General features: G+C 36.1%; 50 protein-coding genes and 1 pseudogene (1 of these 51 cut by a window edge). 40 read left to right on the forward strand and 11 right to left on the reverse strand.

Annotation, left to right across the window (positions count from 1 at the left end):
* Positions 1-144, forward strand: the 3' portion of a protein-coding gene (locus QRY57_RS04895) for an acid-soluble spore protein H (protein WP_026593920.1). Its footprint begins 36 nt before the window's first position; only the last 144 of its 180 coding nucleotides appear in the window; its start codon lies beyond the left edge, outside the window; its stop codon occupies positions 142-144.
* Between the two features lie 29 nt (positions 145-173).
* Here the strand turns inward: QRY57_RS04895 and QRY57_RS04900 are convergent, their stop codons facing one another.
* Together QRY57_RS04900 and QRY57_RS04905 are read right to left on the reverse strand one after the other, a co-directional pair.
* Complete coding sequence (locus QRY57_RS04900) at positions 174-1,565, reverse strand: peptide MFS transporter (RefSeq protein ID WP_286016787.1); 1,392 nt, start codon at positions 1,563-1,565, stop codon at positions 174-176.
* A gap of 378 nt (positions 1,566-1,943) precedes the next feature.
* A complete protein-coding gene (locus QRY57_RS04905) occupies positions 1,944-2,909 on the reverse strand; it encodes an ABC transporter substrate-binding protein (protein WP_286016788.1) in 966 nt (321 codons plus the stop codon).
* Between the two features lie 173 nt (positions 2,910-3,082).
* On the opposite strand from QRY57_RS04905, the gene QRY57_RS04910 reads away from it, so the two are divergent.
* From QRY57_RS04910 to QRY57_RS04920, 3 genes are read left to right on the forward strand one after another with little or no spacing between them, the layout of a single operon-like run.
* Positions 3,083-4,087 carry a FecCD family ABC transporter permease gene (locus QRY57_RS04910; protein WP_090692897.1) on the forward strand — a complete coding sequence of 335 codons (1,005 nt, stop codon included), beginning with the start codon at positions 3,083-3,085 and terminating at the stop codon, positions 4,085-4,087.
* Positions 4,084-5,142 carry a FecCD family ABC transporter permease gene (locus QRY57_RS04915; RefSeq protein WP_286016789.1) on the forward strand — a complete coding sequence of 353 codons (1,059 nt, stop codon included), beginning with the start codon at positions 4,084-4,086 and terminating at the stop codon, positions 5,140-5,142. Before QRY57_RS04910 ends, QRY57_RS04915 begins: the two co-directional genes overlap by 4 nt.
* Positions 5,143-5,196: 54 nt before the next feature.
* A complete protein-coding gene (locus QRY57_RS04920; RefSeq protein ID WP_286016790.1) occupies positions 5,197-6,024 on the forward strand; it encodes an ABC transporter ATP-binding protein in 828 nt (275 codons plus the stop codon).
* A gap of 26 nt (positions 6,025-6,050) precedes the next feature.
* Here QRY57_RS04920 and QRY57_RS04925 read toward each other — a convergent pair whose 3' ends face one another.
* Positions 6,051-6,782: a class I SAM-dependent methyltransferase gene (locus QRY57_RS04925; protein ID WP_090692891.1), complete on the reverse strand. Its 732-nt coding sequence runs from the start codon at positions 6,780-6,782 to the stop codon at positions 6,051-6,053.
* Between the two features lie 214 nt (positions 6,783-6,996).
* Here QRY57_RS04925 and QRY57_RS04930 point away from each other — a divergent pair, with 214 nt between their 5' ends.
* Together QRY57_RS04930 and QRY57_RS04935 are read left to right on the forward strand one after the other, a co-directional pair.
* Positions 6,997-8,187: a glycine C-acetyltransferase gene (locus QRY57_RS04930; RefSeq protein WP_026593913.1), complete on the forward strand. Its 1,191-nt coding sequence runs from the start codon at positions 6,997-6,999 to the stop codon at positions 8,185-8,187.
* 44 nt (positions 8,188-8,231) lie between these two features.
* Positions 8,232-9,197: an L-threonine 3-dehydrogenase gene (locus QRY57_RS04935; RefSeq protein WP_035415678.1), complete on the forward strand. Its 966-nt coding sequence runs from the start codon at positions 8,232-8,234 to the stop codon at positions 9,195-9,197.
* 86 nt (positions 9,198-9,283) lie between these two features.
* On the opposite strand, the gene QRY57_RS04940 is transcribed toward QRY57_RS04935, so the two are convergent.
* Entirely contained in the window at positions 9,284-9,562 is a 279-nt protein-coding gene (locus tag QRY57_RS04940; protein ID WP_035415677.1) for a hypothetical protein, read from the reverse strand.
* Between the two features lie 216 nt (positions 9,563-9,778).
* Between QRY57_RS04940 and QRY57_RS04945 the strand changes: the two genes are divergently transcribed.
* Positions 9,779-10,201, forward strand: coding sequence for an NUDIX hydrolase (locus QRY57_RS04945; protein WP_286016791.1), 423 nt, complete (start codon positions 9,779-9,781; stop codon positions 10,199-10,201).
* 91 nt (positions 10,202-10,292) lie between these two features.
* On the opposite strand, the gene QRY57_RS04950 is transcribed toward QRY57_RS04945, so the two are convergent.
* The 3 genes from QRY57_RS04950 to QRY57_RS04960 form a co-directional block, all read right to left on the reverse strand.
* Positions 10,293-12,173: a vWA domain-containing protein gene (locus tag QRY57_RS04950; protein WP_286016792.1), complete on the reverse strand. Its 1,881-nt coding sequence runs from the start codon at positions 12,171-12,173 to the stop codon at positions 10,293-10,295.
* A gap of 3 nt (positions 12,174-12,176) precedes the next feature.
* Positions 12,177-13,070 carry an ATP-binding protein gene (locus QRY57_RS04955; RefSeq protein WP_286016793.1) on the reverse strand — a complete coding sequence of 298 codons (894 nt, stop codon included), beginning with the start codon at positions 13,068-13,070 and terminating at the stop codon, positions 12,177-12,179.
* A gap of 153 nt (positions 13,071-13,223) precedes the next feature.
* Positions 13,224-14,753, reverse strand: a complete 1,530-nt coding sequence (locus QRY57_RS04960; protein WP_026593907.1) for a cardiolipin synthase — start codon at positions 14,751-14,753, stop codon at positions 13,224-13,226.
* A 338-nt stretch (positions 14,754-15,091) separates the two neighbouring features.
* Between QRY57_RS04960 and QRY57_RS04965 the strand changes: the two genes are divergently transcribed.
* Positions 15,092-15,415 (forward strand): hypothetical protein, encoded by a 324-nt coding sequence (locus QRY57_RS04965; RefSeq protein WP_286016794.1) that lies wholly within the window; start codon positions 15,092-15,094, stop codon positions 15,413-15,415.
* A gap of 172 nt (positions 15,416-15,587) precedes the next feature.
* Here the strand turns inward: QRY57_RS04965 and QRY57_RS04970 are convergent, their stop codons facing one another.
* On the reverse strand, positions 15,588-17,012 hold the full coding sequence (locus tag QRY57_RS04970) for an amino acid permease (RefSeq protein WP_286016795.1): 1,425 nt from the start codon (positions 17,010-17,012) through the stop codon (positions 15,588-15,590).
* Positions 17,013-17,462: 450 nt separating this feature from the next.
* Between QRY57_RS04970 and treR the strand changes: the two genes are divergently transcribed.
* The 18 genes and pseudogenes from treR to QRY57_RS05060 form a co-directional block, all read left to right on the forward strand.
* Positions 17,463-18,173 (forward strand): trehalose operon repressor, encoded by a 711-nt coding sequence (gene treR / locus QRY57_RS04975; protein WP_026593904.1) that lies wholly within the window; start codon positions 17,463-17,465, stop codon positions 18,171-18,173.
* 157 nt (positions 18,174-18,330) lie between these two features.
* The gene (treP, locus tag QRY57_RS04980) at positions 18,331-19,758 is read left to right on the forward strand and encodes a PTS system trehalose-specific EIIBC component (protein WP_286016796.1); all 1,428 of its coding nucleotides are present in this window, start codon (positions 18,331-18,333) and stop codon (positions 19,756-19,758) included.
* A gap of 13 nt (positions 19,759-19,771) precedes the next feature.
* The gene (gene treC, locus QRY57_RS04985) at positions 19,772-21,433 is read left to right on the forward strand and encodes an alpha,alpha-phosphotrehalase (protein WP_286016797.1); all 1,662 of its coding nucleotides are present in this window, start codon (positions 19,772-19,774) and stop codon (positions 21,431-21,433) included.
* Between the two features lie 311 nt (positions 21,434-21,744).
* Positions 21,745-23,577, forward strand: coding sequence for a GAF domain-containing sensor histidine kinase (locus tag QRY57_RS04990; protein ID WP_286016798.1), 1,833 nt, complete (start codon positions 21,745-21,747; stop codon positions 23,575-23,577).
* Position 23,578: 1 nt separating this feature from the next.
* Positions 23,579-24,220, forward strand: a complete 642-nt coding sequence (locus QRY57_RS04995) for a response regulator (protein WP_286016799.1) — start codon at positions 23,579-23,581, stop codon at positions 24,218-24,220.
* A gap of 413 nt (positions 24,221-24,633) precedes the next feature.
* Positions 24,634-28,875 carry a S8 family serine peptidase gene (locus QRY57_RS05000; RefSeq protein ID WP_286016800.1) on the forward strand — a complete coding sequence of 1,414 codons (4,242 nt, stop codon included), beginning with the start codon at positions 24,634-24,636 and terminating at the stop codon, positions 28,873-28,875.
* Positions 28,876-29,081: 206 nt separating this feature from the next.
* Positions 29,082-29,681: a TasA family protein gene (locus QRY57_RS05005; protein WP_286016801.1), complete on the forward strand. Its 600-nt coding sequence runs from the start codon at positions 29,082-29,084 to the stop codon at positions 29,679-29,681.
* Between the two features lie 225 nt (positions 29,682-29,906).
* The gene (locus tag QRY57_RS05010; RefSeq protein WP_286016802.1) at positions 29,907-30,878 is read left to right on the forward strand and encodes a phosphotransferase enzyme family protein; all 972 of its coding nucleotides are present in this window, start codon (positions 29,907-29,909) and stop codon (positions 30,876-30,878) included.
* 163 nt (positions 30,879-31,041) lie between these two features.
* Complete coding sequence (locus QRY57_RS05015; protein WP_286016803.1) at positions 31,042-32,502, forward strand: alanine/glycine:cation symporter family protein; 1,461 nt, start codon at positions 31,042-31,044, stop codon at positions 32,500-32,502.
* Between the two features lie 143 nt (positions 32,503-32,645).
* On the forward strand, positions 32,646-33,374 hold the full coding sequence (locus tag QRY57_RS05020) for an amino acid ABC transporter ATP-binding protein (protein WP_026593898.1): 729 nt from the start codon (positions 32,646-32,648) through the stop codon (positions 33,372-33,374).
* Between the two features lie 12 nt (positions 33,375-33,386).
* Positions 33,387-34,223, forward strand: coding sequence for a glutamate ABC transporter substrate-binding protein (locus QRY57_RS05025; RefSeq protein WP_026593897.1), 837 nt, complete (start codon positions 33,387-33,389; stop codon positions 34,221-34,223).
* Between the two features lie 66 nt (positions 34,224-34,289).
* Positions 34,290-34,946, forward strand: coding sequence for an amino acid ABC transporter permease (locus QRY57_RS05030; RefSeq protein ID WP_026593896.1), 657 nt, complete (start codon positions 34,290-34,292; stop codon positions 34,944-34,946).
* Entirely contained in the window at positions 34,947-35,591 is a 645-nt protein-coding gene (locus tag QRY57_RS05035; protein WP_286016804.1) for an amino acid ABC transporter permease, read from the forward strand. It begins immediately after the preceding gene.
* A 231-nt stretch (positions 35,592-35,822) separates the two neighbouring features.
* Positions 35,823-37,247 (forward strand): amino acid permease, encoded by a 1,425-nt coding sequence (locus tag QRY57_RS05040; RefSeq protein WP_090692852.1) that lies wholly within the window; start codon positions 35,823-35,825, stop codon positions 37,245-37,247.
* On the forward strand, positions 37,225-37,605 hold the full coding sequence (locus QRY57_RS05045) for an OsmC family protein (protein WP_286016805.1): 381 nt from the start codon (positions 37,225-37,227) through the stop codon (positions 37,603-37,605). The genes QRY57_RS05040 and QRY57_RS05045 overlap by 23 nt, the downstream gene beginning before the upstream one ends.
* 243 nt (positions 37,606-37,848) lie before the next feature.
* Positions 37,849-38,388 (forward strand): DUF3967 domain-containing protein, encoded by a 540-nt coding sequence (locus QRY57_RS05050; RefSeq protein WP_286016806.1) that lies wholly within the window; start codon positions 37,849-37,851, stop codon positions 38,386-38,388.
* Positions 38,389-38,584: 196 nt separating this feature from the next.
* Positions 38,585-39,940: a hypothetical protein gene (locus QRY57_RS05055; protein ID WP_286016807.1), complete on the forward strand. Its 1,356-nt coding sequence runs from the start codon at positions 38,585-38,587 to the stop codon at positions 39,938-39,940.
* Positions 39,937-40,314 (forward strand): annotated as a pseudogene (locus QRY57_RS05060) (CAP domain-containing protein); the annotation flags it as partial. The gene QRY57_RS05055 and the pseudogene QRY57_RS05060, both read left to right, overlap by 4 nt.
* A gap of 231 nt (positions 40,315-40,545) precedes the next feature.
* Here QRY57_RS05060 and QRY57_RS05065 read toward each other — a convergent pair.
* Complete coding sequence (locus QRY57_RS05065) at positions 40,546-41,919, reverse strand: sensor histidine kinase (RefSeq protein WP_286016808.1); 1,374 nt, start codon at positions 41,917-41,919, stop codon at positions 40,546-40,548.
* Positions 41,920-41,930: 11 nt separating this feature from the next.
* Positions 41,931-42,659 carry a response regulator transcription factor gene (locus tag QRY57_RS05070; protein WP_286017806.1) on the reverse strand — a complete coding sequence of 243 codons (729 nt, stop codon included), beginning with the start codon at positions 42,657-42,659 and terminating at the stop codon, positions 41,931-41,933.
* Positions 42,660-42,813: 154 nt separating this feature from the next.
* On the opposite strand from QRY57_RS05070, the gene QRY57_RS05075 reads away from it, so the two are divergent.
* From QRY57_RS05075 to QRY57_RS05090, 4 genes are all read left to right on the forward strand, one after another.
* On the forward strand, positions 42,814-44,031 hold the full coding sequence (locus QRY57_RS05075) for a cell wall-binding repeat-containing protein (protein WP_432804075.1): 1,218 nt from the start codon (positions 42,814-42,816) through the stop codon (positions 44,029-44,031).
* A 150-nt stretch (positions 44,032-44,181) separates the two neighbouring features.
* On the forward strand, positions 44,182-45,627 hold the full coding sequence (locus QRY57_RS05080; protein WP_286016810.1) for a SulP family inorganic anion transporter: 1,446 nt from the start codon (positions 44,182-44,184) through the stop codon (positions 45,625-45,627).
* Positions 45,628-45,708: 81 nt separating this feature from the next.
* Positions 45,709-46,131: a universal stress protein gene (locus QRY57_RS05085; RefSeq protein ID WP_026592926.1), complete on the forward strand. Its 423-nt coding sequence runs from the start codon at positions 45,709-45,711 to the stop codon at positions 46,129-46,131.
* Between the two features lie 251 nt (positions 46,132-46,382).
* The gene (locus tag QRY57_RS05090; RefSeq protein ID WP_081811076.1) at positions 46,383-46,499 is read left to right on the forward strand and encodes a DUF4027 family protein; all 117 of its coding nucleotides are present in this window, start codon (positions 46,383-46,385) and stop codon (positions 46,497-46,499) included.
* Between the two features lie 151 nt (positions 46,500-46,650).
* Here the strand turns inward: QRY57_RS05090 and glpT are convergent, their stop codons facing one another.
* A complete protein-coding gene (glpT, locus tag QRY57_RS05095) occupies positions 46,651-48,000 on the reverse strand; it encodes a glycerol-3-phosphate transporter (protein WP_026592927.1) in 1,350 nt (449 codons plus the stop codon).
* 267 nt (positions 48,001-48,267) lie between these two features.
* Here glpT and QRY57_RS05100 point away from each other — a divergent pair, with 267 nt between their 5' ends.
* The 10 genes from QRY57_RS05100 to QRY57_RS27280 all read left to right on the forward strand — a co-directional run bounded on the left by QRY57_RS05100 (position 48,268) and on the right by QRY57_RS27280 (position 57,346).
* A complete protein-coding gene (locus QRY57_RS05100) occupies positions 48,268-48,726 on the forward strand; it encodes a MarR family winged helix-turn-helix transcriptional regulator (protein ID WP_026592928.1) in 459 nt (152 codons plus the stop codon).
* 19 nt (positions 48,727-48,745) lie between these two features.
* Positions 48,746-50,365 (forward strand): MDR family MFS transporter, encoded by a 1,620-nt coding sequence (locus QRY57_RS05105; RefSeq protein ID WP_026592929.1) that lies wholly within the window; start codon positions 48,746-48,748, stop codon positions 50,363-50,365.
* A 141-nt stretch (positions 50,366-50,506) separates the two neighbouring features.
* A complete protein-coding gene (locus tag QRY57_RS05110) occupies positions 50,507-51,478 on the forward strand; it encodes a LacI family DNA-binding transcriptional regulator (RefSeq protein ID WP_286016811.1) in 972 nt (323 codons plus the stop codon).
* Between the two features lie 13 nt (positions 51,479-51,491).
* The gene (gene rbsK / locus QRY57_RS05115) at positions 51,492-52,388 is read left to right on the forward strand and encodes a ribokinase (protein ID WP_286016812.1); all 897 of its coding nucleotides are present in this window, start codon (positions 51,492-51,494) and stop codon (positions 52,386-52,388) included.
* Positions 52,385-52,780 carry a D-ribose pyranase gene (gene rbsD, locus QRY57_RS05120; RefSeq protein ID WP_026592932.1) on the forward strand — a complete coding sequence of 132 codons (396 nt, stop codon included), beginning with the start codon at positions 52,385-52,387 and terminating at the stop codon, positions 52,778-52,780. The genes rbsK and rbsD overlap by 4 nt, the downstream gene beginning before the upstream one ends.
* Positions 52,781-52,798: 18 nt before the next feature.
* Positions 52,799-54,283 (forward strand): sugar ABC transporter ATP-binding protein, encoded by a 1,485-nt coding sequence (locus tag QRY57_RS05125; protein WP_286016813.1) that lies wholly within the window; start codon positions 52,799-52,801, stop codon positions 54,281-54,283.
* 3 nt (positions 54,284-54,286) lie between these two features.
* Positions 54,287-55,222 (forward strand): ABC transporter permease subunit, encoded by a 936-nt coding sequence (locus QRY57_RS05130; RefSeq protein WP_026592934.1) that lies wholly within the window; start codon positions 54,287-54,289, stop codon positions 55,220-55,222.
* Between the two features lie 14 nt (positions 55,223-55,236).
* Positions 55,237-56,160 (forward strand): ribose ABC transporter substrate-binding protein RbsB, encoded by a 924-nt coding sequence (gene rbsB, locus QRY57_RS05135; RefSeq protein WP_090694181.1) that lies wholly within the window; start codon positions 55,237-55,239, stop codon positions 56,158-56,160.
* Between the two features lie 35 nt (positions 56,161-56,195).
* Positions 56,196-56,843 carry a fructose-6-phosphate aldolase gene (gene fsa, locus QRY57_RS05140; protein ID WP_026592936.1) on the forward strand — a complete coding sequence of 216 codons (648 nt, stop codon included), beginning with the start codon at positions 56,196-56,198 and terminating at the stop codon, positions 56,841-56,843.
* A 296-nt stretch (positions 56,844-57,139) separates the two neighbouring features.
* The gene (locus QRY57_RS27280) at positions 57,140-57,346 is read left to right on the forward strand and encodes a hypothetical protein (RefSeq protein ID WP_490715735.1); all 207 of its coding nucleotides are present in this window, start codon (positions 57,140-57,142) and stop codon (positions 57,344-57,346) included.
* Positions 57,347-57,671: the final 325 nt, after the last annotated feature.

A 57,671-nucleotide genomic window follows, 5' to 3' on the forward strand; every position in this document is an offset into this window, starting at 1 on the left:
TCAAGTAGAATTGATGTAACTTACCATGGTGTACCGGTTTGGATTGAAAGTTGTGATGAGGGACGTGGAATCGCAAATGTACATGATGTGAAGACACCGCATGAGACGGTACAAGTAGATGTGACAGCATTAGAAGAGGAATAAAAAAAGGCGGAGAATTCTCTCCGCTTTTTTTATTCCATCATATGTGCAATTTTTTTAGAGAACATAAGAAGTACTAAGCCTAGTACGATTACGATAATACCGATACTTGCGAATACTTCTAAGTATCCTAAAGATTGTGTGAAGGAAGCTAATTTACCAGCTAGCCAGTTTGCGCATCCGGTACCAGCCATCCACACACCCATTAATAAAGAAGCTAACTTTATAGGTGCAATTGCACTTACCATTGATAGACCGATTGGTGATAAGAATAATTCACCAATTGTATGGAACAGGTATGTGAAAACGATGAATAATAAATTTGCTTTAGTAGCAATGTGTGCTTCGTCGCTACCAGTTTTCAGAACAGCTAATGTTAAAACAAGGTAACCGATACCTAATAAAATCATACCAAGTGCCATTTTTGTTGGAACTTTTAAGTCACCACGTTTTGTTTTAGAAAGCTTTATCCATAACATAGAAACAAATGGTGCTAATAAAACGATAAATGCTGGGTTAACAGATTGGAACCAAGATGTTGGAACTTCCCATCCGAAAATTGTGCGATCAACAAAAGTGTTTGTATACAGTGTTAAAGAACTACCGGCTTGTTCAAAACCTGCCCAGAAGAAAACAACGAAGCAAGTTAAAATGATGATTGCCCAAGTACGATTCTTTTCTTGTTTTGTTAAAGGTTTTTTCTCAATAACTTTTGCGTTTGTATCTTTTGATTTTTTACCTACAACTGTTGTTCCTGCTTTACCAAGGTAACGTGGAGCTAATAGGTTAAAGAAAATCTGACCGATAATCATACCGATACAAGCAGCCAAGAATCCATATTTATAACCCATAACCATAACGCCATCAGCACTTGTTTTAAAGAAGTCTTCAGCTAGGAAACCACAAATTAGTGGTGCGAAGAAAGCGCCGACGTTGATACCCATGTAAAAGATTGTAAAAGCACTGTCACGACGTGAATCATTTTCACCGTACAGTTCACCTAACAATGTAGAAATATTCGGTTTAAAGAATCCATTACCAATAACTAGTAAGCCTAATCCTAAAAAGAGTCCAGTTTTTGTATTCATCGAGAATAGTACGAAGTTACCAAGTGCCATGATAATACCACCAAGAGTGATTGCATGGCGTTTTGTTATGAAGTGGTCAGTTAACCAACCACCAATAATTGGTGTGAAATATACAAGCATTGTAAATGTACCATAAATTTGTACAGCTACTGCTTTATCAAATCCTAAACCGCCACTAATAGCAGCTGTTGTTAAATAAAGAACTAAAAGACCACGCATTCCGTAATAACTAAATCTTTCCCACATTTCTGTTAAGAACAACAAGTATAATCCAGGTGGATGTTTTTTTGGTGATTGTTGCTCTCCAGCTTTTTCTACTTTTAAAGCTGCATCCATATTGTTTCCCCCTAATCCTGTATAACGGATATTTATGTAATCATTTTAATTTACAAAATATTTAGAAGTCAATAGAATTATATGGAAATAGAAAGAAAATTTATTTAATAATCTATTGAAGCCTCAACCGTTACTGTATTTTTCCCTGAAAACTAGATAATAAGCGTTTTCAAATGTAGTATTTGAATTCCAAAAGAAAATAAAATAATGATTAATCAGAAAATTTAGATTAAAATAACTCTTCTGATATAGAGAAAATATATTTTATTTACTATTACAATATAACATATTGAGAATAAAAATACAAAATGAAATAATGTGACACTTCAATGAAATTAAAAAACAGCTCCCAAGAAGGGGAGCTGCTTTAGAAGAATATTATTTTACAAATCGTTTTTCAATATCATCTAGCATTAAGTTTGCTGCCATTACACCGCCAGCTGTATTCCAAATGACATCGTCAACTTTATATACTTTCCCATTTTTAGAAGCATTTAAGTTTTTGAATAGAGGATCATTGATATATTCTTTCTCTAATTCAGAACCTTTTTTCTCATTACCTTTATCATATGTGAAGTAGAAGATGATATCACCATCCATTGCAGGGATGCGCTCTTTAGATACATTGCGTTCTGCAAAGTCATTTTTGTTTTGATCACCAGGACGTTTGAAACCAAGTTCTTTTAAAATAACACCAGAGAATGTATCTCCGTGATAAATACGAACATCACCAGGCATAAAGCGCACCATAGAAATTTCTTGATTTACTTTATCACCAAGTTTGCCTTTTAAGTCTTTGATACGTTTGTCGTAATCAGCTAATACTTTTTGACCTTCTTTTTCTTTATTTACTGCTTTTGCATAAAATTTAAAGTTATCTTTCCATTCACCGCGTAGTGTTTCTGAGAAAACAGTAGGAGCAATGCCTTTTAATTGCTCGTATATTTTTTCGTGACGCAGTTTGTTACCAATGATTAAGTCGGGTTTTAAAGAAGCAATTGCTTCTACATTGGGTTGAAGCTCGGTACCGACAGTTTTTACATCTTTCAGTTTATCTTTCGTATGTGGATACCATGGGTTACCGGTAGGTGATTCAGCAGCACCGACTGGTGTTATACCAAGGGTAAGTAAAGCTTCGGTTCCTTCATTTGTTAAAATAACGATACGCTTTGGATTAGCAGGAACTTCTGTTTTACCCATTGCATGTTCTATAGTAATCATTTCTTTCTTTTCTTCTTTTTTAGGCTCAGCCTTGTTATCAGATTTCCCACATGCCCCTAAAAGGAGTGAAAATGATAACACGAATACAAATAATACAAATGATTTTTGTTTGATGAAATTCATTATGTATCCCCCTAAATATTGAGAATAATTTTCATTAGCAAGCTTGATGTTAATGGTTTATAAATAGATTGTCAATAGATTTAATTGAAAATAATTATTACTATCATTGACAATGCGAATTAAGTTACAATAGACTAACAACGTATCATTATACATTGAAGGAGAAACGCTGCATGTTATTAAAAACAAATCAAGCAAAATGGGTTGGATTATTTGTTGGAATCATTGGAGTTATTGCTTGTATTTGGGGAAGTATTATTTTTGGATATACAAATACAAGTGGGAAATTAGCACTTGATGCTTTTTTTCATTTTAATGGTTCGAATGAACATATTATTATTCAAAATGTACGTCTTCCAAGGGCGTTAATTGCTGCTAGTGTTGGTGCTAGTTTAGCTATCGCTGGTTGCTTAATGCAAACTTTAACTAAGAATCCACTTGCTGCTCCAGATTTTATTGGATTAAACTCAGGTGCTGCCTTTTTCATTGTTGTAGCAATTGTTGTTTTTTCGATAACATCTTTGTCAGCGTTTACCTGGATCGCCTTTTTAGGTACAGCGGTTGCTGCTGCACTTGTATTCGCATCTAGTTCCTTAGGGAAAGAAGGGACAACCCCACTTAAGTTGACTTTGGCAGGGGTAGCAATTAGTGCTTTATTCTCGTCTTTAACACAAGGTTTGCTCGTATTAAACGAGCAAGCATTAGAAGAAGTACTATTTTGGTTAGCTGGTTCTGTACAAGGGAGAAAGTTAGAAATATTACAGTCTGTATTTCCTTATTTATTAATAGGATGGATCGCTTCTCTGCTAATGGCAGGAAAAGTAAATACATTAATGATGGGAGAAGATGTTGCGAAAGGATTGGGGCAACGAACTGTTTGGATGAAATCATTGGTACTACTCATTATTGTTTTACTGTCTGGCGGCTCAGTTGCTGTTGCAGGTCCAATTGGCTTTATTGGAATTATTATCCCTCATTTTGCAAGAGCTCTTGTCGGTGTAGATCATCGTTGGAGAGTTCCATATAGTGGGTTGTTAGGGGCCATTTTGTTATTACTTGCAGATATTGCTGCAAGATATGTCATTATGCCACAAGAAGTTCCAGTAGGGGTTATGACAGCATTTATTGGTGCACCATTCTTTATTTATATTGCACGTAAGAGAGGGCTTAGCAAATGAAGAAGTATATTCCGTTTCGTATAGGAAAAGACGGCCTCTCGTTTTTAATGTATAAACGAGTTTTTCTCGTCTTGTCAGGTTTATTAATTGTTTTAATGGGATTATTTTTTGCAAGCGCGGGTATGGGGGAGATGAAAATAGCCCCATATGATGTATGGCAAGCAATTACCGGGAACGGTGATGCAATGTCTAATATGGTCGTAAATAAGTTCCGTATGCCGCGTATTTTAATTGCAATTCTTGTAGGAATAGCTCTTGCTGTAGCTGGTTGTATTTTACAAGGGCTCGTTCGAAATCCACTTGCGTCTCCTGATATTATTGGGATTACGGGCGGGGCAAGTGTAGCAGTTGTCCTATTTCTTGCTTTATTTAGTGATAAAAATAATGCATTAACGGTAAGTATTCATTATATGCCACTGGCAGCCTTTATTGGGGCAACCATCGTTGCACTTTGTGTATATTTATTTGCATGGAGAAATGATGGGTTGTCGCCAATTAGCCTCGTTTTAATTGGTGTTGGATTTTGGGCATTAACGAAGGCAGCTACGACTTTATTTATGTTGTTAGCACCTATTTATCAAGCGAGTCAAGCCAACGTGTGGATTACTGGTACTGTTTACGGTTCATCATGGCAAAATGTAGGGGTGCTAGCACCTTGGGTTCTTATTTTAACAGTGATTGTATTTATATCGGCGAGACATTTAAATGCCCAAGAACTTGGTGATGATATCGCGACTGGACTTGGTATTCGTTTAACGAAATCAAGATTCTTCCTTTTGCTCCTTAGTACAGCGTTAATTGGAGGAGCGGTTGCTTTTGCTGGTGGGATTGGCTTTGTCGGTTTAATGGCACCCCATATTTCAAGAAGATTAGTTGGTTCTTTATATGGTGCGTTACTTCCCGTAGCAGCTATTGTAGGTGCTATTTTAGTACTTGCTGCCGATTTAATTGGCCGTACAGTTTTTGCCCCGCTTGAAATTCCAGCGGGTGTATTTACATCAGCAATTGGTGCTCCGTATTTTATTTATTTACTTTATAAAAGTCGAAATTCATAAAGGTAAAAAGTACATAGATGGCTTTCTATCTATTAAAAAACGGAGTAAAGGGAGATGAACATGCAAAAAGCATTAGAGACGAAATCGTTAACATTGTCTTATGGTGAAACAATTATTATTAATGAATTAAATTTAGAGATCCCAAAAGGGAAAATTACGATTTTTATCGGTTCTAACGGCTGTGGGAAATCAACTTTATTACGCTCGCTTGCTCGTTTATTAAAACCGACATCCGGCGATATTTTATTAGAGGATAATGCGATTCAAAATATGCAAACAAAGCAAATTGCTCGCCAAATGGCAATTTTACCACAAGGGCCTCAAGCTCCAGAAGGACTTACTGTACTGCAACTTGTGAAACAAGGGCGTTATCCATATCAAACATGGCTCAAGCAATGGTCAGAAAAAGATGAAGAAATGGTACAAAAAGCACTTGCAGCAACAGGTATGACTGAATTTGCTGAGCGTGATGTTCACGCACTTTCAGGTGGACAACGTCAGCGCGCTTGGATTGCAATGACACTTGCACAAGATACAGATATTATTCTGTTAGATGAGCCAACAACATACTTGGATATGACACACCAAATTGAAGTGTTAGATTTATTATTTGAATTAAATGAAACAGAGCAAAGAACAATTGTTATGGTACTACATGATTTAAACTTAGCATGTCGCTATGCTGATAATATTGTAGCCATTCAAGACAAACAAATTTATGCACAAGGCAAACCAGAAGAAATTGTCGATTGTAAGCTAGTTCGTGATGTATTCCGTATGGATTGTCAAATTACAATAGATCCTTTATTTGGAACACCACTATGTATTCCACAGGGAAGAGGAAGATGTTTGCTTCCGCAGAAAGGGCGAGTGGTGAAATAAAAAAGCGATGAAAATTCATCGCTTTTTTATTTTTTACAAGAAAACAAGAGAAAGAGGGGAATACGCAATCTGCGCTTATATTCCTCTTCATTTTGGAAATGTTTTCGCTTTGGTGTTGCTTCTTGTAAGTCTGTAATTGTAAATCCAGCTTGTTGTAAGAGGGTGAAGTACTGTTCAGTAGTACGATGGTATTTGATTACCTCTTGGTCAATCCACGGTTCTGTACGTTTCCCAATTTTAAAATAATCATCAATAAGCCAGCTTGTTCGTTTCCCACTGCTTTGTAAGCTCTCAAAGGAAGAGGTAATAACGGGATGTTGTACACTAAAGGTGAAAATTCCATCTGTTTTTAAAGTTTGATAGACGTTTTGAAAAATAATATCAAGATGTTCAATATAGTGCAGGGCGAGTCTAGATGTAACGAGATCAAAAGTAGAAGAGGGGTATGTATAGTCTTTGAGGTTCGTGAAATGGACAGTGCCATTTACGTTTTCGAGTTGTTTGATAGCTTCTGTATACATAAGGTAAGAGCCTTCAATACCAGTGTAAGATAGGCAGCCTTTTTGCAATAATTCTATACCAAATTTAGCATCACCGCATCCTAAGTCAAGAATGTTCTTTCCTTTCATGTCCCCGATGAGCTGTAATAAAGCTGGCTTTTCCATTGCTTCATTTGGATTGTCTTTTCGATATCTGCGCTTCATGTACTGTTCAAAAAAAGAGTCATTATTATATACTTCAGATTCTGTAAATGCCATTTTCTCAGCTCCTAAAAACATTTTTCTTATTCTATCAAACAATTGAAGTAAATCATAGATTTCTTGTATGTAATCCTATATAATTAAAAGTTGTAAGCGTTTTCTTCAAGCTATTTTTCTATAATAAATTCTGAAAACGTGTTAAGCTAGTAGAGGAATTATTGGAATTGTTAAGATAATGATTCGCTTACATGAACGATGGGGAGGCTTCACGATGTCTAGTAAAACACTTGCAAACTTTTTAGAAGAAAATTTAGAGGATTTAAAAGCAAAAGGGCTTTATAACGTAATTGATCCGCTGGAAAGTCCAAATGGACCAATCATTACAATTGGCGGGAAAGAATATATTAACTTATCTTCAAATAACTATCTTGGTTTAGCAACAGATAATCGTCTGCAAGAAGCAGCAATTGGTGCGATTCATAAGTATGGCGTTGGTGCAGGAGCGGTTCGTACAATTAACGGTACTCTTGATTTGCATATCAAATTAGAAGAAACAATTGCGAAATTTAAACATACAGAAGCAGCAATTGCATATCAATCGGGATTTAACTGTAATATGGCAGCGATTTCAGCTGTTATGGATAAAAATGATGCAATTCTCTCTGATGAATTAAACCATGCGTCTATTATTGACGGCAGTCGTTTATCAAAAGCAAAAATTATTGTGTATAAACATTCTGATATGGAAGATTTACGTAAAAAAGCAACCGAGGCGAAGGAATCGGGGCTTTATAATAAATTAATGGTTATCACAGATGGTGTGTTCTCAATGGATGGTGATGTTGCGAAATTACCAGAAATTGTTGAGATTGCAGAGGAACTAGATTTAATGACATATGTTGATGATGCACATGGTTCAGGTGTACTTGGAAAAGGTGCAGGTACTGTAAAACATTTCGGTCTTTCTGATAAAGTAGATTTCCAAATTGGTACATTATCAAAAGCGATTGGTGTAGTCGGTGGATATGTAGCAGGAAAACAAAACTTAATTGATTGGCTAAAAGTTCGTTCACGTCCATTCTTATTCTCAACAGCGCTAACACCAGCAGATGCAGCAGCTTGTATGAGATCGATTGAGATTTTAATGGAAAGTACGGAATTACATGATCGCTTATGGGAAAATGGTCGTTATTTAAAACAAGGTTTAAAAGAACTTGGATTCAATATTGGCGAAAGTGAAACACCAATTACACCTTGTATCATCGGCGATGAAGTATTAACACAAGAATTTAGTAAACGCCTAAATGAAGAAGGCGTATACGCAAAATCTATTGTGTTCCCGACTGTAGCAAAAGGGACAGGTCGTGTTCGTAATATGCCAACAGCAGCTCATACGAAAGAAATGCTGGATGAAGCGATTCGTACGTATGAAAAAGTGGGTAAAGAAATGGGAATCATTTAACACAATTACATCTTTTGAAAGCTTGCAAATGAGGAGTGGAGAAAATGAAAAAAATTCTAGTAACCGGTTCTTTAGGACAAATTGGTTCTGAGCTTGTGATGAAACTTCGTGATGTATACGGCGCATCAAACATTATTGCAACAGATATTCGTGAAACGGACAGTGAAGTGGTAAAGTCTGGTCCATTTGAAACATTAGATGTAACTGATGGTCAAAAACTACACGACATTGCGAAACGTAATGAAGTGGATACAATTATTCATTTAGCAGCTTTACTTTCAGCAACTGCAGAAAAAAATCCGCTATTCGCTTGGAATTTAAATATGGGTGGACTTGTAAATGCATTAGAAGCAGCACGTGAACTAGACTGTAAATTTTTCACGCCAAGTTCTATTGGCGCATTTGGTCCAACAACGCCAAAAGATAATACACCACAAGATACAATCCAACGCCCTACTACGATGTATGGAGTAAACAAAGTAGCAGGAGAATTATTATGTGATTATTATCATCAAAAATTTGGTGTTGATACGCGCGGTGTACGTTTCCCAGGCTTAATTTCTTATGTAGCTCCTCCAGGAGGCGGTACAACTGATTATGCAGTTGAAATTTATTATGAAGCAATTAAAAAAGGTACCTACACCTCTTACATTGCGGAAGGCACCTACATGGATATGATGTATATGCCAGATGCACTGCAAGCAATTGTTTCTTTAATGGAAGCAGATCCAAGTAAGTTAATACACCGTAACGCTTTTAATATTACTGCAATGAGTTTCGAGCCAGAGCAAATCGCAGCAGCAATCCGTAAGCATATTCCGACGTTTACAATGGATTACGCTGTAGATCCAGCTCGTCAAACAATCGCAAACAGCTGGCCGAATTCAATCGATGCAACCGCAGCGAAAGAAGAGTGGGGCTTTAAAGCGGAGTATGATTTAGATAAAATGACAGCTGATATGCTGGCGAAATTAAAAAAAAAGTTAACAGCTGAGTTAGTGCTTAGTTAATGAAAAAAGAGTCGATTCAATTCTTTGAATCGGCTCTTTTTTTCAGCATACCTAAACTTAGTCTGAGGAAGAAATAAGTTTTCTCGTTATATAGATTTTACCTTATTCGTATCTACACTTCTTGGTTCGGTGCTAGCCTCAGGATATTGCTGCTTTGTTTCTTCATAAGGTTTTTCATATTCGTAACTAAATGCCTTATGTGTTTTTTGATCATCCTCCCAAGGAGACGATTTTCCTAACTTTCTGTTAGTGGAGGAACCGTAAGGCCCATCAGGAAACTCTTCGGGAATGACAAATTCATGTCTTGCTTCAGCAACTGTAACATCCGTATATTGTTCATCCTTTTTTGGGGACAAATGAAACATCCTTTCAAATATATTTGATAGTAGACTTCTTCCTTAATATACCCAAAAAGATTTCTATGAATTTTTCATTATTCAGAAAGAGGGATAAGGAAGATACGTGGGGAACAGGCTGATAATTAGTAGGGGATGAAGAAAACACCACTGATTAAAGTTTCACTTTATCGGAAATTGAATCAGGATTAGATATGTAAAAAGTACAATAGGGGGGAAACACATATGAAAAGAGTCGATGTTGTATATGCACTTATTTATAATAAGGCACGAGATCAAGTATTAATGGTACATAATGTAGAACAAGATGTTTGGTCATTGCCAGGAGGCGCAGTGGAGAAAGAAGAAACATTAGAAGTTGCAGTTGTAAGAGAGGCAAAGGAAGAAACCGGTTTAACTGTAGAGATACAGGGGATTGCAGCAATAAACGAAAAGTTTTTTACTGAGGTAGGCAACCATGCATTGTTGATTACTTTTCACGCCAATGTGATAGATGGGGATATTGATGTACAGGATATGGATGAAATTTCGGCAATAGAATGGGTTGATATGAAAGCGGCAAACGAGCGGTTTCCATATTATGATGGGGGAATTGAATCGTTATTAAAAACATCTATTCCATATAAATTTCAAAAAGAAACAAAATAGTAAATGGAATTTTATCGGCAATTCGAAAGGAGAACATCGACCACTCAACAAATAACGACTAAAAAACAGGGCCCATATAGGACCCTGTTTGCTATTCAATCGTCTTCAGTAATAATTTCTTCAATAACGGCTTAATCTTCAATCGTAAATCTTCAGCATGATTGGCAACTAGGAAATGATGATTGTAAATATTTTTCATTAACTGATATGTCGCTTCTTTCGCTTCGCCTTCTTCGATAAAGATACCGATAACTTCCATACCGCTTTTACGAGCGAGTTTAACAGCTTCATGTGTGTCTAAAATACCATCTTGTTGGTAGTCTAAAGCAGATGGTTCACCGTCTGTAAATACGAGTAGGAATTTATGTTTCTCTGGTCTTTTTGCAAGTTTTTCTGAAACGATACGGATAATGTAACCGTCACGATTGTCTTCTTCTTCGCGAAGTTGTATAATCTCAGGTCCAACGTTTGGAAGGGTTGAATTTTTGTATGTTACTACTTCATGAATCACGTTTGGTTTATCTTCTGGTGTCGCACTAGAAGCATCTTCCCAAAATCCGCTAATTGCATGTGGAATTTTCAATGACTTCAACGCTTCATGGAACAGAACAACACTTTTTTTCGTTTCTTCCATTTTGTTATACATAGAGCCCGAGCAGTCTACTAATAGCTGAAAGGCAACATCAAGCTCTTGTGATTCCTGCCCTTTTTTATAAAACATCCGCGGTTGCTTTTCTGTATAAATACGAAGGAATTTCTTACGAAGTCTTCCGTAATATTTATCACTATTTGCGTTGGTTTTATTTTCGATCGTCTTCTCAATGATTTTCTTTAACTCTTTTACATCTTTATTAATGACTGATTTGATCGCTTGATAATCTTTTTTATCATCAGGATTTGGCTTGCGTGCTTCTTTAAATGTATGAGAGGCACCGACGTTATATTTACCGTATATGCCTTCATTTTGACTAGAAGCGTGTGAAGCTTTCGCATCTTGCGCATCTGCCTGATCGAAGTTTGATTGCGTACTTTTTTGAGAAGTCCCCTGTACAGAACCAAGTGCTTGATCGCCATCTTCTGATTCACGAGCAGTATCACCCATCATATTTGTTTTTGTTCCGCTTTCTAATTCAAAGCGTAAAAAGTTCTCGTTTTCGTTATTTTTATTTTCACGATGCCATGTCGAGAAGCTTTCATTAATTTTATTTTTATTCTCATCATCTACGATTTGAGTATCATCATTTGCTAAATCTTCGACGCGCCCATCTTTTTCTTCGGCAATAACAGATAAATATAGCGGTGCGTGTCCAAAGTAGTTGTTAATCATATCATTTTCAAGAAAACCTTCTAAGCGATAGCGAATTTTTTCAATGATATACATTGTATCTTCTGTATTACGAGCTTGAAATGTTTCATGTAAAATAGCTTCAATTTGCTCAAAATATTCGTTGTGAAACATTTCGTATTTATCGCTTGTTAAAGAAAGATAGCATAGACAAAATAGACGGTCTCCATGATAGTTACGAACACGGTTGATTTCATTTTGTGAACCGAAGTAATTACGGTACATCTCTTTACGTCTTTTAAAAATGTGTTTTGTACCAGGACGTAAGTTTTTGACAATTTCCTCTACGCGTAAATCTTCTAACAGAACAAATAATTGTGTTAAAAATTTTTTAAGAGGAGAATCTTGCAATTCAATTGCATAAGAACGAATGAGCTTCATGTCTGAGTAATGTTTATTACCAAGTGCCTTTAAAAACACTTCGCTTTTTAAGCCGATTACCATATCCTCTTCTTTACGATCATCCCAAAAGTGACTGACGACAACTTTCTTTTCGATTTCGTCGTAATATGCCTTATAGCCATACTCTAAGTAAGCATCATCTTCTTTTAGAAGAGCATACATTAAATTTTCCATTTGAAGAAACAGCGACGCATCAATTTTTTTGTCACTAAAAATTTGTCTCATGAATTATCCCTCAAAGAAATAGCTTTCTGCTAATTCACGGACAGTCATTTGTTCTGTTTCATCATTTAATTTTGCAATAATGCTTCGCTCAATCGCACGCATAACAGGAATATATACGCCTAAGTCACATGCGTCAATAATACCACGAATACTTGCTGCTTCTTCACTTACGCGTCCGTCACGGGCAAGTGGCATGAGGTCACTTGCGAATGCAACAAACTTTTCAATTGTTGCAATGTCTTTCAATTTTGATTCAGACAATAATAGTTGTTTTAATGTATCACCTTGAATATAAGGAACTTCAATAATAACAAATCGATTTTTTAATGCTTCATTTAGTTCGCTTGTTCCAACGTAACCTTCGTTGATTGCAGCGATTACACGGTATTCTTCATCACCATATACAACTTGTTGTGTAAATGGGTTTGTGATCATTTTACGGTAATCTAATGCACCATGAAGGAGAGGAAGTGTTTCCGGTTTTGCCATATTAATTTCATCGATATATAGGAAGTGTCCATTTTTCATCGCTTTCATAAGAGGACCATCAACGAAGGAAACTTCAGATGCTCCGTCTTTTGTTTTTAAAGTATTGTATCCTAAAATACCCTCGACATCTAAATCGACAGAACAGTTAATACTGTGCATTGGTTTTTGGAATAAGGAAGATAGCGTTTCTGCAAGAACGGTTTTTCCACTTCCAGTTGGTCCTTTTAATAAAATATTTTTGCCAAGCAGAAGGGCTGTAATTGCATCTTCAATAATGCTGTTATCCGATGCTTTGTACATTTTTGTTCCGATTAAATGTGCATTTTCACCAACTACTTGTTTATTTTTTTCGTGAATTGTTGCTAATTGCTGTTTTAAATCAGCATGTATATGAAATTGTTCTAACATGTATTTCCCACCTAACATTATTTTCATAAAGTAAACAATACATCTTATGATAACTTGTTTTAATATGGTATGCAAAGAAAAGGAGAGGGGGGAAGAGTACGACATTATAAAAGAAAAAAGTAACCAAATTTACTTTGATTACTTTTTTCATATTTATAGTAAAGGGGAAATTAGACGCATTAGAGATTCTAGTATTCGTTTTTTAATACTTCTTTTTTGGAATGACTTCCATCTAATTTCAGTGGAATGGTTAAAATCTTCTTCAAAATCATGTTTAATATCAAGAACTGTTTTGGATTCATAAAGTACGCTAATGATTTCATAATTTAGTTCAAAGCTGCGGACATCCATATTTGCCGTGCCAATTGTTGCAATTGTATCATCAACGAGTACAATTTTAGCGTGCATAAAACCATCTTTATAGCTGTAAATTGAAGCTCCTGCTTTTAGGAGTGGTGTAAAGTATGATTGAGATGCTTGATCACTAATGATACTATCACTTTTACCCGGATATAGAATGCGGACATCTATTCCAGCCAGTGCACTTAAACGAAGTAATGTTAATGTTTCTTGATCCGGAATGAAGTAGGGTGTCGCAATCCAAATGGATTTCTTAGCAGAAGCTATAACAGCAAGTAACGTATTGCGAATGCTTGTATCATCTGAACTTGGTCCACTTGCTACAATTTGAACAGCACCTTCTGCATCAGAAATTTCTTTGCCAGGAAAGTATTTTGTATTCATAAATTGATCCCAAGAATATGTATTTAAACCACTAGAGGCATAGAGCCAATCCTCAAGAAATATTGCTTGTAATTTGTACAATGCTTTCCCATCTATTCGTAAGTGACTGTCACGCCAAATTGGGAATTTTTTAGAACGACCAAGATACTCATCGCCAACGTTGAGTCCACCGGTAAAACCAATTTCTCCGTCGATAATGATGATTTTACGATGGTTACGATAATTGACTGTTTCAAGTAGCCACGCTGAAAATATAGGATCGAATTCCACAATTTCAATTCCTGCATCTTTCATAGGCTGTAAGAAGCGTTTTCGTAACGTATTGCTTCCGAGTCCATCATAAAGGAAGCGTACAATTACACCGGAATTTGCTTTTTTTATTAAAGCGTCTCGAATTTGTGTACCAATTTCATCAGCTCGATAAATGTAGTATTGAATATGTATATGGTGCTTCGCCTGTTCAATCGCTTGTAAAATTTCTGGAAATGTTTGTTCACCGTTAGTTAAAAGTTTGGTGGTTGTTGCATCGGCAACAGGGCCGCCTCCAAATTTTTGCACCACTTTTGTTAAATGTGTTGAGTGTTCACTTAGTGAAGATATGGCTAATATATCTTCACGTCTGCCTTCTAATATTTCACGGAACAATTTTCGCTGCTCTTCTGAACGGTGGAGATGTTTTTTTCTTCTCCAGCGACTGCGGCCAAAAATAGAGTATAGAAGTACACCGATAATAGGGAGAAGAGCCAATACTAAAAACCATGCTAATGTGCTTTGTGGGGAACGATTTTCAATGAAAATTACGAAAGAAATTCCGATAATTGTAATAGACCATAAAGCACCAATAAAAGTATATAGTGAAATATTGGATGTATCTAAAAGGAAAAGCACAATCGATATAATGGTAAATACAAATAATAACTGAACGATGGGTTTTTTCATCTGTATAAATTTCACCTATTCTTTCTTAAATATATGCTTCTTATATGGAAGCTGTCTTCTAACATTTCTATTATAAACGTTTTATTTTTTTGTACCAACATAGATATTTTGCCCATGCCTTCCACATTTGTCCCACATAGTGTATATTATTACGTTTTTATATGAAAAGGAGTTTGAATGATATGCATAGAATCAGTCGTCCATTTGGTTGATATGGCTATCCATACTATTCATATAGCCCATATTGATGGAAGGAGGAGAGTGAGGACTACTTATAATTTCTATATTTGTCAGGTTTATGGTAGTGAATAATTAGAACAAAGGGAGATGAAGATAAAATGAATGAGATGCGGAACCATAGTGGACATCACCATAATCACCACGGAGGTCACAATCATGGAGGTTATCATCACCATAATCACCACGGAGGCTATCATCACCATGGCGGCGGTAGTAGTTGGGGATGGGGAGGAGGCACATTTGCCCCAGTTGGAAGTTTTGCGGGCGGGATGTTAGGCGGACTAACAGCTGGAGCATTAACGAGCGGCGGAGGCTATTATCCGGCGCCGTATCCAGCACCATATCCAATGCCGGTCCCTACACCATACCCAACAACATATCCAATGCCGTATCCAACACAATATCCATATGGGGGTTATTAATAAATAAGTGATAAAAAACAGACTATTGTAATCTGTTTTTTAGTAGTTAAGGCAATCGTGCGTATAGCTAATCTAATTCGTAAGTAAGCGGAACTTTAGAAGCGACTGATTAAAAAAAGCTGTTAACTAACAACTTATTTTTTAGATAAATTGTAGTTAACAGCTTTTTGGATTAGCTAATTTTCGTATTTTGTTGCTTTGCCATGGATGATGCTGAATTTTTCATAAGGACTGGGTAAAGAATGAGTCCTAATATAAATAATCCAATGCCTAAGAAAAATGTTTTCAGATCAGCTGTTCCTGTTTTAATTACCCAAATAGAGTATCCGAGTGCAAGTACGGTAATGATTCCATCTTTTATTCGAGAGCCTGGTGTTATATCGTATGTTTCTCCTGTAACAACAAGTTTTAATTGGTATAGAGTGGAAACAAGGTATGGAATTAAATAAGCTAAAGTTGCAACAACAATGGCAAAATTATAAGCTTCTGAAACCGTGCCAGATATTGTTGAGAACAGGAAAATTTGCGTCATAATATTTGTAACAAGCAATGATTTTGACGGACTGCCTTTTTTGTTTGTTTTTCCAAAGAATTTTGGGAAAAGCCCGTTCTTTGCTGCTTGATAAGGAACTTCTGAACTTACAACAATCCAGCCAACGGTAGATCCGAATAATGATACAAGTGCAAGCAGTGCCATGATGTAAGCACCTTTATTACCGATTGCTAGGTTTAAAGCATCTACTAACGGTTTTTGAGAATCTTTTAAAGCATCTTGCGGAAGAGCACCCATTGTTAGTAAAGTAATTGACATGTAAATAAGAAGGGCAATGATTAACCCGAAAATTGTTGCCTTTTTCACATCACGCTGAGACTTTGCACGGTTGGATAGCATAACTGCTGATTCAATCCCTATAAATGCCCAAAGTGTTGCAATGGCAGCAGCATTTACTTGACCACCTAATGGAATTGACTTTCCAGCCTCGTTCATAAATGTTTGCCCATCGCCAAAATTAGAAGCATTAAAAATAAATAGTGTGATGACAATGAACATTGTAAATCCGATAATTTTTGCGATTGTTGCAAGTAGGTTCATGTTACCTGCACGATCAATATTTTGAGAAAGAATATATTGAATGCCCCATAGCATAATGCTACATACAGCAAATGTTAATCCTTTTCCGAGTTCTAATGAAAATCCGTTTAGCGAAAAAAGAACTTGCTTACTTTGTAAAACTGGGAAGAATGTAGATAGGTATCCTGCAAATGAAATAATAACAGAAGCAGTTGCAGCCCAGTTAGCAGCCCAGTATCCCCATGCCATACTATATCCAGCAACCTTACCGGCCTTTTGCGAGGTGAACATTGCTTGTGCATAACTTTGTGGACCAGCTTTTAATTCCGGTTTACGAACTGCAAGGTTACCAAATACAAGAGCAATCATAAATACACCAAGTCCTGTAATTGTCCATGCAAGTGTTGATCCCATTGGTCCTGATACTTGCGCTAAATTCGATGGAAGCATAAATACGCCGCCTCCAACCATATTTCCAACAACAAATGCTGTTAAAATCCATAAACCCCATTTTTTCGTTTCCATGTTTGGCTATCTCCTTTGTAGTAGTTTTGCTTATTCATCATCTTTTTACTAACGTTTTTTGAAAATAAAAAAGAGCCATGTAGATAAAAAATACCTACATGGCTCTTTTTGCCTAACGTAGGTACAACGGGAATAACCCTTGTACCTACGCGTAATTTTTCCGCTAGGTTTCAAGGGTTAAGTATGATGATGATGTTTTTGTGCAAATGTAACTACAGTTGTATTCATAAGCATAGTTCTTTGCTCCCTTTCTCCTCTGATTTTGAAGTTAGTATACTACATGTTTTTTAGAATGAAAAGAGAAATCTGAAAAAAATTATAAAAATGCGCATTGGTGACTAAATATTTATATAGATATTTCTTGTGCTGGAAAATAAGTAAGAGATTGGCATGAATTTCTGTCATGCTATAATACAAGTAGAAATAGAAGGTGACGAGGGGTTATTCAAAATGATGAGTAAGTATGAACAGATTTATACGGAGATAAGTGATTCAATTGATAATCGCAAGTTAACAGAGGGGTGCAAAATCCCATCTGAAACAGAATTGATGAAGCAGTATGAAGCGAGCCGTGGGACGGTAAGAAAAGCTGTTGATTTATTGCAGGAACGTGGATACGTACAGAAAATACATGGTAAAGGTGTTTTTGTTTTAAAACGAAAAAACATTGAATTTAACTTTGGAGGTATTGTGAGTTTTCAGGAGGAAAATGAACGATTAGGGCGCCAATGTATAACAAATGTAGTAGAGATGGAGAAAATCTTAGCGACGAAAGAGCTAGCAAAATTATTGAATGTAAAAACGAGAACGAAGATAGATCATATTAAACGTGTTCGAAATATTGACGGAGAAAAGGTAATCTTAGATGTGAATTATTTTGTATCTGAACATATTCCAGAGCTAACAAAGGAAATAGCTGAGAAATCGATTTATAAATATATTGAGAAAGAATTAGGATTACATATTAGTTATTCACAGCGTGTTATTGAAGTGCAACCTTGTACAGATGACGATAGAAAGTATTTAGATTTAAATGGAACTGACTATGTTGTTGTTGTGAAAAATTTTACGCATCTTTATGATGGTAGTCAATTTGAATATACAGAATCACGTCACCGACTTGATATTTTTCATTTTTCTGATGTGGCGCGGAGAAAATAAAAAGATGAAACTGTACAGTGTTTCATCTTTTTTTGTATATTTTGAGAACAAATAAAAAAGTCCCCATCAACTCGTATATACGAGTGTTGACTAACTTATATATACGAGTTAATATGTATTTGTAAACGGTATCAAAAAAAGAAAAGAGGGACGGAATATGGGGAAGGATTATCGTAAGACAGCAGAACAAGTGTTGCAATATATCGGTGGGAAAGAAAATATTGACCAAGCAGCGCATTGTGTAACGAGATTACGTATTGCACTGAAGGATGAAAGTAAAATAGATAACGATAAATTACAAGCGGTTTCATTAGTGAAAGGTGTATTTCATAACGCTGGTGTATTTCAAATTGTTATTGGCCCAGGAGATGTAGATCGAGTATACGCAGAATTGATAACGCTTGCAGGTATGGAGGAATCGACAGTAGCGGATGTAAAGGATTCGGGGAATCAAAAATTAAATCCAATGCAAAAGTTTGTCAAAATATTTTCTGATGTATTTATGCCGATTTTACCAGCAATTGTTACAGCTGGTTTATTGATGGGTGTTAATAATTTATTAGGCGCTAAGGATTTATTTTTTGATGGAAAGAACTTATTGGAGGTATATCCAAACTTAGGTGGACTATGGGATTTAATTAATATGATGGCGAATACGGCATTCGTATTTTTACCAGCACTTGTTGGTTGGTCAGCGACGAAACGGTTTGGCGGCAGTCCGATACTGGGTATTGTTATGGGGTTAATGCTTGTACATCCTGATTTATTAAATGCATGGAATTATGGAAAAGCAGCAGCAGGTCTAGATGGACAAAAAATAGAGTACTTCAATATTTTAGGATTATTCCAAATTGAAAAAGTAGGTTACCAAGGACAAATTTTACCAATATTAGTAGCGGCATTTGTTTTAAGTAAAGTTGAGATTTTTCTTAAGAAACGTGTACCAAATGCGATTCAATTATTAGTTGTTCCGATTACAACAATTGTTGTAACTGGTGTATTAGCGTTAGGAGTTATTGGCCCAGTTACACGTCATATCGGTGATTTATTAACAGCTGGCTTAGTTGGCGTATATGAAACAGTTCCTGTACTTGGCGCAGTATTATTTGGCGCATTGTATGCACCGTTAGTTATTACGGGTATGCATCATATGTTTATTGCAATCGATTTACAATTAATCGCGCAAAATGGTGGTACATTTATTTGGCCAATGATTGCACTTTCTAACCTCGCACAAGGTAGTGCAGCCCTTGCAATGTTTTGGATATCTAAAAATCAAAATGATAAAAGTATGGCGTCAACATCGGCGATTTCAGCATACTTCGGTATTACAGAGCCAGCGATGTTTGGGGTGAATTTAAGAAATAAATTTCCGTTTTATGCAGCTATTACAGGATCGGCAGTTGCAGCAGTATTTATCACGTTAAATGGGGTATTAGCACCAGCAATTGGAATTGGCGGATTACCAGCATTTATTTCTATCATTCCGAAATCGATTCCAATGTTTGTGGTTGGTATGGTAATTGCGATAGTGATTCCATTTGTTTTAACATGGTTATTTGCAAAACGAGTAAAACAGAAGTAGGAGGCAGGGGAGCATGAAAGATTGGCATAAAAGCGTTGTCTATCAAATTTATCCCAAAAGCTTTAATAGCTATTACAATACAGAAACAGGCGATATAAAAGGTGTAACAGAGAAATTAGGTTATTTAAAAGAACTAGGTATTGATTATATTTGGTTAACACCAATTTACCGTTCACCGCAAAATGATAATGGCTATGATGTGAGCGACTATTATTTAATAGATCCATCTTATGGAACGATGGAGGAATTTGAAGAATTACTAGCAGAAGCGAAAAAACATGAGATTGATATTATGCTTGATATCGTTGTAAATCATAGTTCAACGGAGCATAAATGGTTCAAAGAAGCGAGTGAAAATAAAAATAGTCCGTACCGTGATTTTTATATATGGCGCGATGAAAAGAATAATTGGCAGTCTAAGTTTGGCGGCTCCGCTTGGGAGTATGATGAGAAAACAAAGCAATATTATTTGCATCTATTTGATAAAACACAGGCTGATTTAAATTGGGAAAATGAACAACTACGAAAAGAAGTATACGAGATGATGCGCTTTTGGCTTGAAAAAGGGGTCAAAGGATTCCGTCTTGATGTAATTAACTTAATTTCGAAAGATCAACGATTTTTAGATGACGAAGGAACAGCGGCTACAAGCGACGGACGTAAATATTATACAGATGGACCGCGTGTTCATAAATATTTACAAGAGATGAATTACGAAGTGTTTGAAGGAAAAGATGTGATTACAGTCGGAGAGATGTCCTCTACAACAATTGAGAATTGTATCAAGTATTCGGATCCAGGGCGTAAGGAATTAAGTATGACATTTAGTTTTCATCATTTAAAGGTAGATTATCCAAATGGAGAGAAATGGAAAAGAGCAGATTTCGATTTCGGTCAATTAAAAGAAATTATGTCGAAGTGGCAAACTGATATGCAAGATGGTGGAGGATGGAACGCATTATTTTGGTGTAATCATGATCAACCGCGCATCGTATCGCGTTTTGGTAATGATAAAAAATATAGAAACGAATCAGCAAAAATGTTAGCTACTGCGCTGCATATGTTACAAGGAACACCTTATATTTATCAAGGTGAAGAAATTGGGATGACAAATCCAGGGTTTGATAATATAGATTTATATCGTGATGTGGAATCTTTAAATATTTATGAAATGAAGCAGGAAAAAGGAATGTCAGATGAAGAAATCATTGGCATTTTGCAGCAAAAATCTCGTGATAATTCGCGTACGCCTATGCAGTGGAATACAGAAGAAAATGCTGGCTTTACAACAAATACACCGTGGATTTCTGTTGCAGAGAATTATAAAGAAATTAATGTGGAAAAGGCACTTGAAGATAAACAATCTATTTTCTATCACTATAAAAAGCTAATTGAACTTAGAAAGAAATATAATGTTATTACAAATGGTAAATATGCAATTATAGATGCAAACCACCCAAATGTATGGGTATATACACGTGAGCTAGAAGATGAAATGCTACTCGTTGTCAATAATTTTTATGAAGAAACAATTGTATATTCTGTACCAGAAAAAGTTATAGGAAACGAAATAAAGCAAGAAATATTAATATCAAATTATGAGGATTCAGGTGAAGATATTAGAAACCTTGTACTTAGACCATATGAATCTATTGTGTATCGATTTACTAAATAATTGGAATAAGAGGTTGGATGCTAATAGCATCCAACCTCTTATTAATTTAAAACACCGCTACTTCAGGAGTAAATTACACCATTCATATATACCTTTTGTACTATAGAGATTACGTCCAATGATATGTACAATTACATCATTTGATTAATAGGAAATTTATGAAAAGCGATTTATACTAGTATTGTGTCTTGCCTTTTTAGGTTTCGTACACAGCCGGTGATTGGCTAGTGGAGGTTTTTCCATTTTGCCAGTGCCGGTTTTTTGTTGGATAATAGAGAAAATATATTTTTACAAAGAAAGAAGGGACTGTTTTGAAAGATGTAGATTCTATTTCTATGAGAGAAAAATTTGCTAGTTTTTATCTTTATTTTATTTCTTTTCTTGGTTTGATTACTATAACTATATCTTTACTTGAAATTAAAATCCCTTCTCATCCAACGATAATAGTATTGTTAATACTATTTATGGGGATTACTGAGTATTTTCCTGTACGATTTTGGAGGGGAGTAAGCTCACTTAGCTTTCCAATCATTTATTCTATGCTTTTGTTGTTTGGCACATATATAACGGTGCTCTCTCTTGTGTTTGTTACATTAATTATTCACTTACTCCGTCGTTCGCCGGTAGAAAGGATACTCTTTAATAGTACTCAGCATGCTCTTAGCCTTATACTAGCAGAATGGTTTTCTAGCAAATGTATGCTTTTGTTGACGAGTGAGATGAATATGGCAGTTTTATATGAAAAATTAATATTTTTACTGTTGTTTAGCATATTCTTTTGTTTTTTCAACAACCTTTTTTATGATTTATTAATAGTACTCCTTCCTCAGCCATATTCGTTGCGTCGATGGAATCAAAAAAACATATCAGTATTTCTTTGTGAAAGTTTTTGTTTATTCTATGCTGCTATTATGCATATATTAGGTACGCAATATCGTTTAGAGATGAATGAAATTGTATTTTTTTTCTTCTTTTTTCCGCTTGTGGCAATTTCTATTATTAGTTCATTTTCTGCACGAGTACGGATGGAAAAAGAAAGATTGTATGAATTCTTTCTTATTACGACCGAAATAAGCCGTGGATTATCTGATGGAAATCTACAACATATAAAAAAATCACTTAAAGGATTTCTAGGGATACAAGCATATGTATTATGGACAAAAGACGAAGATGGATGGAGTATTCAGTTGAAAGATGGCAAGTTGAAGAAAAAAATAACTGATTATTCTAATGATGCAGAAAAGTTTGAGGGGATAACTAAAAATACCGTTTTTAATAATTGGAAAATTGGTACAGCACCGGGAGATGGGGTGTTTGAGGACGTTATACGCTCCCTTGTTTATTTTCCTCTTATTGTAAATGATGAGTTAATCGGAATGTTTGTTACGGGAAAAAGTAGAAGTTCTGGCTTTTTTCCAGAAGACGTGCAGCTATTAGAAACTTTTTCTAATCAATTAGCTAACATAGTTAAAACGAGAATACTTATTTCCGAACAAGAAAAAAGGATGATTTTAGAAGAAAGAAATCGAATTGCACGCGAAATTCATGATGGTATAGCACAAGCATTGGCCGGGGTGATATTTCAACTAGAATCAGCTCAGAAAAAATACCGTGATAAACCAACTGATATGCAGCAAGTAGTGGAGAAAAGTATAAGAAAATTAAGAGGGAGTTTAGGCGAAGTTCGCTATTCTATTTATGCTTTAAAGCCATATCCAACACAACAATTAGGGCTCAAGCAAGCAATAGCAAGTAAAATAAAATCTGTAAAACAAGAATATGAACTAGACATTAGATACCATGAAAGAGGACATTCTCGCACACTCAGTTTTTCTAAAGAAAGGGTCATTTTTGATACATTCCAAGAGAGTTTACAGAACATTGTTAAACATGCACAAGCGGAAAAGATTGATGTTCTGTTAAGTTATCAGCGTGAACATGTACTTTTAAAGGTAAAGGATAATGGAGTTGGTTTTTCTCTATTTGAGTCTATGATTAAAACAAAGTGTGAGCCACATTATGGTATATTACATATGAATGAACAAGCTGAACAGCTAGGGGCTACTTTACAGATTGATAGTTCTGTAGGGAAAGGGACAGAAATTACATTGTTAATTCCAGATTCACAAACAAGGGGTGCGTAAGATGATTAAAATATTAGTAGTAGATGATCATGCTTTTTTACGAGACGCAATTCGTAGCATACTAGAGGTTGAATCTGATATAAGAGTAGTTGGGGAAGCGATCTCTGGGGACGAAGTATTAGAGAAAGTCGAGGAATGCAGGCCAGATTGTATCTTGATGGATATCAATCTTCCTGGGAAAAATGGAATTGAAGCTACGGCACTAGTGAAAAAACAGTATCCAACTTGCCGAGTGCTTGCTTTTACTATGTATGAGCATGATGAGTATTTAATGGATGCACTTCAAGCAGGGGCTGATGGCTATTTATTGAAAGATTCATCATCGGAGCAAGTAGTGGCAGCAATTCGAATGTTATATCAAGGAGATTCAGTTATTCATCCACGTATGACGAAAAAATTAATTACGTATCATCAGCAACAAATAAAAGTAGAACCAACCGAAAATGAACTGACAGAGCGTGAAAAGGAAATTCTCTTTGAATTGGTGAAGGGGTTTAGTAATAAAGAAATTGCTGAAGCTCTATATATTAGTGACAAGACAGTTAAAATTCACATCAATAAAATCTTTAAAAAATTGAATGTAAAGAGCCGTTCGCAAGCAGTGATTTATGCTGTTCGAAATCAACTGGTTCCGTTGGACTAAATACAAAATACCTAAAAGAACTATCGTGTTTCTTTATTCTATATTACGAGGAATAAAGAGCAAGATAGTTCTTTTGTACTATTTAGGCGTAGAATCATTAGAATAAAAATTACTCCTTTTGTTTAATTTTCAGAAAAATCAAAATGTGGAATAATAAAAATAGAATTATCGTTTCATTCTATTAATAATTCATTTTGTGAAAAAACTTTACTGAAAATAAATTATGGGGGGCTTTTATAGAAAGCGGTTGGAAATGAGCCGGCAACTATATGAAATGTGGGGATGGTAGTAGTGTTGGATACTCTCAATCCTATTAAATACAGATTCAAGATTAATAGAATTATCAATGCTTAATAGGGTTTTGAGAATCATTTGGTTTAGAAAAAATAATTTTAATAACGGGGGGATGCCATATGAAGAAAAGAAAATTTGGAAAGATTCTTATCGGAACGTTGACTGTCGGCATGTTATTGTCTCAAGGAATTCCATATAACGTATTGGCAGAAGAGGTAAATACATCTACTTTAACTGGAATTGATGATGCAAATTCTATATTGAAAGGACTTACAAAGGAACAACGTAATGCTTTAAAAACATTAGATACAAAACCGGGGTTTGTTGTTTCGCCAGGTATCAATACAGCAAGTCCTGATAATGTGAATGTAATTGTAGAGTTCAAGCAAGCTCCTGCCAAAATTGAGGTACTAAAACAAGCAGCTAAAGGGAAAAGACTAGCTCTTTCTGCTGCGGAACAAAAGGTGGAAGCAGCTCATAAAGGATTTAAATCTGAGCTCGAACAGCTTCAAAAACAGAAAGATAAAGGGCCAAATTTCAAATCTGCCAAAATAACAAGAGAATACAAAAATGCTTTTAATGGCGTGGCAATGTCCTTACCTGGAAATATGATTGAAGATTTAGTTCGCACTGGTGTTGTCAAGCGTGTATGGGAAGATAAGGAGATTAAAATTGATTTGCCGAAAGAAACGGCTAAAACTGCCGTTCAGCCGAAAATGGCAGATAGCGTACCACAAATCGGTGTGGACAAGCTTCACGCTGAAAATATAACGGGTAAAGGAATTAAAGTAGGGGTACTAGATACAGGTATTGATTATAATCACCCAGATTTAAATGATGCCTATAAAGGATATCGTGCAAAACAAGGGGAAGATCCAAAAAAAGTAGAGCCGAACTCTGTAAAAGGCTGGGATTTCGTTAATAACGATGCTGATCCGATGGAAACAACATATAAAGACTGGCAAAACTCTGGAGGTTATCCTGAGATTTATAATGGAAGTGCATATTATACATCTCATGGTACACATGTAGCTGGAACAATTGCTGCAGACAAAAAAAATAATGTCGATTATGCGGTTAAAGGAGTCGCTCCAGATGTTGATTTATATTCATATCGTGTATTAGGTCCTTATGGAAGCGGACAAACAAATGGTATTCTTGCTGCAATTGATAAAGCGGTGAAAGACGATATGGATGTTATCAATTTATCGCTAGGTGCTTCTATTAATGATCCTTTATATCCTACTTCTGTGGCAGTGAGTCATGCAATGTTAGCTGGTGTTGTCACAGTTGTAGCGGCAGGAAATAGTGGTCCAAATGAAGGGACTATTGGATCACCTAGTGCGGCGGCACTTCCGATTACAGTTGGAGCAAGCGACGCAGCGATGACCATTCCAACGTTCTCTGCTGACGCAGGGGATTTACATGTGGATAAGATGATGCTACTTGGAAAGAGCTTTACTGATAAGCTTGAGGACTTAAAAGGGCAATCCTTATCCGTTGTATATGCAGGACTTGGGAAATCAGGTGACTTTACAGGGAAAGATGTAAAAGGAAAGCTAGCTCTCATTCAGCGTGGTGAGATTACATTTGATGAAAAAATTAAAAATGCTAAGGAAGCAGGCGCAAAAGCTGTCATTGTGTATAACAATGTAGATGGTGAAATTACAAGCTATCTTGGAGAAAGTACATCATCTATTCCATCGTTCCGCTTAACAAAAGCAGATGGTGAGAAATTACAAGGTCAAGTTGCACAAGGGAATGTATCCTTAACTTTTGGAGAAATGAGTAGCGCAAAAACAGAGGGAGATCACTTAGCTGATTTCAGCTCTCGTGGTCCTGCAAGTAAAACGGATGATATTAAACCAGATATTGTAGCGCCAGGTGTGTCTATTTTCTCTACTGTCCCTGAATATATCAATGATCCAAAGGATGGAGAAAATTATCCGGTAGCGTATGGACGTATGTCGGGTACATCTATGGCAACTCCTCATACGGCAGGGGTAGCGGCATTAATTTTACAAGAGCATCCAAACTATAGTCCATTTGAAGTAAAAGAGGCACTTATGAACACAGCGGTGGATTTAAAAGAAGAGCGTTCCGTATTTGAGGTGGGATCAGGACGAATTGATGCTTATCGTGCAGTTCATGCAGATACATCTATCGAGGTTATCGATAAAACGACAAACGTGGTAAATGATGAAGAAGTAGAAATTGAAGAAAAAACGGGTTCTATTGCATTCGGTTATAAAACGCAATTGGCAAATAGGCCAATTAAAGATACTCGAAAAATTCTGATTAAAAACAACAATAAAGCAGAAGAAAAAGAGTTCAAATTAGAAGTAGAGTTTTCGCCAACTAGTGTAGGTGTGCAAGATGCAGCGAAGAACGGTGTGAAATTGAACGTACAAGATTCTATTAAAGTAGCTCCTGGTACATCTGGGGAGATTAGCCCTGAAATTATCATTCCAGAAAACGCAGAATTCGGTAGATATGAAGGATATATTCATATTTCAAATAAAAACAACGAAAAAGAAATATATCAAGTGCCATTCGCAGTTAAATTCTCAGAAAAAGGAATTGCATCTGTAGATTTGCTTAGAGATGCAATGGCGACAGATACATCTAACTTCCATCCATTTATGGGAAGACCGAGTTCACCGTTGACATTTAAATTAAATAGTCCACTTGAAACTATTGATGCGGTTGTGAAGGATCGAAAAACAGGCAAGGCATTAGGAATTGTTGGCACACTTAATGCAAGCAGTCTAACACCGAATATTGAATATATGATGTTCGATGGTATGGGAGGATATGTGTTCCCGTTTACAGGAGATCCAAATCATCCAATTGGAGATAAACGAGTTACGTTGCCTGATGGCGATTATCAACTGGACTTCGTTGGATACGATAAAGAAGGGAAAGCTTATACAAAAGGCGATAGCATTATCATTGATAATGTAATACCTGAAATGAAATTTAATGATGTGCAACCTGGTGTTCATGAGGTAAATGAATCCATGTTCAAAGAAGAAGACGGTCAGCGTGCATTATGGGTACATGGTAATATTTATGATTCTACGGTAGATGCATTAAAGGCAAAAGGCCTCCAGTATGACCAAAAGGCTAATGAAATTGTATATTACCAAAACTCCGCTTTTCCGTCAGGTTGGTTGAATACAATTCAAGCTAACGGTGATTTTAAATTTGGAGTACTTCCAGAGGAAATCAATGAACCGCTTAATTTAAGGTTATTTGGATATGATCTCGCAACTGCATCGAATATGGCGAATGGATTTAAAGATTACGTCTTTGTTAAAGAGGGGACAGAATACGCTGTTCCAGGCTATGACAAAGATAAAATAAAATTAGGAGAAAAAATTACGTTAACTTTAAATCTCAATAATGTGAAACAACTTATGTCAGGTACATTTGAGATTCCTTATAGTAAACAGCTATTTAAATTTACAGATGTGAAACCAAATCCAACGCTTACGGAATATGCAAAACAACATGGATTAAATATCAAATTAGAAGATTCAGTGATAAATGAAGAAGGCGCTTGGGAAAATAAAGTAAAAGTTAGCGCGTCTTTAGACGGAACTGAATTTAAAGGATTAGATGGAGATACTCCATTTCTAGATGTTACATTCGAGATGACGAGTGATGAATATTTTTATGATTTAACTGCATTTGGAGTAGATAAATTCTCTTATACAAAAGCTGGTGCATCAGAGTCTGTTGAGATTCCTATTTTTAAAGATAAATCCTTTTCTATTGTTTCGAAACATTCGATGATTGGAGGATATATTGGTCCAGAAGCATTCTTAAATGAAGAAGGCTATTTAAATAAGAAGGACTATACAAAATTGGGAGCAAAAGTGTACGCAGTTAGTAAGGATGGAAAGAAATACACAGGAACGGTTGATAATAATGGCCAATTTGAAATTCACAATGTTCCTGTAAGCGATAAAGAATACGATGTTTTTGTAGAAATGCCGGGTCATCTAAATAGTAAATTAACAACAAAAATAGGTAAAATGCAGGACGGGGAATTAGTAGGTCAATATTTTAGAGCTGATATGGATGACAACCTTGCAGGTGATGTAAATGGCGATAAAATGGTGGATATTCAAGATGCTAGAATAGCAGCTCTATCATATGAAAAAGGAAAAGTGGCTGTAAAAGATGGTGACATCAATCAAGACGGTGTTGTGAACGAAACAGATATACGTTTTATCGAGAAGAACTTCTTGAAAAAGGGTCCAGATGTTAAAGAGAATCAGAAACCAAAAGAAAATGTGGGACCAGTGACGTTAGAGAAAATCTTGCGTTCGATCGGATTAGAACCGAAGAAATAAGTAAGGATTCTACACGCTTACACAAATACCATAGAATCAATTGGGGCTGTTTTCCTTATTGATAACAGATAGACTAAAGAGAACTTTTTTAATCAATAAGAGCCGGTCATGCTTCAGGTTAACATTACCGGTTCTTATGAAAATATTTTTATAGTGACACAGATTTTTTATGGGATTTGAACTTTAAAAATAGGGGGATTGTTGAAATGGGTCTTAAGAAAAAACTTGGTATGAGTACTGTGACTGCAGCTCTTGGTTTATTTTTAATTGGGGGAGGAACGTACGCGTATTTCAGTGATAAAGAAGTATCAAATAATACGTTTGCAGCAGGTACTTTAGACTTAAGCGTTGATCCTAATGTTGTTATCGACATTGACAATATTAAACCGGGTGATGAGATGGAGCGCGGATTTCAACTGGTCAATAAAGGTACTTTAAAGATAGGAGACGTGAAGCTTCTTACTGATTATACTGTATTAGATGGTAAAGGTGATAATGGCACTGCTGATTTTGGTGATCACATCCGCGTCGATTTCTTATGGAACTTGGACAAAAATACAGTGCCTGTATGGTCTACTACATTGTCTGAGCTGAAGAAAGCTACGCAAAATGGAAATGTTCTTGACCTTGTGCAAAAAGGTGTTGTAGATCGAGAAGGAGATGGACTTGCTCCTGGTGATGATGACACATTCTATGTCATGTTCACATTTGTAGATAACGGTGAAGATCAAAATACGTTCCAAGGAGATGCATTGAAATTGAACTGGACATTCAACTCAATGCAGACAGAAGGTGAGGATAAGTAAATATAAAGATTCTCGTACTTATACAAGGATAAGATGATAGCGTTATATCTTTAGCTATAATTTAAACATTTTTTGGATAATTTCTTTCAAATATTGTACAGATTGATTTGATAAATCAATCTGTTTTTTGTTGTCAGATAGAGTTTGAGTTTTTTAATCATCATAGCAGTATTTTTTCATATTCCTATCGAATTAAATATAAGGATACATAAAGGGGGAATACATATGGAAATAGCTGTAGAGAGAGTTTTTACAACTGAAATTTTGGAGGAAGCTGCAAGACGATTTAACGTTACAGTGGAAGAAACACCACTTGGTGATTTTGAAAACTATATTTTTCATGCAAAGCATGAAAGCGGGGAATCTTACGTATTAAGATTAACGCACTCTTCTCACCGATCTAAAAAACAGGTGGAAGCAGAGTTAGACTTTTTACGGTATCTTGCAGAGAACGGAGCTAAGGTTGCTGCGCCACATTGTTCAATATCTAAAAAACTTGTAGAAGGGATACAAGCAGCAGATGGAACTATCTTTTATACTTCTCTTTTTACATATGCCAAAGGAGAGAGAGTAAAAGGAGAAACCTCAGTGTATTGGGGCGATGATTTTTTTGAAGCATGGGGAAAAGCGATTGGTCAACTGCATCGTCTTACAATTGATTATCCAAAAACGGAATATCGTGATACCTGGGAAGTAGAGGAGAAAGCGATTATTAATGAGCTAGAAGATAGACAAGTAAAAAAGATTGCATATGCATTAATTGATAAGATAAAGATGCTTCCGATAGAAAAGGGAACTTTTGGACTTATGCACGGTGATATTCATCAAGGGAATTTCCATTATGATGGGAAAGAATTGACGATTTTTGATTTTGATGATGCAACGTATAATTATTTTATTCATGATTTAGCGATGGTTATTTATTATTCTGTTCTTTCAAATGCATGGACTGAACAAGAGAAAACATTGTTTGTATGTAAACAATTACAAGTATTAAGAAAAGGATATGAATTGGAACATCAATTAGAAGAAAATTGGTATGAATCACTACCACTATTTTTACGTCTTCGTGATATCGGTTTATATGGTACGATTCAGAAAAAATTCAAAGGAAAAGAAATGCCAGTATATTTCCAAGAACTAGCAGAAGCGCTTTATGTAAGGATTATAAAGCAGGAAGCCATTGTGAATATATAATACACATGTAACGTAACAAAGTATATATATCGAATATATACTTTGTTTTTTTATACAAAAATATGTTTGTTTTATCAAAATAATATTGTCATAGACTATAGATACATTTATAATTTTTATATATTCTGAATATTCTTTATAAAAGAAAAGGAGGGGGAATGGATTGGAGTCCTTTGTTACTTGGCTAAATAATATTGTATGGAGTCCCGCACTTGTTTATTTATGTTTAGGAGTAGGTTTATATTTTTCAATACGAACGAGATTTTTACAAGTTAGGCATGCAGGTGAAATGGTAAGACTGACATTTCAAGGAGAAAAATCGGAAGCGGGTGTCTCTTCTTTCCAAGCGTTAGCACTTTCTCTATCAGGGCGCGTTGGAACGGGGAATATTGCTGGTGTAGCAACAGCGATTGCTTTTGGTGGTCCAGGGGCTGTCTTTTGGATGTGGGCTGTGGCGTTTTTAGGGGCAGGCTCTGCTTATGTGGAATCAACACTTGCTCAAATATATAAAACGAAGCATCAAGGGCAATTTCGTGGTGGTCCAGCTTATTACATTGAAAAAGGCTTAGGGGTTAAGTGGTATGCACTTGTGTTTGTCGCTGCTACAATTCTTGCAACAGGGATGCTACTTCCAGGTGTTCAAGCAAATAGTATTGCTTTGAGTTTAGAAACAGCTTTTGGTATTAATACATCTGTTTCAGGAGCAGTATTAGTTGTTGTATTAGCACTTATTATTTTTGGTGGAGTTAAGCGAATTGTTAATGTAGCTCAAGTTGTTGTACCGTTTATGGCAGCTGGATATATTCTTGTTGCTTGTGTAATTGTAGCTATGAATATCGAAAAGTTGCCAGAAGCATTCATGTTGATTTTAAAAAGTGCATTTGCCTTAGAAGCTGCGTTTGGAGGAATTATTGGTTTAGCGATTTCTTGGGGAGTAAAACGTGGTATTTATTCGAATGAAGCTGGTCAAGGAACTGGGGCACATGCGGCTGCAGCTGCTGAAGTATCTCATCCAGCAAAGCAAGGCCTTGTGCAAGCTTTTTCCGTTTACATTGATACATTATTCGTTTGTTCAGCAACAGCATTTATGATGATTATTACAGGCATGTATAACGTATTTGATGCAAGCGGAAAAAATTTCATTGTGAATAAACTGAATGGTGCAGAACCAGGTCCTGGATATACACAAGCTGCAGTAGAATCTGCGTTTCCTGGATTTGGAAATGGATTTGTTGCAATTTCTCTATTATTCTTTGCTTTTACAACGATTATGGCGTATTACTACATTGCAGAAACGAATATTGCCTATTTAAATCGTGATAAGGATCGTCCATGGATGTCACTTGTTTTAAAAATTGTTTTCTTAGGTGTTGTATTCTACGGCTGTGTCAAAACAGCAGCAACAGCTTGGGCGCTTGGAGATATCGGTGTAGGGATTATGGCATGGGTCAATATCATTGCAATCATACTTTTACAAAAACCGGCACTGCTAGCACTGAAAGACTATGAAAAACAGAAAAAAGAAGGAAAAGATCCTGTATTTGACCCAAAGGAGCTAGGAATCAAAAATGCTGATTTCTGGGAACACGAATACGGAAAAGATAAGAAAGAAGAAGTGTCATAATAGAGTATTTGCAAAACAATAAAGTGGAGTGTATCTGTCCGTTATTGTTCAAATAATGGGAATTTCTATTTGCATGGCCGAATAAAATTTGAATCAGGTAAGCTTCACTTTATTAATAATTGGGTCAGAAAGGGGGAAAAAGATTGATTGCTTTTCGTAATGTAAACAAGTTTTATGGTAACTTTCAAGTTTTGAAAAATATTAATTTACAAGTCCAAAAAGGAGAAGTAGTTGTAATCGTAGGGCCATCGGGATCTGGAAAAAGTACATTACTTCGCTGCATTAACCAATTGGAAACAATTACAGAAGGAGACTTAGTAGTACAAGATGTTGAAGTACATAATCCGAAAACAGATATGAATGAGTTACGCCGGAATATTGGAATGGTGTTTCAACATTTTTATTTATATCCACACAAAACAGTGCTCCAAAATATTACACTTGCACCAATAAAAGTGAATAAGACTTCAAAAGAAGAAGCGGAAAAAACAGCAATGTATTATTTAGAAAAAGTGGGAATTCCAGAGAAAGCGAATGTGTATCCGCAGCAATTATCTGGTGGACAACAGCAACGGGTAGCGATTGCAAGGGGATTAGCGATGAAACCAGAAATCATGTTATTCGATGAGCCAACTTCTGCACTTGATCCAGAAATGATTGGAGAAGTGCTTGATGTAATGAAAACCCTAGCAAAGGAAGGGATGACGATGGTTGTCGTCACTCATGAAATGGGATTTGCACGTGAAGTAGCAGACCGCATTATATTCATGGATGAAGGGCAAATCATTGAAGATACAAAGCCAGTAGACTTCTTTGCAAATCCAAAGCAAGAAAGAGCACGATTGTTTTTAAGCCGGGTGTTAAATCATTAGAGGAGGGGTTTTATGTTTAAAATGAAGAAACTGTTCGTTTTAATTGTATTTTCATGCTTATTTGCTCTTATCATAGCAGGTTGCGGGAGTAAGAAGGAAACGTCCAAAGAAGTTTCTAAAGAAACTTCAGGCGGAAAAGTGGTAGATCAAATTAAAAAGCGTGGGAAATTAGTAGTTGGGGTTAAGAATGATACAAACTTATTTGGATTAAAAGATCCTGCAACAGGGAAGGTAGAAGGATTTGATGTTGATGTAGCAAAAGCGCTTGCGAAAAAAATTCTCGGAGACGAGAGTAAATTAGAATTAAAAGAGGTAACTTCTAAAACGCGTATTCCAATGTTGAAAAACGGTGATATTGATGCGATTATCGCAACGATGACAATTACAGAAGAGCGTAAAAAAGAAGTTGATTTTTCAGATGTATATTTTAAAGCAGGGCAGTCATTACTTGTAAAAAAAGGAAGCAAGATTAAGAGTATTGATGATGTGAAAAGTGGTGTGACAGTATTGGCGGTAAAAGGATCAACTTCTACGCAAAATATTCGTAAAAAGTCCCCAGAGGCAAAAGTACTAGAATTTGAAAATTATAGTGAGGCATTTACAGCATTAAAAGCAGGAAAAGGGGATGTCCTTACAACGGATAACGCTATTTTATACGGCATGGCAAAACAAGATGCAAATTATCAAGTTGTTGGAAAGATTTTCACGGATGAACCGTATGGAATTGCTGTTCAAAAAGGAGCAACTGATTTAACAAAGGTAATTAATGATTTGTTAAAAGAGATGAAAGCGAACGGTGAATACGATAAATTATATGAAAAATGGATTGGTGAAAAACCAGAGAAGTAAAGTATAGAAAGAGTAAGAGGATGAGAGATACTCATCCTCTTCTTGTAAAGAAAGAGGGGGGAGCATTTGCCTGATTTTTCTATTCTTACAAACAATCTTGATTTGTATTTAGAAGGATTTAAATATACAGTGATGTCTAGCATTGTTGCACTGATTGGGAGTTTTATTCTCGGTACGATTATGGCAGTGATGCGAATTGCACCCATTCGAGTTTTGAATTGGTTTGGCGCAGCTTATGTAGAATTCATTCGGAATATTCCACTTGTTTTAATTGCATTTGTATTTTATTTTGCTTTTCCAGTAATGGGTGTTACATTAAATGGGTTTATTGCTGGGACGGCCGCACTTACAATCTATACAGCAGCATTTATTGCAGAAGCAATTCGAGCTGGAATCTTGTCAGTTCCCAAAGGACAGATGGAAGCAGCGCGTTCTTCGGGCTTAACGTACGTGCAAGCGATGTATTATGTCGTTTTACCACAAGCTATTAAAATAGTAATTCCACCATTAGGTAATCAGTTTCTCAATTTAGTAAAGAACTCATCTATCCTTGGCATTATTGCCGGAGCAGATTTGATGTATCAAGGGGATTTAATTTCAACAAGAACATTTGTTACATTCGATGTATATATATTTGTTGGTATGTTTTATTTACTATTGACTGTACCGCTTAGTATGCTTGTGCGTTACTTTGAGAAACGCTTAGCGAAAGGAGCGGTGTAAATGGATTTTCGAGGTGCTTATACAGGCGATCATGTCTTATTTTTATTAAAAGGACTACTTGTTACGTTAGAAATAGCTGTTGTAGCAATTTTGCTTAGTTTTATTATTGGTAGTGTAGTAGGGACTTTACGATATACAAGAATCCCAGTCGTATCACATTTATTAGGATTTATCGTTGAAATCATTCGTAATTTACCATTACTTTTAATCATCTTCTTTACGTATTTTGCACTTCCAGAAGCTGGACTGAAATTAGAGATTAAAACGGCAGCCATTGTTGCTTTAACAATATTTGAAGCAGCGATGATATCAGAAATTGTACGAAGCGGTTTATTATCGATTGAAAAAGGACAAATTGAAGCAGCACGTGCCTCTGGATTATCATACGTACAAACACTTTGGTATATTATTTTGCCACAAGCTTTGCGACGTATGGTACCACCGCTCGTTAGTCAATTTATCTCTTTATTAAAAGATACATCACTAGCGGTTGTGATCTCATTACCAGAACTTATGCATAACGCCCAAATTATAAATGGACAGAACGTAAATTATATGATTCCTACATTAATACTTGTTGCGTTTATGTATTTTGTTGTCAATTACAGTTTATCAATTGTATCTAGAAAATTAGAAAGTCGTTAACTCTTACATGAAATGAGATGTAAGAGTTTTTTATTTTTTACATAGTATAGGAGCTATGATTTGGAAGATATTTGTTTTTTTTTATGGGTGTAATTATAATTTAGATAAAAAAATATATATTTTATCAGAAAAGTTTTAATTTTATATAGAAATTGTAACCGCTTTCGTGTATATTTTTGTTATCAGAAAATTTTAAAAAGAGATAGAGGGTAGTTATAGGGGAGGATTACGATGCAGCAAACAACGAACGAGAAATTACATCGCACGATGAAGAGTAGACATTTATTTATGATTGCACTTGGAGGGGTAATCGGAACAGGTTTTTTTCTTGGATCAGGCTATACTATTAACCAAGCAGGACCAGGAGGAGCAATTCTTTCTTATTTAGTCGGTGGATTTATTATGTATTTAACAATGCTTTGCCTCGGTGAGCTAACAGTAGCGATGCCAGTTTCTGGTTCTTTCCAGAAATATGCGACGAAGTTTATCGGCCCGGGGACAGGATTTATGATTGGATGGCTTTACTGGCTTGGATGGGCAGTTACAGTTGGCTTAGAGCTGACATCAATCGGTTTAATGATGAAAAGATGGTTTCCAAATGTAGATGTTTGGGTATGGTGTCTTGTATTTGGAGTTATTTTATATATGGCCAATGCTATTTCAGCAAAGAGTTATGCGGAATTAGAATTTTGGTTCTCCAGTATTAAAGTTATTACAATTATTGCATTTATTGTTCTTGGTGGTAGTGCGTTATTTGGTTTCTTGCCATATGACGGAAAAGAAGCAGCACCTCTTTTTTCTAACTTTGTGAGTGATGGCGGATTGTTCCCAAATGGACTTGCAGCGGTACTTCTTACTATGATTACAGTTAACTTCTCGTTCCAAGGTACAGAGTTAATTGGGATTGCAGCAGGGGAGAGTCAAGAACCAGAAAAAACAATTCCACGTGCAATTCGTAATACAGTATGGCGCATTATGTTGTTCTTTATTTTAACGATGACGATTTTAGTAGGTTTAATTTCATGGAAAGATGCAGGGGTTATTGAAAGCCCATTCGTTGTTGTATTTGATAAGATCGGCATTCCATATGCAGCAGATATTATGAACTTTGTTATTATCACTGCTTTATTGTCTGTAGCAAATTCAGGATTATATGCAGCAACGCGTATACTATGGTCACTTGCAAATGAAGGGATGGCACCAACTTCCTTCAAAAAGGTAAATAAACGCGGTATTCCGATTATGGCATTAGTAGTTACAATTGCGGTAGCGGCACTATCTTTACTAACGAGCTTTTTGGCAGAGGATACAGTATATATGTACTTATTATCTGTTGCTGGTTTATCTGCAGTTGCAAGTTGGATTATCATTGCATTGTCACAACTTCGCTTTAGAAGCCAGTACGTAAAGGGTGGCGGGAAATTAGAGGACTTAAAATATAGAACACCGCTATATCCAATTGTCCCAATTTTAGCGTTAATTACAAATAGTATTGTTGTGATTAGTTTAGCGTTTATTCCAGAACAGCGCATGGCATTATATTGTGGTATTCCATTTATCATTTTCTGCTACGTGTATTATTATATGAGTAAGAAGCGACAGCAAATTACGAAAGTGGAGATGGGCACAACGTATGAAACTAACAATCAAGCATGATGATATTGAGGCGGAACTTTCACATGGTCAATTGTCTATTGGAAAAGAAAGTGGATATACACCGTTAGAATTACTAGTTTCTTCTATTGCAGGGTGCAGTGCAATTGTATTTCGGACAATTCTAGAAAAGAAGCGTATTACATATGATACGTTTACAATTGAAACTGAAATCGGAAGAAGTGAAGTTTTATCAAGACCGGTAGAAAGTGTTCATTTGCACTATAAAGTAAAAGCAGAAGGGATTACACAGATACAGTTAGAGAAAGTGTTAGAGCTTGCGGTGAAGAATTGTACGATTGCTCAATCTGTGAAGGATAGTATAAAAATTACGGAAACAGTTGAGTTAATGGGTGAATGAACTTTTGTGAGTGGTATGTAAAGTCAGAAGAAATTGAGAATAAGATCGTATAAAGTGAAGTAAACGTCAAGTAACTCTAAAATCAACCTTTATTGTATATTTTGGAGTTACTTGACGTTTACGTTTTTTTACTTGTATATATAGTTTTACAACACCTTCATTAGTTTATTACTAACATTATGAATAAATGATATAATCTATTTTTATCTTAGTGTAATAAATTAATTGAAAAGGTGAGAAGGCATGGGGAAATGGTTTACACTTCGAGAAATTTCTCGAAATACATCTATACCTATTCAAACGGTAAAGCGCTATGTAGAAGATTATCAGTCATATTTAAATATGCGTAACGAAGAAGGCGTTTATATATTTCATGAAACATGTATTTCTACACTACAAGAGGTTAGACAATGCTATAAACAAGGAAAGAATAAAGAAGAAATTAAAGGGATTTTGAACAAAGTTTGTAGCAATTCCACGGCGATGGTAGTCAAAGAGAGTACATGTAATGAGGACCCTCTATTATTAGGAATACATAAGCATTTAGAAAAAGAAAATAATGTTCATCAAAATCTTATGACAATGATTCGGGAGCAAAGTAAAGAGATAAGTAAGCTACATCAAAAATTAAATGAGCATTTAGAACAAAAAGAACGTATCGCAATAGAAGAAAGAGATCGTACATTAACACAGTTACTTAGAGAGATGCAAAATGTAAAAAGAGAAATAGCAAAATCAAAAAAGAAATCTTGGTGGAAAACTTTCTTTTTTGAAAAGAACTGAAATCACATTTATATACATATTTATCTCGCTATTCGCGGACAGTAAGACCTCGACTGATTAAAGTTTCACTTTATTTTTAGTGGAATCACGTATGTTTTCTTTCTTTTTGAAAATGCTAGACTTTTTTTGACGATTTTATTAAGGTAAATATTGTGCACAAAAAGGAAAGCTCAAATTTGAGCGTTGGGAGTAGTTTATGACAGAAAATAAACAACAAAAACGCTTAATATTCTTGCTAACTGTTGTGCTGGTTGCAATATTCATATGCGTTAGTTTTCAAAACAAGAAAACAAATTCGAATAAGTCTAATAATCATGTAGCGGATGTACGTGAGGATAAAAATTCTGAAAAATCCAGTAAGAGCGATTTTTCCAACGTAAAAGTTACAAATAATGTTTCTGATCAATCACTAAAAGAGAAGCTCTCGAATTCAGAAGATGAAGGTAATATTTCGAAACAACCAATTGAGATAGATCATGCTAGTGATTTACCTCAAAATAAGAATTATAGAGATTCAAGTGAAAAAATTTTTTCTACTGAAGTACACAAGGAAGCTACTTTCGTTAAGTTAGGAAAAAAGGACAGCGACAATGATCACACTTTAAACAACATGAATAATTTAATACAGCCAGTACAAGTTAGTGAGGCATACGAAAAAGAAAAGCAGATCGAAGCTAGAAAGCAAGAGGAAGCCGAAAAGCAGACCGAAGCTAGAAAGCAAGAGGAAGCCGAAAAGCAGACCGAAGCTAGAAAGCAAGAGGAAGCCGAAAAGCAGACCGAAGCTAGAAAGCAAGAGGAAGCCGAAAAGCAGACCGAAGCTAGAAAGCAAGAGGAAGCCGAAAAGCAGATCGAAGCTAGAAAGCAAGAGGAAGCCGAAAAGCAGACCGAAGCTAGAAAGCAAGAGGAAGCCGAAAAGCAGACCGAAGCTAGAAAGCAAGAGGAAGCCGAAAAGCAGATCGAAGCTAGAAAGCAAGAGGAAGCCGAAAAGCAGATCGAAGCTAGAAAGCAAGAGGAAGCTGAAAAGCAGACCGAAGCTAGAAAGCAAGAGGAAGCCGAAAAGCGATCGAAGCTAGAAAGCAAGAGGAAGCCGAAAAGCAGACCGAGGCTAGAAAGCAAGAGGAAGCCGAAAAGCAGATCGAAGCTAGAAAGCAAGAGGAAGCCGAAAAGCAGACCGAAGCTAGAAAGCAAGAGGAAGCCGAAAAGCAAATCGAAACTAGAAAGCAAGAGGAAGCCGAAAAGCGGATCGAAGCTAGAAAGCAAGAGGAAGCCGAAAAGCAGATCGAAGCTAGAAAGCAAGAGGAAGCCGAAAAGCAGATCGAAGCTAGAAAGCAAGAGGAAGCCGAAAAGCAGACCGAAGCTAGAAAGCAGGAAGAAGCTAGAAAGCAAGAAGAAGCTAGAAAGCAGGAAGAAGCTAGAAAGCAAGAAGAAGCTAGAAAGCAAGAAGAAGCTAGAAAGCAAGAAGAAGCTAGAAAGCAAGAAGAAGCTAGAAAGCAGGAAGAAGCTAGAAAGCAGGAAGAAGCTAAAAAACAAGAGAATAAAGGTCATGTACTAAATGCGTTTGAAAAACGTGTTGTGGAGCTAGTTAATGTAGAACGAGCGAAAGTTGGCTTATCTCCATTGCAGATAGATACAGAGCTTAGTAAAGTAGCACGTTTAAAATCAGAGGATATGTTGACAAATAATTATTTTGATCATAATAGTCCAGTTTATAATTCGCCATTTGACATGATGAAACGTTTTGGTATTTCTTATTCAGCAGCAGGTGAAAATATCGCTAAAGGGCAACAAACACCAGAAGGAGTTATGGATGCTTGGATGCACAGTCCAGGGCACCGTGCGAATATTCTAAATAGGAATTTTACTTATATAGGTGTTGGTTACGTGAAACAAGGAAATATTTGGACGCAACAATTTATTAAAAAATAAATAAAAATTGTTGATAAACTCGAGTTTTTAGCAAAAAAAAACTTTTTTGAATTTGCAAATGATGGAATTTAAATTATGAAACGAATTCAGCCGTTTAGTAAAGGTATCCCATGAAGAGTTCAATAAAAAGTTTTGAACGACAGAAGTCATTTTTACGAATGACTTCTGTTTTTTATTATAAGCGTCACCTGTCCCCCACCTATCTTCCTTATCAAGTTGTCTAAAGCTTTTTCACATATTGGTTGGTAATGAAATAGTAAAGCAAGAACCTTGATTTACTTCACTTGTGACAGTAATTTCTCCATCATGTAGTTCAACTATCTCTTTAACAATAGCAAGCCCTAATCCAGTTCCACCAGTTGAACGAGATCTTGCTTTATCAACACGATAAAATCGTTCGAAAATGTGTGGAATATCTTCTTTTGGAATTCCTTCTCCTGTATCTTGTATGGCAATTTCAATTTGTGTTTTATGCTCTGTAACGGAAATTATAATTCGAGAATGTTCAGCTGAATGTGCATAAGCATTATTTAAAATATTGACAATAACTTGTTCAAATCTTTGTTCATCAAGAACTATGGAAAGTGAAGAAGAACATGTTGAAGAAACGTGGATATGTTTCGCTCCATACATCATATTCACTTTTGTAACAATGCGAGAAAGGAAGGTTTGCAAGTGTACTTCCCTTGCCTGAATAGAAAAATTATGATTTTCCATTTGAGCAAGTAAAAACAAGTCCTGTACTAAATTTGTAATAGAATCAGCTTCGTCTCTTATAATCGATAAATACCTTTGACGCTGCTCAGGAGATGTACCGTTTTTCATGGCGATGTCTGCATATCCTCTTACATAAGTTAGCGGTGTTCTTAGTTCATGAGCGACACTTGCCAAAAATTCACTGCGTTCTTTTTTCATGTAATGTAAATCATTTGCGAGCGTTTGGATAGACACGGCAAGTTCGCCAATTTCATCATTTCGAGTACTAGTTAAAGAGACGGATAAATCACCATGACTCATTTTTTCAGTAGCATGCTTCATACGGAGGAGCGGCTTCGTTAACAGACGTGATAGAAGAAATATCGTAATGACTGTTAAAATGAATGTAACAGCACCAGCAACAAGAAATTGTTTTGTAAGACCTGCAATCATTTGTTTAATGGAACTTGTGCCAAGAAACATATAAACATAACCTTGCATTTTTCCTTCTATTATTATTGGACTAACTGTGCATATATAGTTAGAAGTTTTCCAGTGATTCTCCACGATAGTTCCGTTATGGTTCGTATCTGCTATCATTCCAATAATGTGCCTCTTTATAGTGGAATCTATATCATTAGAATTTGCTAATATCTCTTTACGAGCATTTGTAATAACAACCTTTGTCTCAGCTTCTGACTCCATTAACGCGACATGAGAAATGGTTTGCGAATCAAAATGTTTTTCGAGTACATCTCGGTGGCTATTTCCACGTTTTAATAATGCTGTCATCTCCTCATTTACTCTTGTATTGACAAGGCTGTAATAGAGCAGTACAAATAAGACGCTCTCAATTAAAAGTGTAACAATTAAAAAATAAAATCCGAGTTGAACAGAGATCCGTTTCATCGCGTTACTCCTTAATTTTCAATATCAATCCATCGATAGCCAATTCCATACACGGTTTTTAAATGTTCATCAATTGGGAATTTGGCCTTTCGTAATTTATCACGCAAATTACGAATATGAGAATCTACTGTACGATCCTCTGTATTTGTATCTAGCCCCCAAATCCGCTCAATAAGCTGATCGCGACTTAATACATAGTTCACGTGATGTAAAAATAACCCAAGTAAAGAAAATTCGATTGGTGTAAGGGGGAGTTCTTGATCATAAACGGAGATAAAGTGTCTCGCTTCATCCCACAAAATTCCTTTATAGCGTAGTTGCTCATGTTGATTACTACGCCGTAATACAGCTTCAATACGTGCTAATAATTCCTCTTCTTGAAAAGGTTTCGTTATATAATCATCAGCCCCAATTTTTAATCCTTGAACAACATCAATCGTTTGATCGCGTGCAGTTACCATAATAATAGGAACGTTACTAAATGAACGGATCCTTTTGCATGTTTCCCATCCATCCATTTTCGGCATCATAATATCGAGAAGAATGAACTTGAAATTTTGTTTTTCTATATAGGAAAGGGCTTCTTGTCCAGAAGTGACACAAATGCAGTTATATCCTCTAGGAGTAAGATAAAGTGCTACTAATTCCAGCATACGCGTTTCATCATCTACAAGTAGTATATCCATCATATAATATCCTCCGTATTTGTATTCACTACTAAAAGTGTAAAGCAAAATCATGAAGAAATGGTGCAGATTATGATGCATCTGCATAATTTCTTCAGAATTGCTTGCTATCGTATAGTTGAAATTTCCATTTTTGGTAAAGGATATAGGCTTGAAAAATGATAGATATGGAGGCGATTTAGTGAAAAAGGTAACTCAAGTTTTGAGTATGACAATAGTTGCTGCATTTGGACTTGCAGCGTGTGGGCAAGCAAATACAGAGCATAAAAATCACGAATCTGCAAACGAGAAGAAAAATAATCAGCAAAAGGAAATGAATCGTGAAGCGATGCCACCGAAAGAAATGAATGCCGATGCATCTCGTGATTTATTAACAACAAGCTTAAAAAATATCACACGATTAAACACAAATGACTCTGTTCACATGGCAGTCTTAACATCACAAACAATTTGGCCAGCGACTCATAAGGAGAATCAACCGGGAGCGGTAATTTTAGTACCAGTTAATCATTGGCAACTTGGAATTGCTAGTGCGGATCTCATTCATCATCCAAACAATGGACCTATTTTATTTATGAATAAGGAAAGTATTCCGGAAGCGACATTAAAGGAAATAAAACGGTTAAATCCACTTGGCACAAAAGATGGAACGCAAATTATGGTGATGGGAGATGTAGAATCTCCCGTATTAGATCAACTGAAAGAATACAAAGTAAAACAGATAAAAGAGACTGATCCAGCGAAGTTTGCGAAAGATGTTGATAAAGAATATGCAGACATAACAGGGAAGTATCCGGAAAGTGTTATTGTCGGTTCGTCTGAAGAAGAAGGGCGTTTGTATACAACTCCAGCCGTGAACTGGATTTCTCATATGCCTGAACCTCTTTTATATGTAGGTAAAGATAAAGTACCCGAAGCTACAATTGAGGCGTTAAAAGCAAGAAAAGGAAAAGTAAATATATATGTGTTAGGCCCAGAAAAAATTGTTTCAAAAGAGGTAGAAAAACAATTGAGTAAGCATGGCAAAGTAACCCGTATTAGTGGAGAAACCCCGACAGAGAATTCAATTGCCTTCGCAAAGTTCAAAGATGAAAAAACGAAATTTGGTTGGGGATTTAAAAAGCCGGGACATGGCGTATCATTTACTTCAACAGAAACACCTGATTTAGCAATTGCTGGTGCGCCGTTTTCACATATGGGGAAACATGCACCGGTCCTTCTATTAGAGAATGGTAAAGTAACGCAGCCAGTATATGATTTACTAGCGATGATAAAACCGAAGTTTAAAGATGATCCAACGCTTGGGCCATATAACCAAGGTTTTTTATTAGGGAATATAGAGAATATTTCATTTGATACACAAGGGATATTAGATGAAAGATTAGAGATTGTTCAAGAAAATGGCGAGGGGCATAGTGGGCATTAAAAGAAAAAGCATTGTGTCAGGCAATGCTTTTTTATTTGGGAAACTTTTTCATAGCAAAAAATCTGACGTTCATTATATAATAGCCTTCGTGCAGTCGGATCGATTTTCTTATGAAGAAAATCAAAAATAAAAAATTAGAGGAGTGTTCTTTTGTTTCAAACCATAAAAAATGAATGGTTTTCTAATGTGAAAGGTGATGTGTTATCAGGGATTGTTGTTGCATTAGCTTTAATTCCTGAAGCAATTGCCTTTTCTGTTATTGCAGGGGTAGATCCAATGGTTGGATTATACGCTGCTTTTTGTATCGCGGTGACAATTTCATTTGTGGGCGGAAGACCAGGAATGATTTCTGCTGCAACAGGTGCGATGGCACTGTTGATGATAACGATTGTAAAAGATTATGGATTACAGTATTTGTTTGCTACAACAATTTTAACCGGTGTTGTACAAATTATCTTTGGCGTGTTAAAACTAAGCTCATTTATGAAATTTGTTCCGCGTTCTGTCATGAGCGGATTTGTGAATTCGTTAGGGATTTTAGTTTTTACAGCACAATTGCCTCATTTTCAAGGCACGAATTGGCAAATGTATGCGTTAGTAGCTTTAGGGCTCGCAATTATTTATCTATTTCCACGTATTACAACAGCAGTGCCTTCTACACTTATTGCTATTATTGTCGTGACAAGTATTGCACTATTGGGCGGTTTACAATTACGTACAGTTGGTGATATGGGAAGTTTACCAACTGAATTACCGTTTTTTAGTATTCCGAATGTGCCATTTACGTTAGAAACATTAGCTATTATTTTACCGTATTCTATTATGTTAGCTGTTATTGGTTTATTAGAGTCACTATTAACGGCATCTCTTTTAGATGATATGACAGATACAACAAGTAATAAGCATAAAGAGGCACGTGGACAAGGAATTTCTAATATTGTTGCTGGTTTCTTTGGTGGAATGGCAGGGTGTGCAATGATTGGACAATCTGTTATTAATATTAAATCTGGTGGTCGTGGTCGCTTATCCACATTCGTAGCAGGTGGATTTTTAATTGTATTGCTGTTTGTTCTTGGTGACTATGTTGTCCATATCCCGATGGCAGCATTAGTTGCAGTTATGATTATGGTTTCTATCGGGACATTTGATTGGAACTCTGTATTTACTCTTCATAAAGTTCCGAAAGGTGATGCCTTTGTTATGATTGTAACAGTTACAATTGTTCTCGTTACACATAATCTAGCTCTTGGTGTTATGATTGGTACAGTTATAAGTGCAGTTTTATTCGCATTTAATATGGCAAAAAAGATTCACGTGAAACATTTTTATGTTGGTGAGAAAAAAATATATGCCATTCATGGCCAACTCTTTTTTGCATCTACTACAGAATTCATAAATGCATTTCAATTTAAAGGAGATGTAAAGGAAGTAGAAATTGATTTTACACAGGCTCATGTATGGGATGGTTCAGCAGTAGCAGCAGTTGATAAAGTTGTAATGAAGTATGAGCAAAATGGTGTAAAAGTAAAGATCACAGGATTAAATGAGCGCAGTTCAGAACTTGTTATAAAATTGGCGAAACAAGCTGTTCGTTAAATAGGAAGAACTTTTTCGGAGAACCGAAAGAGTTCTTTTTATATTATAATACGAGTATGATGATGAAAGGGGCTCCAGCATATGTACAAGCAAATTATACTAGCATGTGATGGTTCAGAACACGCGCTTCGTGCAGCAAAACATACCGCACATATTGCTAAATTTAGTAAAGAAGTAAATGTTGAAGTTGTATATGTTGTAGACAATAAAACAGCAAAATCAGATATTATACAGGGGCAAACAGATATAGAGACAATCTCAGCTAGTAGAAAAGATAGATTAAAGGAAATTGAGTCTTTATTACAGCAAGAAGAGATCTCCTATAATATTACGATTTTACATGGTGATCCAGGAAATACACTTGTGCAATATGTAAATACAGGAGATATTGATCTTGTTATAGTAGGGAGCAGAGGATTAAATACATTGCAAGAAATGGTGCTTGGTAGTGTCAGTCATAAAGTGGCTAAACGAGTGAGATGTCCAGTGATGATTGTGAAGTAACAGACGGCAGAAATGTTGTCTGTTTTTCTTTTTGTTTTCACTTGGCATGGAGCAGGAAGAGGGGCCAATCGCTTCTAGGCATGGCTGGATGATCTCTACATCCTAAAAAAGATTTATGTTTTTTTATTTGTATTTATATTAGGTAGAAATCTTACAATATTGTAAGACAGTTGTTAGTGAAATCGATGTTATAAAATTTCTTACATGGGTAAAATAAAGATATCAAATAAACGAACGAAAGGATGAAAGAGATGAAAGCATTTCAAGGTTTAACATATAGTCAAGGAGTGAGTCTTATTTGTTTAGGGGGATTTACTACTTCGGTAATATTGGCTATTGCTATGAAAATGTTTCAGCAGATGTTTTAATAAAAGTAATATATATAAATAGAAGGGAAATGATTGTTATAGGCTGCAAGAAAATATCACTAGGCATAAATAAAAAATAGCTCTTAGCATATATCTGAATGCTAAGAGCTATTTTATTTCAGCTGTTGTTTCCACTGATTAAAGTTTCACTTTATGCTTGCTGAGATTTTGACGATCCTGTATTTAAAGTAAGTGCAAGGAATACAATCGCAAGCACACAAGATGCAAGTAATAGAATGAAACCGCCGTCCCATCCGAAAGCATCTACGATAAAGCCCATCGCAGCACTAGCGAATGATGCTCCGCCAAGATAGCCGAAGAATCCTGTTAAACCAGCTGCTGTTCCAGCTGCTTTTTTCGGAGCTAAGTCAAGTGCATGTAGTCCAATTAACATAACTGGTCCATAGATTAAGAAGCCAATTGCTACAAGTGCGATACTATCGATGATTGGGTGGCCAGCTGGGTTTAACCAATAAACAAGAACAGCAATGAATACACCAACCATGAATAAAATACCAGCAGGGGCACGGCGTCCTTTAAAGAGTTTATCACTCATCCACCCACAAAGAAGTGTCCCCGGAATCCCAGCCCATTCATATAGAGCGTAAGCTGTACGAGAGCTACTATGAGTAAAGCTTTTTTCCTCTACTAAATAAGTAGGTGCCCAGTCCACAACACCATAGCGTACAAAATATACGAATACGTTAGCAATAGCAATGTACCATAAAAACTTATTGTTCAGTACATATTTGAATAAAATTTCCTTTACCGAAAGCTCACGCTCACGATCTTTTACTTTTTCATCTGCTGGATATTCTCCTGTATGTTCCTCAATTGATGGTAATCCGCAAGATTGAGGTGTATCACGCATTGTAATTAGTACATAAATCCCAACTAAAATTGAAAGAATACCTGGGAAGTAAAATACACTTTTCCAATCATTAGCGAATAAATATAGCCCTAATGTAACAAGGGACGGCATAAGTGCTCCACCGACGTTATGAGCAACATTCCAAATAGACATTTTTGTACCACGTTCACTAATAGAGAACCAATGAACCATCGTACGACCACATGGAGGCCACCCCATACCTTGTACCCATCCGTTTAAGAATTGCAGAACAAACATGAGTAAAATGCTTGTTGTAATAAAAGAAAACGAACCGAAAATAATATTAATGATACCGGATAAAAATAGTCCTGCTGCTAAGAAGTAGCGGGGGTTACAACGGTCGGATACAATTCCCATAATGAACTTGCTTAAGCCATATGCAATGGATACGGCAGAAAGGATAATACCAAGTTCACCTTTACTGAATCCTTGTTCAACAAGATAAGGCATTGCCAGTGAAAAGTTTTTGCGAACAAGATAGTAACCTGCATAACCAATAAAAATGCCTAAAAACACTTGCAAGCGCAGTTTACGGTATTCGCTATCGACGCGATCAGCAGGCAATCGTTCTGTATGCGGCGCAGGTTTAAATAAATTAGTCAGAAACATTGCTAAAAATCCTCCTCTATTATTGTAAGCGTTTAATACCATGGCAAACAAAAAAGACTATGAAACATAGAAGGGTGCTCTTTCTATGTTTCATAGTCGTATACTCTAATTCTCCATGACCTTCGCTATTAACTTCGTCACAAATTATACAACTTTGTGACAAAATTGTAAACGTTTTTACAAAATAAAAATATTGACGAAATTAATTATAAGGTTTAATATTTAAAAACGTTAAATATTTTATTGCTTAAATAAGAGGTGGATAACATGCCAAATGATATGACTCATATTGATAGAATCCAAGCTTTAGCATTTTCTATAGGAAAGAAAATGCAAACGGAGTTACTAGAACAAATGCAAGCATCAGGACTTACACCACCGCAGTTTTATATTTTAAAAATTTTAGACCATTATGGTGCATCAAGAGCAACAAAATTGGCGAAGAAAATGTATGTGAAACCAAGTGCAATTACAGTAATGATTGATCGGTTAATCGAGCAAGAGTTGGTACTGCGCTACCATGATAAAGATGATCGCCGTGTTGTTGTAATTGAGCTGACGAAGAAGGGGAAAGATGTATTAGAAGAGGCAATGATCGCTCGAAATCAGCATATTGCGAAATACTTCTCACAATTAGATTTACAAGAAAGAGAAGATTTATTACGCTTATTTGAAAAAATAGAGACAATTATTTGCGGGGCATCTGAGGAAATAGAGACAAACTAAAAAGAATTGAGGAGATTACATGGAGCAACAAGCAAATCAAAATAGAAAGCTGTTGTTAATTGGTTTAGTTATTGCAATGTTATTCGCTGCATTAGATGGAACAATTGTCGGCACAGCGATGCCGCGTATTGTTGGAGAATTAGGCGGATTAAGCTTAATGACATGGTTAACAACAGCATATATGCTAACATCAACAACAGTTGTACCAATTGCAGGTAAGTTAGCTGACTTATTAGGACGTCGTAACGTATATATAACAGGGCTTATCATCTTTATGGTTGGTTCAGCACTTTGTGGTATGGCAAATGGTATGACAGAATTAATTATCTTCCGCGGTATTCAAGGTCTTGGTGGCGGTATTATGATGCCAATGGCAATGATTATTATCGGGGATATGTTTACAGGAAAAGAACGTGCAAAATGGCAAGGGATTTTTGGTGCATTATATGGCCTTGCTTCTGTAATCGGACCGCAAGTTGGTGGCTGGATTGTTGATGCTGTTAACTGGAGATGGGTATTCTATATTAACTTACCAGTTGGTATTTTAGCGACAATCTTTATCGCAATGGGATTAAAATCACATAAACAAACGGGACCAATTAAAATCGATATTGCTGGTATTTTCACAATGATTCTTGGTGTTGTAAGTTTATTACTTGCATTAACATTCGGTGGGAAAGACTATGCGTGGGGTTCTTGGCAAATCATTGGATTATTTACACTGGCTGTCATTGGTATTGTAAGTTTCATTATTGTGGAAACAAAGGCAGAAGAGCCAATTTTGCCGATCCATTTCTTTAAAAACCGTACATTTACACTATTAAATGCAATTGGTTTCTTTATGAGTATTGGAATGTTTGGTGCAATTATGTTCGTTCCATTCTTTATGCAAGGAATTGTTGGCGTAAGTGCTGCTGAATCTGGAACGATAATGACACCAATGATGGTTACGATGATTGTGATGAGTATTATTGGTGGTCAGCTTGTATTAAAGGTAGGCGTAAAACCACAAATTATTACAGGTATGCTCATTATGGCTGGCGGTTTTTGGTTATTAACAACAATGGATATGCATACAACTAAACTTATTGCAACATCATATATGATGATTATTGGTTTAGGAATGGGGCTTGTAATGCCGACATTAACATTAGCATTACAAGAAAGTTTCCCGAAAAAGGATCTTGGAGTTGTAACATCTTCAAGTCAGTTCTTCCGTCAAATCGGTGGGACGTTCGGGATTACGATTTTAGGCTCCATCATGAATAATACGTCAGGTACAACATTGACAAATAAATTAGTTCCTGTACTAGATACATTCCCAGCAGAAGCAGGACAAATGGTGACAAAGTTTAAAGATATGATTCATACAGATCCACAAGGTTTATATTCTATGCTATTTAGCCCAGAAGCATTAAAACAAATGCCAGAAGCATTCTCAAATAGCATTGTGCCAATTTTGAAAACATCTTTAGTGGATTCACTTCATAGTGTATTCCTAACAGGATTAGTATTTATCATAGTTGGTGCCGTATTTACAATCTTCTTACAAAAAATTAAGCTTTCTGATCGTAAAAAAGGTGCAGAAGAACCTGCTACTGAAGTAGAAGAAAAAGATACAAAAGTATCTTACTCATAATAAGAAAAAAGCATCGCCTTATGGTGATGCTTTTTTAGTGTATAACATATAATCTTTTTTAGTTATAAATGATTGACGTATTTTTATAAATGAGTTATATTATTTTCTGTAAACGGTTACATGGAATGGAGAGGGAAGAAAATGAGTACAATTAAAGACGTTGCAAAATTAGCGGGAGTATCTGTTGCGACTGTTTCCAGAGTGTTAAATAAAAATGGATATGTTCATGAAGATACATTAAAAAAGGTAGAGCGAGCAATTGAAATGCTGGATTATAAACCGAGCACAGTAGCACGTTCTCTATATAATAAAAAGTCTCGTTTAATTGGTTTAGTCGTTCCGAACATTGTGAATCCATTTTTTCCAGAAGTTGCACGTGCCGTAGAGGATGTAGCGCATAAACAAGGATACACAGTTGTACTTTGTAACTCTGACGAAAGTTTAGAAAAAGAGAAACAATATATTGATGTGCTTAGACAAAATAATGTAGATGGATTTATTGTAGCTACGAATCCACAAAATAGTGTGAATTACATGAACCTTTCCGTGCCAGTTGTTGCAATTGATCGCATGTTTAATGAGAGAATACCTACAGTGTATGCTGATAACTATGCGGGAAGTCAGGCGGCAACAAAGTTATTGTTAGAAAAAGGCTGTAAACATATTGCTCATATTCGTGGTCCGCGTGATGTGAGTACGGCAAATGAGCGTTTTGAGGGTTTTGTAGATGTTATTACACAACATGGACTTTCTTATATGATTACAGAGAGTACGTTTGATCCAGCAGATAGCGAACGCGTGACAATGGAATTGTTAGCAGTGCACCCGCACATTGATGGTATTGTAGCCGGAAATGATTTGATTGCAATTGGTGCAGTAAAAGCGGCGTTACAACAGGGGATTTCTATTCCAAATGATTTACAAATCATTGGATTTGATGGTATTTCATTTACAGAAATGATGTATCCATCTATTACGACAGTTGCGCAACCTATTTATGAAATGGGACGAATTGCAACGGAATTATTGCTAGAACAGATGGAAGGAAATAAATTAGAAACAGGACATTATCGTTTACCGATTGAAATTATAGAACGAAATACAACGAAGTAAGGAGATGAGATATATGCCAAACATTGCAGTAGTCGGTAGTATTTCAATGGATTTAGTCGCTGTTTCAAAAAAGCGACCAAAAGCAGGAGAAACAGTAATTGGCGAAGCATTTCATACGGTGCCAGGAGGAAAAGGAGCTAACCAAGCTGTTGCTGCAGCTAGATTAGGTGCGAATGTGGCGATGATTGGAGCTGTAGGAGAAGATGCTTACGGTAAAGTAGTTAGAAAAAACTTAGAAAATGAATGTGTTTTTATCGACTATGTGGTACCGGTTACAGATGAAACGACAGGAATTGCGCATATTGTGTTAGCAGAGGAAGATAACAGCATTGTCGTTGTGCAAGGAGCAAATCGTCTTGTAAATCAACAAATTGTAGACCGAGCAAAAGATCTTCTTGTAAAAGCTGATATGGTTGTCCTTCAGCTGGAAATTCCGTTAGAAACAGTGGAATATGTTCTTGATATTTGCGCAGAACATAAAGTTCCAGTTATGTTAAATCCGGCTCCAGCACAAGTATTACCAGCAAATATTTTGGAGAAGGCAACGTACATTACACCGAATGAGCATGAGTGCCGCATTGTATTAGATGATTTTACGTCACCAATTGAAGAATTACTTGCGAAATACCCAAATAAGTTACTGATGACAGAAGGTGGAAAAGGAGTTCGCTTCCATAATGGTACAGGAATTGTTCATGTTCCAAGTATTTCTGTAGAAGTAGTGGATACAACAGGAGCGGGTGACACATTTAATGGTGCGTTAGCGGTCGCGCTTTCTGAAGGAGAAACACTTGAAAAAGCAATTCGCTTTGCAAATATTGCGGGCGGTCTTTCTGTAACAAAGCTTGGTGCACAAGGTGGTATGCCAACAAGGGAGAGACTTAGAGAAGTGCAGGTGATTGTTAGATGAAGAAGCATGGTGTATTAAATAGTGAAATTGCCGCGGTACTGGCATCACTTGGGCACACGGATACAGTTGTGATTGCGGATTGTGGCTTACCGATTCCTGATGGTGTGAAACGAATTGATTTAGCGGTAGAGCTTGGAAAACCATCTTTTCTAGATGTGTTACAAGTTTTGATAGATGATATGGCAATCGAAAAAGTAACATTAGCAGAAGAAATCACCATGAATAACGCAGAAATAAATAAAGAAGTTGAGGCGCGTTTAAAAGAAGCCGCTTTTGAATATGTATCGCATGAACAGTTTAAAGAACGTACAAAACGGGCAAAGGCCATTATTCGTACCGGAGAAGCAACGCCATATGCGAACATTATTTTACACGCAGGCGTGATTTTTTAATAAAGGGATGTGATGAGAATGCGTATTGGAATGACAAATATTTCAAAAGCGTTCAATGGTAATCCTGTTTTGAAAAATGCACAGTTTAGCATTGAAACAGGAGAAGTCCATGCACTGATGGGGGAAAATGGAGCGGGTAAATCAACGCTTATGAAGATTTTAACAGGTGTGTACACCAAAGATACTGGCCAAGTCATAATTGATGGAAAAGAACGCATATTTAAAAATGCAAAAGAAGCAGAAGAGTATGGGATTGCTTTTATTCATCAAGAACTGAATATATTACCGAATTTAACAGTTGCTGAAAATATGTTTCTTGGAAAAGAGCTTATGTATGGGAAAACAGGCATACTGCGTACACGTCAAATGAATGACATCGCAGAGAGCCAATTAGCAAGTTTAGGACTTCACGTAAAAGGGGCTATGCTTGCCGGGGAATTATCAGTTGGGCAACAGCAAATTATTGAAATTGGTAAAGCTTTAATGACAAATGCGAGCGTTATTATTATGGACGAGCCGACAGCAGCATTAACGGACCGCGAAATTGAAACGCTCTTTACGGTTATTAATAAATTACGTAAAGAAGGTGTATCGTTCGTTTATATTTCGCATCGCATGGAAGAAATTTTTTCAATCTGTGACGCCATTACAATTTTACGTGATGGAGAATATGTTGGAACACGGTTAATTCCTGAAACATCATTTGATGAAGTCGTAAGTATGATGGTTGGCCGTAGCATTGGAGAACGTTATCCAGAGCGCGATGCTAAGATTGGCGAAGTCATCTTTGAAATGCGCAACGGAACGAAAAAAGGAAAGTTCGAAAATATTTCGTTTCAAGTGAGAAGAGGGGAAATTCTCGGTGTTGCTGGATTAATGGGAGCAGGGCGTACAGATATTATGAAAGCAATATTTGGACATGAACCGTTAGACTCAGGCCAAATATTTATGAACGGTCGAGAGGTAAAAATTGATAGCCCAATTGATGCAATACGGCAGCGAATTGCCTTTATTACAGAGGATAGAAAATCAGAAGGGCTTGTATTAGATTTTTCAATTCGTGAAAATTTAGCATTGCCAAATTTAGAGAGCCTTTCAAAAGGTAGTGTGATGGATAATGGGGCAGAAGCACAGTTTACAGAGGACATGATGAAGCTCCTTAATGTAAAAGCGGCAAATGGAGAACAAGCTGTCAAATCGCTTTCTGGTGGGAATCAACAAAAAGTTGTGATTGCAAAATGGATAGGAATCCATCCACAGCTGTTAATTTTAGATGAACCAACTCGAGGGGTTGATGTTGGAGCAAAAAAAGAAATTTATTCTATTATGAACAAGCTTACAAATCAAGGAGATGCCGTTATTATGGTTTCATCTGAACTTCCAGAAGTATTAGGGATGAGCGATCGAGTCCTTGTTATTCATGAGGGAAAAGTAGGCGGTATTTTAGAGAAAGATAAAGCAACACAAGAGTCCATTATGGCATTAGCTACAGGGGGAGAGTAAGGTATGGCTAAAAAGGGAAATATATTGCAGCAGCTAGGTTCTTTAATTGGATTGGTACTGATTATTGTAGTTATTACAGCATTAAATCCAGCTTTTATTGAGATTCCCAATTTATTTAATATTTTGCGACAAGTATCGATTAATGCACTCATTGCATTTGGAATGACCTTCGTTATTTTAACTGGGGGTATTGACTTATCGGTAGGTTCTATTTTAGCATTATCAAGTGCACTTGTTGCTGGAATGATGGCAAGTGGCATGGATCCGTTCCTTGCAATGGCGATTGGATTGTTAGCAGGTCTTGTAATGGGGATTGTAAACGGTATCATTATTACAAAAGGAAAAGTGGCACCATTTATTGCGACATTAGCAACAATGACCATTTTCCGAGGGCTCACGCTTGTTTACATGGACGGACGTCCGATCACTGGCCTTGGTGATCACTTAATGTTTCAAATGTTTGGTCGTGGTTATTTCCTTGGTATTCCTGTACCAGCTGTAACGATGATGATTGCTTTCGCAGTTCTGTACTTTATTTTAAAGAAAACAACATTTGGTCGCCGTACTTTTGCAATTGGTGGGAATGAAGAGGCAGCGGCACTATCAGGTATTAATGTAACGAGAATAAAAATAATGATTTACGGTCTTTCTGGTATTTTGGCAGCGCTTGCAGGTATTGTGTTAACATCGCGCTTAGATTCTGCACAGCCAACTGCTGGTTCTTCTTACGAATTAGATGCAATTGCTGCAGTTGTTTTAGGAGGAACAAGTCTTTCGGGCGGAAGAGGATGGATTGTTGGTACATTCATCGGTGTACTTATTATCGGTGTATTAAACAACGGCTTAAATTTATTAGGGGTATCTTCTTTCTTCCAACAAGTTGTCAAAGGGCTTGTTATCTTACTTGCTGTATTAATTGATCGTCGAAAAGAAGCGTAATGGAGGGACAATTCATGAAAAAATGGTTGCTTATGCTCGTTGCATTTATCATGGTAATTACTGCCGGATGTTCAATGGAACCACCGGAATGGGCAAAGGATTCTGGCGAAAAAGGGAGAAATAAAACTATTAAAGTTGGATTTTCTGTTTCCACTTTAAATAATCCATTTTTCGTCACATTGAAAAAAGGTGCAGAAAAAAAAGCGAAAGAAAGTGGTATCGAATTGATTGCTGTTGATGCACAAAATGATGCAGCGAAGCAAACAAATGATGTCGAAGATTTAATTCAAAAAGGCGTTGATGTAGTTGTTATTAACCCAACAGATTCAGATGCGGTTGCTTCAGCAGTGAGTGCAGCAAATGCGGCGAATATTCCTGTTATTACAGTAGACCGTGTTGCAAACTCAGGGAAAGTTGTTTCTCATATTGCTTCAGATAATATCGAAGGTGGCAAAATGGCAGGCGAATACATTCATGAACTTATTGGTGAAGGGGCAAGCGTTGCTGAGCTAGAAGGAATTCCTGGATCATCTGCTGCACGTGAGCGTGGGAAAGGATTCCATAAAGTAGCTGATAAGGGGTTAAAAGTTACTGCTAAGCAAGCTGCTGATTTTGACCGTGCCAAAGGATTATCCGTTATGGAGAATATTTTACAAGCCAATAGCGATATTAAAGCAGTATTTGCTCATAATGATGAAATGGCATTAGGCGCACTTGAAGCATTAAAATCTGCTGGAAAAACAGATGTGGCTGTTGTTGGATTTGATGCAACGGACGATGCTGTAAAAGCGGTTAATGAGGGACGTATGGCAGCAACTGTTGCACAAAAACCAGAATTAATCGGAGAGAAAGCGATGGAAACAGCAAAACAAGTGACCCAAGGTAAAAAAGTGGAAAAATTCATTCCGATTGAATTAGAGCTTATTAAGAAAAAATAAAATATAAACTTACATTTAGGAAGGAAGAATAACAAATGAAATTTTTTATTGATACAGCAAATATTAACGAGATCAAAGAAGCAAATGAACTAGGTGTATTAGCAGGCGTAACAACAAACCCATCACTTGTAGCAAAAGAAGGCGTGGATTTCCATGAACGCATTCGTGAAATTTGCAATGTTGTAGAAGGACCCGTAAGTGCGGAGGTTATTAGCCTAGAAGCAGATAAAATGATTGAAGAAGGAAAAGAATTAGCAAAAATCGCTCCAAACGTTGTTGTAAAAGTTCCAATGACAAAAGAAGGATTAAAAGCAGTAAAAGCATTCTCAGATTTAGGAATTCGTACAAACGTTACATTAGTGTTCTCTGCAGTACAAGCATTACTTGCAGCACGTGCTGGTGCAACATATGTATCTCCATTCTTAGGTCGCTTAGATGATATTGGTCATAATGGTATGGACTTAATTCGCCAAATTGCTGAGATTTTTGCAATTCACGGTATTGAAACAGAAATTATTGCAGCATCTGTACGTCATAGTGTTCACGTAACTGACGCAGCATTAAATGGCGCACACATCGCAACAATTCCAGCGAATGTAATCGGAGCATTAGTGAAACATCCGTTAACAGATCAAGGAATTGAGAAATTCTTAGCTGATTGGGAAAAAACACAAGAGAAATAAACATATAATAAAAAATCACAACTCATTTGTTTGAGTTGTGATTTTTTTGTTATTTAGATGGTTAAAAATTCCTATAAATATGTTGCAACGATACTGAAAATAACAACAGATACCTGTAATAACATTTCTTTTTAAGTCATGAAGTGTCTATCAAATGTTGTAGGGAATAGGAATATTTCCGAGGAAATTGTCGAGATATAGTTGGTGTTTATGCATTTTAAAAAATGAGTGAAGAGTTATAGCTTTTACACAAGATTATTGGCATTTCTAATTATAAGATAGGGTTTCTTTCTTTTATTAAAAAGAAAGAAACAAAAGTAACGCCATTTTTAATTGCGATAGATATTTTTATTATTCCATTCTTTATCTTTATCTGGGCACGAATAAAAGAGTTAGTAGTCGATTATTTTTCTATTATAGGGCATGTACTCACTGCGCTTATATTTTTTCCTGTTTTGTTAAAAAGTACAATGCATTATGGATTATTAAGAGAGGGAAATTGACGGTGAAATCTTGAGATGTATGTTGAAATAAGGTGCTAAATAAAAATATCCATGTTGATGGGGGAAAATTGTATCAAGATGATTGGTATAGAAGAAAGAGGAGTTTCAACAAATTACAATGCGTAGTATTCGAATACGATTATTACTGAAAAGTAAAAAAGAACAATAGGAATTTTTAAATATAGTAAATAAAAATCGGAAGTAATAAACTTATGAAACATGATAAAAATATATTTTTAAAATATAGAGACAAATAGAGTTTACCCCTTTTTTTAACGTGAATAAATACATATATTTCAAGATTTTACTAATTTTGAATCTAAAA

The sequence above is a fragment of the Bacillus arachidis genome (genome assembly GCF_030285945.1).
Classification (GTDB): Bacteria; Bacillota; Bacilli; order Bacillales; family Bacillaceae_G; genus Bacillus_A; species Bacillus_A arachidis.

Bases quoted from the DNA above. Each gene is read 5' to 3' on its own strand.
- QRY57_RS04995 (WP_286016799.1), top strand. From the start codon at position 23,579: ATGATTAAAATATTAGTAGTAGATGATCATGCTTTTTTACGAGACGCA.
- QRY57_RS05125 (WP_286016813.1), top strand. From the start codon at position 52,799: ATGCGTATTGGAATGACAAATATTTCAAAAGCGTTCAATGGTAATCCT.
- QRY57_RS05105 (WP_026592929.1), top strand. From the start codon at position 48,746: ATGGAGCAACAAGCAAATCAAAATAGAAAGCTGTTGTTAATTGGTTTA.
- QRY57_RS05000 (WP_286016800.1), top strand. From the start codon at position 24,634: ATGAAGAAAAGAAAATTTGGAAAGATTCTTATCGGAACGTTGACTGTC.
- QRY57_RS05055 (WP_286016807.1), top strand. From the start codon at position 38,585: ATGACAGAAAATAAACAACAAAAACGCTTAATATTCTTGCTAACTGTT.
- QRY57_RS04910 (WP_090692897.1), top strand. From the start codon at position 3,083: ATGTTATTAAAAACAAATCAAGCAAAATGGGTTGGATTATTTGTTGGA.
- QRY57_RS04945 (WP_286016791.1), top strand. From the start codon at position 9,779: ATGAAAAGAGTCGATGTTGTATATGCACTTATTTATAATAAGGCACGA.
- treC (WP_286016797.1), top strand. From the start codon at position 19,772: ATGAAAGATTGGCATAAAAGCGTTGTCTATCAAATTTATCCCAAAAGC.
- QRY57_RS04955 (WP_286016793.1), bottom strand. From the start codon at position 13,070: ATGTTAGAACAATTTCATATACATGCTGATTTAAAACAGCAATTAGCA.
- QRY57_RS05110 (WP_286016811.1), top strand. From the start codon at position 50,507: ATGAGTACAATTAAAGACGTTGCAAAATTAGCGGGAGTATCTGTTGCG.
- QRY57_RS04950 (WP_286016792.1), bottom strand. From the start codon at position 12,173: ATGAGACAAATTTTTAGTGACAAAAAAATTGATGCGTCGCTGTTTCTT.
- QRY57_RS04930 (WP_026593913.1), top strand. From the start codon at position 6,997: ATGTCTAGTAAAACACTTGCAAACTTTTTAGAAGAAAATTTAGAGGAT.
- treR (WP_026593904.1), top strand. From the start codon at position 17,463: ATGATGAGTAAGTATGAACAGATTTATACGGAGATAAGTGATTCAATT.
- QRY57_RS04970 (WP_286016795.1), bottom strand. From the start codon at position 17,012: ATGGAAACGAAAAAATGGGGTTTATGGATTTTAACAGCATTTGTTGTT.
- QRY57_RS05035 (WP_286016804.1), top strand. From the start codon at position 34,947: ATGGATTTTCGAGGTGCTTATACAGGCGATCATGTCTTATTTTTATTA.
- QRY57_RS05085 (WP_026592926.1), top strand. From the start codon at position 45,709: ATGTACAAGCAAATTATACTAGCATGTGATGGTTCAGAACACGCGCTT.
- QRY57_RS05050 (WP_286016806.1), top strand. From the start codon at position 37,849: ATGGGGAAATGGTTTACACTTCGAGAAATTTCTCGAAATACATCTATA.
- QRY57_RS04920 (WP_286016790.1), top strand. From the start codon at position 5,197: ATGAACATGCAAAAAGCATTAGAGACGAAATCGTTAACATTGTCTTAT.
- QRY57_RS04935 (WP_035415678.1), top strand. From the start codon at position 8,232: ATGAAAAAAATTCTAGTAACCGGTTCTTTAGGACAAATTGGTTCTGAG.
- QRY57_RS04900 (WP_286016787.1), bottom strand. From the start codon at position 1,565: ATGGATGCAGCTTTAAAAGTAGAAAAAGCTGGAGAGCAACAATCACCA.
- QRY57_RS05130 (WP_026592934.1), top strand. From the start codon at position 54,287: ATGGCTAAAAAGGGAAATATATTGCAGCAGCTAGGTTCTTTAATTGGA.
- QRY57_RS05100 (WP_026592928.1), top strand. From the start codon at position 48,268: ATGCCAAATGATATGACTCATATTGATAGAATCCAAGCTTTAGCATTT.
- QRY57_RS04960 (WP_026593907.1), bottom strand. From the start codon at position 14,753: ATGAAAAAACCCATCGTTCAGTTATTATTTGTATTTACCATTATATCG.
- fsa (WP_026592936.1), top strand. From the start codon at position 56,196: ATGAAATTTTTTATTGATACAGCAAATATTAACGAGATCAAAGAAGCA.
- QRY57_RS05010 (WP_286016802.1), top strand. From the start codon at position 29,907: ATGGAAATAGCTGTAGAGAGAGTTTTTACAACTGAAATTTTGGAGGAA.
- rbsB (WP_090694181.1), top strand. From the start codon at position 55,237: ATGAAAAAATGGTTGCTTATGCTCGTTGCATTTATCATGGTAATTACT.
- QRY57_RS05065 (WP_286016808.1), bottom strand. From the start codon at position 41,919: ATGAAACGGATCTCTGTTCAACTCGGATTTTATTTTTTAATTGTTACA.
- QRY57_RS05090 (WP_081811076.1), top strand. From the start codon at position 46,383: ATGAAAGCATTTCAAGGTTTAACATATAGTCAAGGAGTGAGTCTTATT.
- QRY57_RS04965 (WP_286016794.1), top strand. From the start codon at position 15,092: ATGAATGAGATGCGGAACCATAGTGGACATCACCATAATCACCACGGA.
- treP (WP_286016796.1), top strand. From the start codon at position 18,331: ATGGGGAAGGATTATCGTAAGACAGCAGAACAAGTGTTGCAATATATC.
- QRY57_RS05070 (WP_286017806.1), bottom strand. From the start codon at position 42,659: ATGATTTTGCTTTACACTTTTAGTAGTGAATACAAATACGGAGGATAT.
- QRY57_RS04925 (WP_090692891.1), bottom strand. From the start codon at position 6,782: ATGGCATTTACAGAATCTGAAGTATATAATAATGACTCTTTTTTTGAA.
- QRY57_RS05075 (WP_432804075.1), top strand. From the start codon at position 42,814: ATGACAATAGTTGCTGCATTTGGACTTGCAGCGTGTGGGCAAGCAAAT.
- QRY57_RS05005 (WP_286016801.1), top strand. From the start codon at position 29,082: ATGGGTCTTAAGAAAAAACTTGGTATGAGTACTGTGACTGCAGCTCTT.
- QRY57_RS05045 (WP_286016805.1), top strand. From the start codon at position 37,225: ATGAAACTAACAATCAAGCATGATGATATTGAGGCGGAACTTTCACAT.
- rbsD (WP_026592932.1), top strand. From the start codon at position 52,385: ATGAAGAAGCATGGTGTATTAAATAGTGAAATTGCCGCGGTACTGGCA.
- QRY57_RS05025 (WP_026593897.1), top strand. From the start codon at position 33,387: ATGTTTAAAATGAAGAAACTGTTCGTTTTAATTGTATTTTCATGCTTA.
- QRY57_RS04915 (WP_286016789.1), top strand. From the start codon at position 4,084: ATGAAGAAGTATATTCCGTTTCGTATAGGAAAAGACGGCCTCTCGTTT.
- QRY57_RS05040 (WP_090692852.1), top strand. From the start codon at position 35,823: ATGCAGCAAACAACGAACGAGAAATTACATCGCACGATGAAGAGTAGA.
- rbsK (WP_286016812.1), top strand. From the start codon at position 51,492: ATGCCAAACATTGCAGTAGTCGGTAGTATTTCAATGGATTTAGTCGCT.
- QRY57_RS04905 (WP_286016788.1), bottom strand. From the start codon at position 2,909: ATGAATTTCATCAAACAAAAATCATTTGTATTATTTGTATTCGTGTTA.
- glpT (WP_026592927.1), bottom strand. From the start codon at position 48,000: ATGTTTCTGACTAATTTATTTAAACCTGCGCCGCATACAGAACGATTG.
- QRY57_RS04940 (WP_035415677.1), bottom strand. From the start codon at position 9,562: ATGTTTCATTTGTCCCCAAAAAAGGATGAACAATATACGGATGTTACA.